This is a genomic window from Caballeronia catudaia (assembly GCF_001544755.2).
GTDB classification, from domain to species: domain Bacteria; phylum Pseudomonadota; class Gammaproteobacteria; order Burkholderiales; family Burkholderiaceae; genus Caballeronia; species Caballeronia catudaia.
The window spans coordinates 114963-172633 of the sequence record NZ_FCOF02000013.1 but is presented as its reverse complement, the minus strand read 5'-3'; the positions used below and the strand labels follow the sequence as shown (position 1 = coordinate 172633).

49 protein-coding genes (2 of these 49 cut by a window edge) are annotated in these 57671 nt (G+C 64.2%); 26 read left to right on the top strand and 23 right to left on the bottom strand.

Translation table 11 applies throughout. From position 1 onward, the window contains the following. The 10 genes in view from AWB75_RS16685 to AWB75_RS16640 are tightly spaced (at most 20 nt apart) and all read left to right on the top strand, a layout consistent with a single transcriptional unit that may run on beyond the window. Positions 1-344 carry the 3' portion of a cupin domain-containing protein gene (locus tag AWB75_RS16685; RefSeq protein WP_061125197.1) on the top strand. It extends 184 nt beyond the left edge of the window, so only the last 344 of its 528 coding nucleotides appear in the window; the start codon falls outside the window, past its left edge; it ends in the stop codon at positions 342-344. Between the two features lie 9 nt (positions 345-353). Next, complete coding sequence (locus AWB75_RS16680) at positions 354-1181, top strand: alpha/beta fold hydrolase (RefSeq protein ID WP_061125196.1); 828 nt, start codon at positions 354-356, stop codon at positions 1179-1181. Further along, the gene (locus tag AWB75_RS16675; protein ID WP_061125195.1) at positions 1178-2038 is read left to right on the top strand and encodes an IclR family transcriptional regulator; all 861 of its coding nucleotides are present in this window, start codon (positions 1178-1180) and stop codon (positions 2036-2038) included. Before AWB75_RS16680 ends, AWB75_RS16675 begins: the two co-directional genes overlap by 4 nt. Beyond that, a complete protein-coding gene (locus AWB75_RS16670; RefSeq protein WP_061125194.1) occupies positions 2035-2844 on the top strand; it encodes an SDR family oxidoreductase in 810 nt (269 codons plus the stop codon). Before AWB75_RS16675 ends, AWB75_RS16670 begins: the two co-directional genes overlap by 4 nt. Then, positions 2837-4504, top strand: coding sequence for a thiamine pyrophosphate-binding protein (locus AWB75_RS16665; RefSeq protein WP_061125193.1), 1668 nt, complete (start codon positions 2837-2839; stop codon positions 4502-4504). Before AWB75_RS16670 ends, AWB75_RS16665 begins: the two co-directional genes overlap by 8 nt. After that, positions 4497-5312: an aspartate dehydrogenase gene (locus AWB75_RS16660; protein ID WP_061125192.1), complete on the top strand. Its 816-nt coding sequence runs from the start codon at positions 4497-4499 to the stop codon at positions 5310-5312. The genes AWB75_RS16665 and AWB75_RS16660 overlap by 8 nt, the downstream gene beginning before the upstream one ends. 15 nt (positions 5313-5327) lie before the next feature. Continuing rightward, positions 5328-6818, top strand: a complete 1491-nt coding sequence (locus AWB75_RS16655; RefSeq protein WP_061125191.1) for an aldehyde dehydrogenase — start codon at positions 5328-5330, stop codon at positions 6816-6818. 18 nt (positions 6819-6836) lie between these two features. Continuing rightward, positions 6837-7802, top strand: coding sequence for a VOC family protein (locus AWB75_RS16650; RefSeq protein ID WP_061125190.1), 966 nt, complete (start codon positions 6837-6839; stop codon positions 7800-7802). After that, positions 7795-9012, top strand: a complete 1218-nt coding sequence (locus tag AWB75_RS16645) for an NAD(P)/FAD-dependent oxidoreductase (RefSeq protein WP_061125189.1) — start codon at positions 7795-7797, stop codon at positions 9010-9012. Before AWB75_RS16650 ends, AWB75_RS16645 begins: the two co-directional genes overlap by 8 nt. Positions 9013-9032: 20 nt before the next feature. Next, positions 9033-10460, top strand: coding sequence for an MFS transporter (locus tag AWB75_RS16640; protein ID WP_061125188.1), 1428 nt, complete (start codon positions 9033-9035; stop codon positions 10458-10460). A gap of 45 nt (positions 10461-10505) precedes the next feature. Here the strand turns inward: AWB75_RS16640 and tssJ are convergent, their stop codons facing one another. The 6 genes from tssJ to tssB form a co-directional block, all read right to left on the bottom strand. Beyond that, positions 10506-11036, bottom strand: coding sequence for a type VI secretion system lipoprotein TssJ (gene tssJ / locus AWB75_RS16635; protein ID WP_061125187.1), 531 nt, complete (start codon positions 11034-11036; stop codon positions 10506-10508). 15 nt (positions 11037-11051) lie between these two features. Then, positions 11052-12182, bottom strand: coding sequence for a type VI secretion system baseplate subunit TssG (gene tssG / locus AWB75_RS16630; RefSeq protein WP_061125186.1), 1131 nt, complete (start codon positions 12180-12182; stop codon positions 11052-11054). Then, the gene (gene tssF, locus AWB75_RS16625; protein ID WP_061125185.1) at positions 12179-14017 is read right to left on the bottom strand and encodes a type VI secretion system baseplate subunit TssF; all 1839 of its coding nucleotides are present in this window, start codon (positions 14015-14017) and stop codon (positions 12179-12181) included. The genes tssG and tssF overlap by 4 nt, the downstream gene beginning before the upstream one ends. Further along, complete coding sequence (locus tag AWB75_RS39440) at positions 14014-14571, bottom strand: type VI secretion system domain-containing protein (protein WP_159462787.1); 558 nt, start codon at positions 14569-14571, stop codon at positions 14014-14016. The genes tssF and AWB75_RS39440 overlap by 4 nt, the downstream gene beginning before the upstream one ends. Before the next feature lie 269 nt (positions 14572-14840). Beyond that, positions 14841-16394 carry a type VI secretion system contractile sheath large subunit gene (gene tssC / locus AWB75_RS16615; RefSeq protein WP_061125183.1) on the bottom strand — a complete coding sequence of 518 codons (1554 nt, stop codon included), beginning with the start codon at positions 16392-16394 and terminating at the stop codon, positions 14841-14843. Between the two features lie 46 nt (positions 16395-16440). Next, positions 16441-16953 (bottom strand): type VI secretion system contractile sheath small subunit, encoded by a 513-nt coding sequence (tssB, locus tag AWB75_RS16610; RefSeq protein WP_061125182.1) that lies wholly within the window; start codon positions 16951-16953, stop codon positions 16441-16443. Positions 16954-17447: 494 nt separating this feature from the next. On the opposite strand from tssB, the gene tssK reads away from it, so the two are divergent. From tssK to tssE, 6 genes are all read left to right on the top strand, one after another. After that, a complete protein-coding gene (gene tssK / locus AWB75_RS16605; RefSeq protein WP_061125181.1) occupies positions 17448-18800 on the top strand; it encodes a type VI secretion system baseplate subunit TssK in 1353 nt (450 codons plus the stop codon). After that, positions 18797-19525 carry a DotU family type IV/VI secretion system protein gene (locus AWB75_RS16600; RefSeq protein ID WP_061125180.1) on the top strand — a complete coding sequence of 243 codons (729 nt, stop codon included), beginning with the start codon at positions 18797-18799 and terminating at the stop codon, positions 19523-19525. The genes tssK and AWB75_RS16600 overlap by 4 nt, the downstream gene beginning before the upstream one ends. Before the next feature lie 5 nt (positions 19526-19530). Continuing rightward, complete coding sequence (locus tag AWB75_RS16595) at positions 19531-21213, top strand: OmpA family protein (RefSeq protein WP_061125179.1); 1683 nt, start codon at positions 19531-19533, stop codon at positions 21211-21213. A 94-nt stretch (positions 21214-21307) separates the two neighbouring features. After that, positions 21308-21793, top strand: a complete 486-nt coding sequence (locus tag AWB75_RS16590) for an Hcp family type VI secretion system effector (protein ID WP_061125178.1) — start codon at positions 21308-21310, stop codon at positions 21791-21793. Between the two features lie 115 nt (positions 21794-21908). Next, complete coding sequence (tssH, locus tag AWB75_RS16585) at positions 21909-24572, top strand: type VI secretion system ATPase TssH (protein ID WP_061125177.1); 2664 nt, start codon at positions 21909-21911, stop codon at positions 24570-24572. Positions 24573-24583: 11 nt separating this feature from the next. Continuing rightward, complete coding sequence (tssE, locus tag AWB75_RS16580) at positions 24584-25009, top strand: type VI secretion system baseplate subunit TssE (protein ID WP_061125176.1); 426 nt, start codon at positions 24584-24586, stop codon at positions 25007-25009. 12 nt (positions 25010-25021) lie between these two features. Here the strand turns inward: tssE and AWB75_RS16575 are convergent, their stop codons facing one another. Genes AWB75_RS16575 through sauS form a run of 3 tightly spaced genes read right to left on the bottom strand, consistent with a single transcriptional unit; the run spans position 25022 to position 29458 of the window. Then, positions 25022-26362 carry an MFS transporter gene (locus tag AWB75_RS16575; protein ID WP_061125175.1) on the bottom strand — a complete coding sequence of 447 codons (1341 nt, stop codon included), beginning with the start codon at positions 26360-26362 and terminating at the stop codon, positions 25022-25024. A gap of 58 nt (positions 26363-26420) precedes the next feature. Then, positions 26421-28010 carry an AMP-binding protein gene (locus AWB75_RS16570; RefSeq protein WP_061125174.1) on the bottom strand — a complete coding sequence of 530 codons (1590 nt, stop codon included), beginning with the start codon at positions 28008-28010 and terminating at the stop codon, positions 26421-26423. Further along, complete coding sequence (sauS, locus tag AWB75_RS16565) at positions 28007-29458, bottom strand: acylating sulfoacetaldehyde dehydrogenase (RefSeq protein ID WP_061125173.1); 1452 nt, start codon at positions 29456-29458, stop codon at positions 28007-28009. Before sauS ends, AWB75_RS16570 begins: the two co-directional genes overlap by 4 nt. 209 nt (positions 29459-29667) lie before the next feature. On the opposite strand from sauS, the gene AWB75_RS16560 reads away from it, so the two are divergent. Continuing rightward, the gene (locus AWB75_RS16560) at positions 29668-30429 is read left to right on the top strand and encodes an IclR family transcriptional regulator (RefSeq protein WP_061125172.1); all 762 of its coding nucleotides are present in this window, start codon (positions 29668-29670) and stop codon (positions 30427-30429) included. 49 nt (positions 30430-30478) lie between these two features. Here AWB75_RS16560 and AWB75_RS16555 read toward each other — a convergent pair whose 3' ends face one another. The 5 genes from AWB75_RS16555 to AWB75_RS16535 all read right to left on the bottom strand — a co-directional run bounded on the left by AWB75_RS16555 (position 30479) and on the right by AWB75_RS16535 (position 36754). After that, positions 30479-31918 carry an amino acid permease gene (locus AWB75_RS16555; RefSeq protein WP_061125213.1) on the bottom strand — a complete coding sequence of 480 codons (1440 nt, stop codon included), beginning with the start codon at positions 31916-31918 and terminating at the stop codon, positions 30479-30481. An 89-nt stretch (positions 31919-32007) separates the two neighbouring features. Next, the gene (locus AWB75_RS16550; protein WP_061125171.1) at positions 32008-32397 is read right to left on the bottom strand and encodes a nuclear transport factor 2 family protein; all 390 of its coding nucleotides are present in this window, start codon (positions 32395-32397) and stop codon (positions 32008-32010) included. Between the two features lie 32 nt (positions 32398-32429). Further along, positions 32430-33863, bottom strand: a complete 1434-nt coding sequence (locus AWB75_RS16545; RefSeq protein WP_061125170.1) for an NAD(P)/FAD-dependent oxidoreductase — start codon at positions 33861-33863, stop codon at positions 32430-32432. Positions 33864-34040: 177 nt separating this feature from the next. Further along, the gene (locus AWB75_RS16540; RefSeq protein WP_061125169.1) at positions 34041-35771 is read right to left on the bottom strand and encodes a cobaltochelatase CobT-related protein; all 1731 of its coding nucleotides are present in this window, start codon (positions 35769-35771) and stop codon (positions 34041-34043) included. Then, positions 35768-36754 carry an AAA family ATPase gene (locus AWB75_RS16535; protein WP_200822991.1) on the bottom strand — a complete coding sequence of 329 codons (987 nt, stop codon included), beginning with the start codon at positions 36752-36754 and terminating at the stop codon, positions 35768-35770. Before AWB75_RS16535 ends, AWB75_RS16540 begins: the two co-directional genes overlap by 4 nt. 158 nt (positions 36755-36912) lie before the next feature. On the opposite strand from AWB75_RS16535, the gene AWB75_RS16530 reads away from it, so the two are divergent. The 8 genes from AWB75_RS16530 to pdxR all read left to right on the top strand — a co-directional run bounded on the left by AWB75_RS16530 (position 36913) and on the right by pdxR (position 47396). After that, positions 36913-37665 carry an IclR family transcriptional regulator gene (locus AWB75_RS16530; protein ID WP_061125168.1) on the top strand — a complete coding sequence of 251 codons (753 nt, stop codon included), beginning with the start codon at positions 36913-36915 and terminating at the stop codon, positions 37663-37665. 116 nt (positions 37666-37781) lie between these two features. Then, positions 37782-38630 (top strand): IclR family transcriptional regulator, encoded by an 849-nt coding sequence (locus tag AWB75_RS16525; RefSeq protein ID WP_061125167.1) that lies wholly within the window; start codon positions 37782-37784, stop codon positions 38628-38630. A gap of 215 nt (positions 38631-38845) precedes the next feature. Further along, complete coding sequence (gene xsc, locus AWB75_RS16520; protein ID WP_061125166.1) at positions 38846-40690, top strand: sulfoacetaldehyde acetyltransferase; 1845 nt, start codon at positions 38846-38848, stop codon at positions 40688-40690. Between the two features lie 63 nt (positions 40691-40753). Next, positions 40754-41767, top strand: coding sequence for a phosphate acetyltransferase (gene pta / locus AWB75_RS16515; RefSeq protein WP_061125165.1), 1014 nt, complete (start codon positions 40754-40756; stop codon positions 41765-41767). Between the two features lie 9 nt (positions 41768-41776). Continuing rightward, positions 41777-42607 carry an IclR family transcriptional regulator gene (locus AWB75_RS16510; protein WP_235012129.1) on the top strand — a complete coding sequence of 277 codons (831 nt, stop codon included), beginning with the start codon at positions 41777-41779 and terminating at the stop codon, positions 42605-42607. Between the two features lie 195 nt (positions 42608-42802). Then, entirely contained in the window at positions 42803-44461 is a 1659-nt protein-coding gene (locus AWB75_RS16505) for a GMC family oxidoreductase (RefSeq protein WP_061125164.1), read from the top strand. A gap of 41 nt (positions 44462-44502) precedes the next feature. Continuing rightward, complete coding sequence (locus tag AWB75_RS16500; protein ID WP_061125163.1) at positions 44503-45816, top strand: MFS transporter; 1314 nt, start codon at positions 44503-44505, stop codon at positions 45814-45816. Between the two features lie 62 nt (positions 45817-45878). Next, positions 45879-47396, top strand: a complete 1518-nt coding sequence (gene pdxR, locus AWB75_RS16495) for a MocR-like pyridoxine biosynthesis transcription factor PdxR (protein ID WP_061125162.1) — start codon at positions 45879-45881, stop codon at positions 47394-47396. A 10-nt stretch (positions 47397-47406) separates the two neighbouring features. Here the strand turns inward: pdxR and AWB75_RS16490 are convergent, their stop codons facing one another. Together AWB75_RS16490 and AWB75_RS16485 are read right to left on the bottom strand one after the other, a co-directional pair. Further along, positions 47407-47940, bottom strand: a complete 534-nt coding sequence (locus AWB75_RS16490) for a cytochrome b (protein WP_061125161.1) — start codon at positions 47938-47940, stop codon at positions 47407-47409. Then, the gene (locus tag AWB75_RS16485) at positions 47937-48998 is read right to left on the bottom strand and encodes a catalase family peroxidase (RefSeq protein ID WP_061125160.1); all 1062 of its coding nucleotides are present in this window, start codon (positions 48996-48998) and stop codon (positions 47937-47939) included. The genes AWB75_RS16490 and AWB75_RS16485 overlap by 4 nt, the downstream gene beginning before the upstream one ends. Before the next feature lie 221 nt (positions 48999-49219). Here AWB75_RS16485 and AWB75_RS16480 point away from each other — a divergent pair, with 221 nt between their 5' ends. Then, entirely contained in the window at positions 49220-50653 is a 1434-nt protein-coding gene (locus AWB75_RS16480) for a purine-cytosine permease family protein (RefSeq protein WP_061125159.1), read from the top strand. Between the two features lie 73 nt (positions 50654-50726). Here AWB75_RS16480 and hutG read toward each other — a convergent pair whose 3' ends face one another. The 7 genes from hutG to AWB75_RS16445 all read right to left on the bottom strand — a co-directional run. Next, complete coding sequence (hutG, locus tag AWB75_RS16475; RefSeq protein ID WP_061125158.1) at positions 50727-51524, bottom strand: N-formylglutamate deformylase; 798 nt, start codon at positions 51522-51524, stop codon at positions 50727-50729. Positions 51525-51533: 9 nt separating this feature from the next. Next, the gene (locus AWB75_RS16470; protein ID WP_061125157.1) at positions 51534-52934 is read right to left on the bottom strand and encodes a formimidoylglutamate deiminase; all 1401 of its coding nucleotides are present in this window, start codon (positions 52932-52934) and stop codon (positions 51534-51536) included. Then, positions 52931-54154, bottom strand: a complete 1224-nt coding sequence (gene hutI, locus AWB75_RS16465) for an imidazolonepropionase (protein ID WP_061125156.1) — start codon at positions 54152-54154, stop codon at positions 52931-52933. The genes AWB75_RS16470 and hutI overlap by 4 nt, the downstream gene beginning before the upstream one ends. Then, positions 54151-54735 (bottom strand): HutD/Ves family protein, encoded by a 585-nt coding sequence (locus AWB75_RS16460; protein WP_061125155.1) that lies wholly within the window; start codon positions 54733-54735, stop codon positions 54151-54153. The genes hutI and AWB75_RS16460 overlap by 4 nt, the downstream gene beginning before the upstream one ends. Further along, positions 54732-56420: a urocanate hydratase gene (gene hutU / locus AWB75_RS16455; protein ID WP_061125154.1), complete on the bottom strand. Its 1689-nt coding sequence runs from the start codon at positions 56418-56420 to the stop codon at positions 54732-54734. The genes AWB75_RS16460 and hutU overlap by 4 nt, the downstream gene beginning before the upstream one ends. Before the next feature lie 244 nt (positions 56421-56664). Then, complete coding sequence (hutC, locus tag AWB75_RS16450) at positions 56665-57405, bottom strand: histidine utilization repressor (RefSeq protein WP_061125153.1); 741 nt, start codon at positions 57403-57405, stop codon at positions 56665-56667. Positions 57406-57454: 49 nt separating this feature from the next. After that, positions 57455-57671 carry the 3' end of an HAL/PAL/TAL family ammonia-lyase gene (locus AWB75_RS16445; RefSeq protein ID WP_061125152.1) on the bottom strand. 1412 nt of this gene lie beyond the right edge of the window, so the window shows 217 of its 1629 coding nt (coding positions 1413-1629); the start codon falls outside the window, past its right edge — the gene reads right to left on this strand; it ends in the stop codon at positions 57455-57457.

The window sequence follows — 57671 nt, the reverse complement described above, 5'->3', positions numbered from 1 at the left end:
GCACGGGCGTCGCGAAGGACGTGAACACGGTCCCAGCCGGCAGCTTCACGTTTTCGACGATGGTCATTCCCGCCGGCAACATCGGGCCGAGCCACATTCATATCGACGTCGAAGAAATCTTCTTCGTGTTGCGCGGAAAGATGAAGGTGATCTGCGAGAAGGACGGCCAGACATGGGAAGCCGTGCTCGGCGAGCGCGATCTCATTTCGGTGCCGCCGGGCGTGTATCGCACGGAGATCAATATCGGCGATGAAGACGCGCTCATGTGCGTGATGCTCGGCGCATCGAAGCCGATCACGCCGACGTATCCGCCGGATTCGCCTCTGGCCAAGCTCAAGCGCTGAGACGACGACATGAACATCGAGACCGCGCACGGCGTTATCGACTATCGCGAGGCGGGTGCATCGCACTCGCGCACCCTGCCCGTCGTGCTGCTGCATGGCATCGGGTCGGGCGCGGCTTCGTGGGTGCGGCAGCTCGATGCGCTCGGCGCGAAGCGTCGCGTGTTCGCGTGGGATGCGCCGGGGTATGGCGCTTCCACTCGCGTCGCCGATGAATCGCCGGTTGCAATCGACTATGCGAGCGCGTTGTCCGCATGGCTCGATGCGATCAATGTCGAGCGCTGCGTGATCGCCGGGCATTCGCTCGGCGCGATCATCGCCGGTTCGTTTGCTGCTAGCGCGCCGGAACGTGTCGCGGGCCTGTTGCTGATTTCGCCCGCGGCGGGTTATGGCGCTGCATCGAAGGACGTGCGCGAATCGAAACGCGATGCGCGTCTGTCGATGCTGAAAGAACTCGGCCCGCAAGGACTCGCACGCGAACGCAGCGCGAACATGCTGTCGCAATACGCCGATGAAGAAGCGCGCGAATGGGTCCGCTGGAACATGGCGCGCATCGTGCCCGAAGGTTACGCGCAAGCGACGCATCTGCTCGCGAACGCCGATCTTGCAGCCGATATCGCGCGCTTTCACGGACGCATCGCGATTGCGGTCGGCGCGGAAGACACGATCACGCCGCCCGCTGCATGTGCGCTCATCGCGCAGGCCGCGAACGTCAGTCTGCAAGTGATGCCGCGCGCGGGACACGCGGGCTATATCGAATCGCCCGAAGCCTATACGGCGCTGATCGATTCGTTTTGCCAAAGCATCGAATGTCGAATGAAAGACGGAGTAACGCAATGACATCCCTCGCCGCAGAAGACAACGACAAGGGCGAACCGACCTACATCGTGCCGGGCCTCGAACGCGGTCTGAAGATTCTCACCGAGTTCTCGCCGCGCGAGCCGGTGCTCGGTGCGCCCGAACTGTCGCGCCGGCTCGGCATTCCGCGCACGACGGTCTTCCGTCTGCTTCAGACGCTCGAAGCGCTCGGCTTTCTGGAACGCGCGGACAAGGACCGCAACTATCGCCTGGGCGTGGCCGTGCTGCGTCTCGGCTTCGAATACCTGAGCTCGCTCGAACTGACCGATCTCGGCCTGCCGATCATCGAAGCATTGCGCGATGCGACCGGCCTCACGAGCCACATCCTGATTCGCGATGGCCGCGATGTCGTGTTCGTCGCGAAGGCGCAGAGTCACGCGCCGATCTTCAGCTCGGTGAAGGTGAACGTCGGCACGCGTCTGCCGGCACATGCAACGACGCACGGTCATGTATTGATGGGCGATCTCTCGCTCGACGAACTGCGCGCGCTCTATCCCGAAGCGCATCTCGAACGCTTCACGAAGTCGACGCCCGCCACCGTCGAGGAACTGTACGAGCGCGTGAATGAAGACGCCGAACGCGGATATGCGACGAGTCAGTCGTCGTTCGAGCGTGGCATTTCGGTCGTCACGGCGCCGGTTCGCAACGACACGGGGCGCATCGTCGCCGTCATCACGACGACGATTCCGCGTCCCGAGATCGATGCCGCATTGCTCGACAGCGGCCTCATCGACAAGGTGCGCGAAGCCGCCGATGCGCTCTCGATGCGTCTCAACTATCGTCCGGCCGCGCGTTCATCGACGTCGAGCCGTTACATGAAGTCTCTGGGGTTGCAATGATTCAGATCGATCTTTCAGGGCAAGTCGCGGTCGTGACAGGCGGCTCGTCGGGCATCGGCTTCGCGACGGCGCGTTTGTTCTTGCAAGCGGGCGCATCGGTGGCGATTTGCGGTCGCGATGGCGAACGGCTCGGAGCCGCGCAAGCATCGCTCGCAAAAGAGTTTCCGCAAGCGCAATTGCTCGCCTCACGTTGCGACGTGCTCGATGCGGAACACGTCAACGCATTTGCAGCGCAAGTGATGGAGCGGTTCGGCCGCGTCGACATGCTCGTGAACAACGCAGGCCAGGGCCGCGTGTCCACCTTCGCCGACACCACCGACGACGCCTGGCGCGACGAGCTCGAATTGAAGTACTTCAGCATCATCCGTCCGGTGCGCGCCTTTCTGCCGATGCTGAAGGACGCGCCCTCGCCCGCGATCGTCTGCGTGAATTCGCTGCTCGCCTTGCAGCCCGAGCCACACATGGTCGCGACGTCTTCCGCGCGCGCCGGCGTGCTGAGCCTCGTCAAGTCGCTCGCGACGGAACTCGCGCCGCAGAACGTTCGCGTGAATTCGATTCTGATCGGCATCGTCGAATCGGGGCAATGGAAGCGGCGCTACGAGAACTATCTTCAACAAGCACAAGAACCGCGCCAGAGCTGGCAGCAATGGACCGCCGAGCTCGCGCGCAAGAAAAACATTCCGCTGGGACGCTTCGGTCTGCCCGAAGAAGCCGCTCAAGCGCTCTTTTACCTTGCAACGAAGCTGTCGTCGTACACGACCGGCAGCCATATCGATGTTTCTGGAGGCTTTGCTCGTCATGTCTGAAAAAACCACGGTCGGCGAACTGATCGCCGCATTCCTCGAACAATGCGGCGTGCGCACCGCGTTCGGCGTGATCTCGATCCACAACATGCCGATCCTCGATGCGATCGGCCGCCGCGGCAACATCCGCTATGTCGGCGCGCGCGGCGAAGCGGGCGCGCTCAACATGGCCGACGGCCTCGCTCGCGTGTCGGGCGAACTCGGCGTCGCGTTCACATCGACGGGCACGGCCGCGGGCAACGCCGCTGGCGCGATGGTCGAAGCATTGACCGCGGGCACCGCGCTCCTGCATGTCACCGGGCAGATCGAAACCGAATATCTCGATCAGGATCTCGCGTATATCCACGAAGCGCCCGATCAATTGTCGATGCTGCAATCGATCTCGAAGGCGGCGTTCCGCGTTCGCACCGTCGACACCGCCTTGCCGACGATCCGCGAAGCCGTGCGCGTCGCGCTGACGGCGCCCGCCGGTCCGGTGAGCGTCGAGATTCCGATCGACATTCAGGCAGCCGAAATCGAATGGCCGGCAGACCTCGCCGCGCCGCATGTCGGCGCGCTCACGCACGATCCGCTGCGCCTCAAGCAGCTCGCCGACGCTTTGACCAACGCGAAGCGCCCGTTGCTGTGGCTCGGCGGCGGCACCCGTCACGCGCGTTCCGCAGTCGAACGGCTCGTGAAACTCGGCTTCGGCGTCGTCACGAGTGTGCAGGGCCGCGGCGTGCTGCCTGAAGATCATCCCGCGACGCTCGGCGCGTTCAACGTGCATCCGTCGGTCGAAGCGTTCTACAAGACGTGCGATGCGCTCGTGGTCGTCGGCTCGCGTCTGCGCGGCAACGAAACGCTGAAGTACAAGCTCGCGCTGCCGCAGCCGCTCTATCGCGTCGACGCCGATGCGCTCGCCGATAACCGCGGCTATCGCAACGAGCTCTTCGTGCATGGCGATGCCTCGCGCGTGCTCGACGAACTCGCGACGCTGCTCGAAGGCCGCATCCGCATCGATGCAAAGTTCGCGGGCGATCTCGCCGCCGCGCGCGAAACGGCCGTCGCCGAAGTATCGAAGGGACTCGGGCCGTACAAGCGCCTCGTCGATTCGCTGCAACGCGCGGTGGGCCGCGACTACAACTGGGTGCGCGACGTCACGATCTCGAACAGCACGTGGGGCAATCGCCTGCTGAAGATCTTCAATCCGCGCGCGGGCGTGCATGCGCTCGGCGGCGGCATCGGCCAGGGCATGCAGATGGCGATCGGCGCGGCGCTGTCCGGCGCGGCGAGAAAGACCGTCGCGCTCGTCGGCGATGGCGGCCTGATGGTCAACGTCGGCGAACTCGCCACGGCCGTGCAGGAAAAAGCCAACGTGATGATCGTGCTGATGAACGATCAGTGCTACGGCGTGATCCGCAATATTCAGGACGCGCAGTACGGCGGTCGGCGCATGTTCGTCGATCTGCATCAGCCGGATTTCGCGCAGTTCTGTGCGAGCCTCGGCCTCGCGCATCGCCGTATCACGTCGCTCGATCAGGCCGATGACATCGTGCGCGAAGGGCTCGCCATCGACGGTCCGGTTCTGGTGGAAGTGGACATGCTGTCGGTCGGCTCGTTCGCTACTGCATTCGCGGGACCGCCGGTCAAAAAAGAAGAGCCCGAGGAGCCGGAATATGCGTAATGGCCAACATGCGATCGACGTCGCGATGATCGGCTTCGGCGCGATCGGATCGGCGGTGTATCGCGCGCTCGACAACGATCCGCATGTGCGCATCTCGCATGTGATCGTGCCCGAGCGCGACCGCGATCAGGTCCGCGCTGTGTTGGGCGATCGCGTCGATGTCGTGTCGCGCGTCGATGCGCTCGCGAGTCGTCCGGAATACGCGCTCGAATGCGCGGGCCACGCGGCGCTCGTCGATCACGTCGTGCCGTTGCTGAAGTCGGGCACGGATTGCGCGGTCGCATCCATCGGCGCGCTGTCGGAAGCGGGCTTGCTCGATGCGCTCTCCCATGCCGCCGACGAAGGCGCGGCCACGCTCACGCTCTTGTCGGGCGCGATCGGCGGCGTCGATGCGATTGCGTCGGCCAAGGAAGGCGGCCTCGACGAAGTGCAGTACACGGGCCGCAAGCCGCCGCTCGGCTGGCTCGGCACGCCCGCCGAAATGCTGTGCGATCTGAAGTCGCTGACCGAAGAGAAGGTCATCTTCGAAGGCAGTGCGCGCGATGCGGCGCGGCTCTATCCGAAGAACGCGAACGTCGCGGCGACCATCGCGCTCGCGGGCCTCGGCCTCGACGGCACGCGCGTGCGCCTGATCGCCGATCCGGCTGTCGAGCGCAATGTGCATCGCATCGTCGCGCGCGGCGCATTCGGCGAGATGTCGCTCGAAATGTGCGGCAAGCCGTTGCCGTCGAATCCCAAGACATCGGCGCTGACCGCGTACAGCGCGATCCGTGCGTTGCGCAATCTTGCGGCGCGCTGCGTCATCTAAGGAGCTTTTGGAACGATGAATCATCCCGACACTTCGCTCGTCACGTCCGGCGATATTTTCCTCGGCGGCGAATGGCGCGCAGGACGCGGCAACGCATACGCGAGCATCTATCCCGCCGATCAAACCGTGAACGCGGAAATCAGCACCGCCAATGCCGACGATGCGCGCGAAGCCGTCGAGATCGCGGATCGTGCTTATAGAAAGGCGGATTGGGCTGGCCTCAAACCGCATCAGCGCGCGGCGATCCTGCATCGCATTGCATCGTTGATCGAAGCGCGTCATGAAGCGCTCGCGCAATTGCAACGTCGCGACAACGGCAAGCCGATCAGCGAAACGCGCGCTCTGGTGACGAGCGCGGCGAACACGTTCCGCTACTTCGCGTCGTGCCTCGAAACGCTCGAAGAAGCGCTCACGCCATCGCGCGGCGACTATCTGACGATGAGCGTGCACGAGCCGCTCGGCGTCGTCGCGGCGATCACGCCGTGGAATTCGCCGATCGCCTCCGACGCGCAAAAGCTCGCGCCCGCGCTCGCCGCAGGCAACGCGGTCGTGCTGAAGCCCGCCGAAGTCACGCCGCTCGCATCGCTGGCCTTGGCGCGCATCTGCGAGGAAGCGGGCGTACCGAAAGGCGTCGTCAGCGTGTTGCCGGGCAAGGGCTCCGTGATCGGCGATGCACTCGTGCGTCATCCGCTCGTCAAGAAAGTCTCGTTCACGGGCGGCACGGAAGTCGGGCGCGGCATCGCGCGTCTCGCGGCCGACAAGTTCATGCCGGTATCGCTCGAACTCGGCGGCAAGTCGCCGACCATCGTCTATGCGGACGCCGATCTCGATCACGCGGTGAACGGCGTGCTGTATGGCATCTTCAGTTCGTCGGGCGAATCGTGCATCGCGGGCTCGCGGTTGTTCGTCGAGCGCAAGGTGTACGACGAATTCATGGCACGGCTCGTGGATGGCGCGCGCAAGCTGCGTGTCGCCGACCCGACGCGCGAGAACACGCAGATGGGTCCGCTCATCACGGGACAGCATCGCGAAAGCATCGAGCGCTATGTCGCGATGGGTATCGAAGAAGGCGGCACGCTGTTGTGCGGCGGCGAGCGTCCGACCGGCGATGGCCGCGAGAAAGGCTTCTTCTATCTGCCGACGATCATCGCCGGTTTGAGCAACGACGCCCGCATGTGCCAGGAAGAAATCTTCGGCCCGGTGCTCGCCGCCATGCCCTTCGACGATGAAACCGCGCTTCTGAACGAAGCGAACGACAGCGTGTTCGGCCTCGCCGCGGGCATCTGGACGCGCGACTACAAGCGCGCATGGAACATGGCGCGCGCATTGAACACGGGCACGGTGTGGATCAACACCTACAAGCAATTTTCGATTACGACGCCTTTCGGCGGCTGGAAGGACAGCGGCATGGGACGCGAGAAAGGCCGCCTCGGCCTGCGCGAATACATGCAGCAAAAGAGCCTGTACTGGGGCTTGAACGACGCCCCGCTGCCGTGGGCGAACTGAAGAATTGAAGGAGACGCCATGACGATTCTTGGCATCGAACGAATCACTTACGGCGTGACGGACCTCGACACCTGCCGGCGCTTTTTCGCCGACTGGGGTCTGAAGGAAATCTCGCACGACGAAACGCGCGCGCGTTTCGAAACCCTGAACGGCTGCGAAGTGCTGCTCGCGCTCGCAAGCGATCCATCGCTGCCGCCCGCATTCGAAGGCGGTCCGACGCTGCGCGAAGTGACCTGGGCCGTCGCGACACGCGCCGAGCTCGATGAACTGCGCGGACGCTTCGCGGGTCAGCCGGGCCACTTCGAGGCCGATGACGCCGTCGGCTGCATCGATCCGAACGGCATGGCGATTCGCGTCGAAGTGACGAAGAAGCGCGATATCGACGTAAAAGGCTCTTTGTCGAACGTGTGGGGCGATGCGCAGCGCATCGATACGCCCAGCCCCGTGTATGAGCGCGCCGAGCCGGTCGAAGTGGGACACGTCGTGTTCTTCACGAACTGCGTCGCGGAGCAGGAGAAGTTCTATCACGAGCTGCTCGGCTTCGAGACGTCCGATCGCTATCCGGGACGCGGCGCGTTCATGCGCTGCGCGCCGCACGGCGGTCATCACGACCTGTTTCTTCTGCAATTGCCCGATGGCAAGCGCGGTCTGAATCACGTCGCGTTCACGGTGCGCGATATCCACGAAGTCTTCGGCGGCGGCCTGCACATCAGCCGATGCGGCTGGACCACGCAGCTCGGGCCGGGGCGTCATCCGGTGTCGTCGGCGTACTTCTGGTACTTCAGGAATCCGGCGGGCGGTCTCATCGAGTATTACGCCGATGAAGACGTGCTCACGCCCGAATGGCAGCCGCGCGATTTCGAGCCGGGTCCGACCGTGTTCGCGGAGTGGGCGATCGATGGCGGTCTCGACGGCAACACGCGCCGCCAGAAAGACGCGAAGGCGCCCGAAGGCAAGTTCATGACGGAGCGGAAAAATGGCTGATGCTCAAACGATCGTGGTCATTGGCGGCGGGCAGGCGGCAGGATGGATCGTCAAGACGCTGCGTAAGGAAGGTTTCGACGGCCGTCTCGTGATGATCGCCGACGAGATTCATCTTCCCTACGAACGTCCGCCGTTGTCGAAGGCCGTGCTCGCGGGCGAAGCGGATATCGATACCGTGCGTATCGTCGATCACGATGCCTTCGCCGAACTGAACGTCGAGGCATGGCAGCCGGAATGCGCGGCGTCGATCGATCGCGAAGCGCGCATCGTGCGCACCGCGAGCGGACGCGAAGTGCACTACGACCGCCTCGTGATCGCAACGGGCGGCGCGGCGCGGCGTCTGCCGGACGCGCTCGTGAAGACGTCGCATCTCGCGTATCTGCGCACGCTCGACGATGCGGTTCATATCGGCAAGCGTCTGCGCGAAAGCCACAGCAAGCGCTTGCTCGTGATCGGCGGCGGATGGATCGGCCTCGAAGTCGCGGCGACCGCGAGAAAGCTCGGCGTCGACGTCACCGTGATCGAAGGCGCGCCGCGGCTGTGCGGCCGTTCGGTGCCGCAAAGCGTGTCGGACTTTCTGCTGAAGCTGCATCGCGATAACGGTGTCGATGTGCGTCTGAACGCATCGCTCGTATCGCTCGAAGACGCTGGCAACGGCGTGCGCGCGCAACTCGCCGATGGCACGCCGCTCGATGCGGATTTCGCCGTCGCGGGCATCGGCCTGACGCCGCATACGGCGATTGCCGAAAGCGCGGGTATCGACGTGAACGACGGCATCGTCGTCGATGAATTCGGCGCGACGAACGACGCGCATGTGTTCGCTTGCGGCGATGTCGCCAATCATCCGAACGCGTGGTTGAAACGCCGCGTGCGGCTCGAATCGTGGGCCAACGCGCAGAACCAGGCCATCGCGACGGCACGCGCGGTGCTCGGCGTGCGCGAGCCGTATGCGGAGATTCCGTGGTTCTGGTCGGATCAGTACGACGTGAATCTGCAGATTCTCGGCGACATTCCGGCGGGTTCGCAACCCATCGTGCGCGGCGATCTCGCGGCGCGGCGCGCGTCGTTGTTCTTCTTCGATGGCGATGCGCTGCGCGGCGTCATCGCAATCAATTCGACGCGCGATCTGAAGGTCGCGAAGAAGTGGATGAGCAAAGGGCACGCGGTCGATATCGCGGCGCTCGCCGATACAGCGAAAGCACTCGCATAAACATACAGACGGGAGCAGGCATGAGGAGCATGAGCAATACGGTCGTCGACCATGGCGGCACCGCCACACCGATCGCCGACGCGGCGGCTGCCGCTCACGCGGTCACGAAGGGATCCATCATCGCGCGCATCGAAAGACTGCCCGCCAACGCAATGCAGGTGCGTGCGCGCATTCTGATCGGCGCGGCGACGTTCTTCGATGGCTTCGATGTCATCGTCATCGCAGCGACCTTGCCGCTCTTGATCCAGAAATGGGGATTAACGCCGGGACAGGTCGGCTTTCTGATCGCGTCGGGATCGATCGGGCAACTGATCGGCGCGTTCCTTTTTCCGTCGCTCGCGGAACGCTATGGACGCGTGCGTTCGATCGCGTGGAGCTCGGGGATCATCGGCCTCACGAGCATCGCGTGCGGTTTCGCGCCTTCGTTCGCGGTGTTCGTCGCGTTGCGTATCGTGCAGGGGCTTGGTCTCGGCGGCGAGTTGCCCGTCGCGGCGACTTACATCAACGAGATCACGCGGGCGCATGGACGCGGGCGGTTCGTGCTGCTGTATGAGATCGTGTTTCCGATCGGCCTGCTCGCATCGAATGCGCTCGGAGCGTGGATCGTGCCGCGCTTCGGCTGGGAAGCGATGTACTTCATCGGCGGCGTGCCGCTCGTGCTGTTCTTCCTGTTGAAGACGCTCGTGCCGGAATCGCCGCGCTGGCTCGGCGAACGCGGACGCATGCGCGAAGCGGGCGATGCCCTTTCCGCGTTCGAAGCGACCGTGAAAGAGCCGCTGCCGCCGCTCGGCAATATCGCCGACTTCGAAGCGATGGCGAGCCGCCATCCGCAGCGCCGCCGCCTCGATCTGATCGGGCCGGCGTATCTGAAGCGCACGATCGCCGTCGCGCTCTTGTGGATGACGTGCGGCGTGCTGCAATACGGCCTCTCGACGTGGCTGCCCACGATCTACAAGACCGTGTATCACGCGCCGTTGCAACTCGCGCTGAATCTCGCGGTGGCGGCGTCGGTGCTCGGCGTGATCGGCTCGCTGACGTGCGCGCTGATCGTCGACAAGGTCGGGCGCAAGCCGGTCATCAACTGGTCGTTCGTGCTGTGCGCGATATCGCTCGTTTGCGCAGGCGTGTTCGTCACGCAGTCGGTGTACGTGGTCGCGACGTTCTGCGCGCTGGCGCTCGGCTTCATGGCGTGCGGTTTCATCACCGCTTATGTCTATACGCCCGAGTTGTATCCGACGAGCATCCGCGCGTTCGGCTGCGGCCTCGGCGGCGCATGGCTCAAGATCGCGGCGATCTTCGCGCCGGCGCTCGTCGGCAAGACGCTGATGGGCGGGAACATGAACATCGCGTTCTATGCGCTCGCCGTGGTGCCTGTCGTGGCGGCGCTGGCCGTGCATTTCATGGGCATCGAGACGAAGGGGAAGGTTCTCGAGGCGCTGGAGGCGTGATTGTTTTTCCAGGGGCCGGCGGTGCACGCCGCCGCCCCGTCTGCATCATTTCGACTTTTTGGCTTTGCTGTCGTCGTCCGGCGTCAAGGTGCGGTCGGCGAGCGTGAGTTTCAACGGCGCGTCGGCGGAAAGCTTCTTCGCGGCGATGACCTGCTTCCACGCGCCATCCTTGCCCGGATCGCGATAGAACGCCGCGATCGCCACGAATTCCGTTTCCTTCTGCATCGGCTGGCTCAGGCTCGCCGATGCGCCCGGATTCACCACAGTCGCCATGTTGCTTTGCAGATCCCGCGCGAGCACCGTGGCATCGCTCCTGATGAGGTCGTCATAGGACGCGCCGTCGAATAGTTTGCGGTCCTTCAACTGATAGACGCGCACCGCGACCGATGTCGAACGGCCCGCGCCGTCCTGGTTCAGCGCCGCGCGCGCGGTCAGGTCGATGTCGAGCACCTTGACGCGCCTGTGAAACACGGCATCGTATGCCGCCACCGAGGTGTCCGACACCGCCTGCCACGCGCCGCATCCGGTGAGCAGCAACGCGAAAGCGGCGCTCGCTGCGATAGTGCGTTTGAACATGTTGTCTCTCGATGATCACGCCGGCGGCGCAACCGATGAGTTGAGATAGGGATTCGGCTCGGGCGTCGGAAACGCTTCGCACACGCCGAGAGAAATGTCGATGTCGCGCTCTTGCGCCGATGGCAGCACGACGGTCCATCCGAGACGCGGCGCACGGGCTTCACGCGCCGCCGCGACGGCCGGAGCCGGCGCGAAGCGCGACGACATCCGCACGCGCAGATGCACGTCCGCCTTCGTGCCGATATAGAGCTTCACGAGCGCCATCAGATCGCGATGCAGCCACGCGCCGGGCAAGAGGTCGTGCGCCTGCTGCGCGTCGTGCGGCCGCAGCGTCACGCGCACCGCCCGGCTGCGGTAACGCAAGCGCTTGCCGAGCACATAGCCGCCGCCGAGTCCATTGCGCTTGCCCTCTGCGACCGCATGAGGATCCGCCGCTTTCGACGTGAGCGGACGTCCCTGATCCGTGCGCTTCGCGACCGGCCAGAATTCGTCGACGCTCACGTCCACGCCCGGCGCACCCAGCGCGACGACACCGGCGAGCCCTTCGGGTGTGCGCGTGCGCTGAACCATGAGACCGAGCAACGCGAGCGTGCGCGCATCCGGCAGGCCCGCGCGCGCCGGCTTGTTGCCCCAGCCGAACCCCGCCAGGCACAACAGGCTGCGCGAATGCGCATCGGCGGCGCCGTGGCGAAACGTCTCCGGATAGCGATACTTCTTCCACACGCGATACAAGAGCGTCACGAAGCGGTGATTGAACTGATCGAGAAACGCTTCGACGGCTTCGTGCCCTTCCTCGCGCATCACGATGTCGTCGAGGTAGTGCGTGGGCATCACCGCATCGACACCGTACAGGCCCATGAAGGTCGTGCGTACGGTCGGCGGCGGCGGCGTGCAGTAGTCATCGTCGTGATCGTCGAACTCCGCCGCGGCGATTTCACCAGCCGGAAAACCCATGCGCGGGCGCGGCCGGAAACGCACCGGTTCATACTCGTGCGTGTCGCGCGTGCCGAAGCCCGCGCGGTCCGGTTCGCGCGCCTCGAAAAGACGGCACAACTGCATGAAGTTCATGCGCGGCGCACGCGTGAGCAACTTCGCCACGAAGGGTTCGAGCCGCTGCTCGATAGCGCGAAGAGAATTTGCGTTCATAGCGGGGAGCGTTGCGTCTTGGAGCGCGGCCATTCGATGCGCGCCTGCGCGGGCAGCGTGACGATGACGAGCTTCGTGAACAGGTTGATTTCCGCATAGAGCTCGAAGAAGCGATGCAGCAGCTCGCCGAACAGCATGACGTCGCCATCGCCCGAGAACGCGTGCGCGTCGAGCGTGATTTCGATCAGCACGCCCCGATCCACCGCGCCGCCCGCCACTTCCTCCAGCAGTTCCTGCGACACATGCAGGATGCCCGCGAGACGCCGGCGGTTCAGTTCGTCGTTGGTCCAGTCGTAGAGCGCGAGCGCGCCGCGCAGCACTTCCGCGTTCATCAGCGAGAGGAAGTTCGGCGCGAGATGCGAGAGCACGCGCCATTGAAAACGGTCGCCCGTCGGCGGATAGAGCGGCAAAGTCGGTGCGATGAGATTGCGCACGCCCGCTACATTCGGCGTGCTTTCGGCGAGTTCGTCCAGACGCGCCTCACGCAGCCCTTTGCGCGGCAGCATGCCGTTCGTGCCGGTCACGCGCAGCGACACGCTTTCTTCCGGCAGACCGGTCATGGATTCCCACGCGTGGCCGCCGAGAATGAGCCACGTCTCGTGCAGCCCGTCCATGCCGGGACGCACCCGCGTATGGAAATAGCGCTCGGGCGATTCATGCCGCAGCATGCCGCCGCGATGCCGGAAGGTCGCGAACGGCACGTACTCGTAGCGCTCGGCCGTGACGTGATCGAATGATTCGACGGCATCGACGGAATAGGTTTCGACATGCTCGCCCTGATGCCCGGCGGGCACGACGCGATACTCGGTCTCGTGATGATCGATCAGGACCGGTTCCGCATCGAGCGCGAAGAGGTTGATGACCGGCGCACAAAAGAGCCGCACGTTGTCCTTGCTGAAACGCTGGTCCGATGGATACGCGTGCTTCAGCACGAGCTCCAGTTCGAAGTGCGTCGACCCGACCGGCAGCTTCGCGATGTCGAAGCCGCAAATATCGACGAACAGGAATTTCTCGCGGAACGTGAAGTATTCGAGCAGCAACTGATAGCCCGAGAACGCGGCATCCGCCTTCGGCCACAAACGCTCTTCCGCCGAAAAACCCGCGGGCTCGATCGTCACGCCATCGAGCGGGCGCGCTTCGCCGTCGCGCACTTCGGGCACGCGCCATTCGATCGAATCGACATGACGCGTGAGCGCGAGGTGCATCGCGAACGCGGTCGGCGGCTCCGCGTTCAGATGCAGGCGAATGCGCGACAGGTCCGTCTCCTCGCGACGCGTCGAATGATCGAGATCGAACGCGATGCGAATGACCGAGCGGCCGTCGTGCCGCACGGTCGGCCCCGCGCGCGTGATATGCAGCGGCTGCAAGGTGACCGCCTGCGTCGTGCGATACAGGCACTGGACCGTGTTCGGCGCCGCGGCGTCTGCGCCTTCCTTCGGCGCGGCGATCGGCGCCGAGCGCACCGCGACGCCCGCGGGAACGAGCACGGTGCTCTGCATTTTCTCCGCGAGCGGCGTCAGCTCGACCACCGAAAGCGACGGAATCATGCGCAGATAATGCGGCCACAACAGACTGACGAGACCTTCGGTCAGCTCCGGCAATTCGTCGTCGAGCTTTTGCTGGAGACGTCCCGTGAGGAACGCGAAGCCTTCGTACAATCGTTCGACGTAGGGATCGCGGTCGCCGACACGATCGAGATTGAGCATCCGCGCCCGGTCCGGATGCGCCCGTGCGAACTCGCGGCCGGCTTCGCGCAGATAGCGCATTTCGGCTTCGTAGTAGCGCAGGACGGGATCGTCGTTGCTGTTTGTTTCGTTATCCAGATCGGTGTTCATGTTCTTCGTTTCCCTTCGACGATGACGCTCACGCCAGCGCGAACGCCGGCTTGTCCGCGTCCTTGCGGCTGCTCATCGCTTTGAGCGCGCGCAGCAGTTGTTGCTTCGCCTCGAACATCAAGGCGGGTTCCCAGCGTATGAGCGGCAGGGCTTTGCCCGCGGCATCGAGCTCGACGAGCAGCGCGAGCGCGGCGTCGGCGCGGCCCGCATGCTCGGCGACGCGCCTGCGCTTCGAGATCACGCACGACGGCATGGCGCGCGATCCATTCGAGCGTGGTGTCGTCGGCGAGCCGCGTGCCGTCGTTGAAAACGAGCCGTTCGATGCCGGGCAGACGTTCGAGAAAGAGCGCGAAGTCGGCGCGCAGCGTGAGTTGATCGACCGTTCCGGATAGCGACGATGCGCTCTGCCAGCGGAAGCTGTTCAGGAACTGCAGACGTGTTGAAATGACCGCGGCTCGGGTGGTCGCCGCGCAGCGTGTAAGGAGTGCGACGCGCTCCCGTACAACTATGCCCGCCTCTTCTGTAGCAACGCCAATCGCAGTTTTGCCAGCCAAATCGGCCGCCTCCAGGCAACCGTGCGATCAACGGCGCCGAAGAAGTCAGCGCCGTCAGCAAGTTTGCTGTACTCGCCGCAACACCTAAAACGAATTCAAGGAAGCGGCGCAGGCTGCGGCTTGATCACCAGGCTATACGCCTGGCTCGGCAACACCATCGACATACGAAAAGACTCCAGGAAAAGCACGCGCGTCGTCACTCAGACGACACAACGCCGGGACAGCGCAAGCCGCCCCGGCATACCCACTCAAAAACCTACGGCAAAAGATCAGCTCTTCGCTTTCGGCATCTGCGAAACCAGCGACAAACCGATATCCATCCCTTCCACCTGGAAGTGCGGCACGATAAACAGCTTGATGCGGAAGAAGCCCGGGTTATCCTCGATGTCCTCGACCATCACCTTCGCCTCGCGCAACGGATGCGATGCCTGCAGCTCATCGCCCGGGTCCTTCATCTCGGTGACGAGGCCCTTGATCCAGTTGTTCAGCTCGAGCTCCAGCAGACGACGGTCCTTGGTCGTGCCGATGTTCTCGCGCTGAATTAGCTTCAGGTAGTGCGCAATGCGCGACAGCAGGAAGATGTACGGCAAACGCGCATTGATGCGGCTATTCGCAGTCGCTTCCTTGGTCTCGTAGAGCGCCGGCTTCTGCGATGAATTCGCCGAGAAGAAGCACGCGAAATCGTGATTCTTGTAGAACGAGAGCGGAATGAAACCCAGGTTCGCGAATTCGAATTCGCGCGTCTCGGGAATCAGCACTTCGGTCGGAATCTTCGGCTGCACGCCGGTGCCGAGGTCGTACAGATGCACCGGCAGATCTTCGACCTTGCCGCCCGCCTGCGGCCCGCGAATCTGCACGCACCAGCCGTTGTTCACGAAGCTGCGCGTCATGTTCGCCGCGAACGCGAACGATGCGTTCACCCACAGATAGCGGTCATGGTCCGGGCCCTTGACCTGCTCTTCGTAGTTGAAGGCGCGCACGGGTGTCGTGTCCTTGCCATACGGCAGGCGGCCAAGCACGCGCGGCATCACGAGACCGACGTAGCGCGCGTCGTCCGTGTCACGGAAGCTCTTCCACTTGATGTATTCGGCACGGTCGAAATAGTTGCCGATATCCTGAATCGCCGCGACTTCCTCCATCGACTTCTTGCCGAAGAAGGCCGCGCCCACCGAGCCGATGAACGGCATATGCGCCGCCGCCGCGACCTTCGAGATATTGCGCAACAAGGCCACGTCCTGCGGCGAGTTGGCGAACTCGAAGTCGCTGATCATCGCGCTGATCGGCTGACCGCCCGGCGTGTCGTATTCCTCGATATACGTCAGGCGATACAGCCCGCTCTGGATCAACTCCGGCGCGTCCTCGAAGTCGCGCACCAGCGCATCCTTCGACACGTCCAGCACTTCGATACGCGCGTTCTTGCGGAAATCCGTGCGCGACACGAGCATCTTCACGCCGCGCCAGCGGCCTTCCAGCGCCTGAAACTCAGGGTTGTGCATGACCGCATCGAGTTGCCGGCTGATCTGCCGGTCGAGCTGTCCGATGAAGAAATCGAGCAGCGATTTGTCGAGGCGATCCACGGGCTTGCTCGTCTGCGCGACGAGATCGAGAAACGCACCCATGCCGCGCGCGAGGCGCTCGTCGGCCGACGCTTCGGAAAGCATGTCGTTGTCACGGAACGCCTCGAGCGGGCGTGCCTGCGACACCGGGCTCAGGTTGATCTTGTTGCAGAGGGTGGCATAGACGCTGTCGTCGTGCGACGCGTGCGAGGCGTCGAGCACGACGGTTTCGCCTGCGGCACTCGCGCGGGCTTCTTTCTTGTTCATTTAGGGTCCTGTCTGAGATGCGGGTCTGATTCAGGCCTGAACGGGCTCAGGCGTTTCCTTCGGGCTGTGTCGCCGCCGTGGCGATCTGCGAAAGCTCGGAGCGCAGCTTGTCGGAGAGTTCCTTGTTCTTCAGGATTTTTTCGAACTCGCGGCGGAACGCGCCGTTGTCGAGCAGATTCGACTTGAGATCGCGCAACAGATTGCGCACGGCGAGAAGCGCCTGCAACTCCGGAATCTGACGCGCCACCTGCTCAGGCTCAAAGTCCCTCATCGAACGGAACGAGAGGTTCACCGGCAACTCCGAGCCATCACTCGCGAGCGTGTTCTCTGCGGCGAACTTCAGGTCTGGCGCGTAGTCGGCGAGGACCGCGTCGAAGTTGTTCTTGTCGATGTTGACTTTCTTGCGCTCGGACAACGGCGCCTGCTCGCGCCCCGCGCTGAAATCGCCGGCGACGAGCAGCTTGAGCGGCAATTCGACCTTCTTTTGCGCGCCGCCGGTATGCAGATCGAGCGTGATCGAAACACGGCTCTTTGGAATCTCTCTTTGGAAACTATCCATCAATAATCCTTAGTAAATAGATCAAACGCATCTCGATATTGAGATGACGAACGGGATTTTCTGAACTCGCCCAAGCAACGGACGCCGGCGCGCCTACTCAATGCTCCGCTTGTCATTGGGGCCGTATTAGAACAGGTTTTGCTCCAACCTTAAAGCATCCATCAGCTTGCCTAAATAAACAGCAGACGGAATCGCGTATTTGGAGAATTCTTCTATTAAACAATGACTTCTCGCAAGCCGGAGTGACGTGGTACTGGCCGAGTGGCCGCAATCGGCAAAAACCGCTTGCACATTAATTGACGATTCACAACTTTTCGAGTCCGGCGCCAAGCCGCGCCAATCCCGTGCTTTTACGCAGGCAAGTATTTGTTATCAATCAATTTTTCCATTTTTCAATGCTTCGGATGCTTAACTATACGGCAGGTATACGAATCCGGTCTGTGACTATAGAATCTCGCCCCAATATCAACGAATAAGCATAACCAAACATATTCATGCGGATCGACAAACCGCTCTGGCACGAAGGCCTGATTCTCACCCAGCAGCATTTCCAGCAACAGGAGCGGTGGACGGAGTTCGCGCTGCGCCAGTTCACCGCAGCCGCGCTCGCGCAACCGTGGGGAACGCTCGACGTCGAAGTCGACGAAGACGCGCTCGCCGCCGGCCGTTTCAAGCTCTCGCGGCTGAAGCTGCGCTTTCCCGACGGGACGCCCATCGACACATCGGTCGCGCAGGCGCTGCCACCCGCGCGCGATCTGGCTCAAGGCGTGAGCGCGGAGCGGCAGAGCGTCACGGTGCTCGCCGCCCTCGCCTTGCCCGACGCCAACGGCAACAACTGCCGCATGGACGAGTCGAGCCTCACGCGGCCGCGCCGCTCGTATCGGGAGTTCGTCAAGGTCGTCGATCTGAATGGCACCGACGCAGTCGAAATCGCCGCGGAGCGTCATGCCATCCGCCTGCTCTTCGACTTCGAGCCGCATGCCGACGACACCGTCTGCGCCATCGCGCGCCTCACGCGTTCGACGAGCGGGCAGTTCCAGCTCGAGCGCCGCTATGTGCCGCCTTGCCTCTCGCTCGGCGCGCACGCGCTGCATATGGAGCGCGTCAGCCGGATGGCGGACATTCTCCTTGCCAAGAGTCTCGCGCTCGGCGCACGGCGCAGCGAACGCATCGAGCAGGTGGCCGAATACGGCGTCGCAGACGTGCAATTGTTCTGGCTCCTGCATTGCATTCATGCGGCGTGGCCGAAACTGCGCTTCATCGCGTCGAATCCGGGCCTGCCGCCCGAGCGTCTGTACGCGGTTCTCGCCGAGCTCGCGAGCGCACTGATGACGTTCTCCACCGGCTCCCAGCTCACGGATATTCCGTCCTACGATCACGTGCGCGCGGACGAAATCTTCGCCGAAATCGAATCGATGATCCGGAACCTGCTCGACGCGATCATCCCGTCGCGCGTCGTGCCGATCGATCTCGCGCATGACAACGCCACGACCTGGACCGGCAAGATTCTCGATACGCGCATCGCGGAAGGCGCCGCCGACTGGTATCTCTCCGTCAACTCGACGCTGCCCGCCTTCGAGCTCGTAGAGCGGATCCCGCGCCTGTGCAAGATCGGCGCCCCGGACGAAGTGGATCACATCGTCAATTCGGCGCTCGCGGGCATCGCGCTGAAGGCCGTCCAGCGCGTCCCGGCCGCCATTCCCGTGCGTCTCGACAATCAGTACTTCGCGCTCGACGCGGCAAGCCCTGCGCACGCGCGCATGCTCGCCGCACGAGCCTGCCAGATCTATCTGCCGACATCCGTACCCGATGTCTCGCTTGAACTCTACGCGGTGCTGCGCTCATGAACATGCTGACTTCGTCTCGCGCGGGCGCGCCTCTCGTCGAGCAGGCGCCGGGCATGGCCCAGGCTTCCGCGACCGGTATCCGCGATCTGCTTCGCGACACCGCGCTCTTCGTGGCGACGCTGTCGACGGGCGGCGCCGCAGAGGACTTCAAAGCCTTGCGCGACCGTTGCAAGTCGATGGTCGACGAGTTCGGCGCGGCGCTCGAGCACCGGGGCTATCCGGAAGACGTGTGCGATGACGCCGCGAAAGCGCAATGCGCGCTGCTCGATGAGACCGCGCTCCAGCATCTCTCCGAGAACGACAAGCCGAACTGGTCCGCGCAGCCTTTGCAGGTGGAGAAATTCAAGCAGCACGATGCCGGCGAGCACGTGTTCGAGCGGCTCGAGTTCCGGATGCGCGAGCGGTCACCGCAGATCGACCTGCTCGAATGCTATTCGGCGATCCTCGGCCTCGGATTCCGCGGCCGGTACGCGATTCACGGCGCGGGCGATCGGGAGTCGCTCATCGCCGAACTGGGCACGCTGATCGCGCGCCTGCGTCCGGAAGGCGAGCGCCCGTTCATCGTCGACCGGCCGGGCCGGCGCTTCCAGGACTGGTTCCGGCGCATGTCGCCGTGGGCGATCGCGGGGATCGGCTGCGTGATCGCGCTCGTCACATGGCTCATCTGGCATGTCGCGCTCGATGCGCAGCTCGCCGCGCTGATCCCGGGTACGGTCAAGCCGTGAACGCCATGCAAAGGTTGGGTTATCCGGCGCGCACGATCGTCGTTTTCGCGGCGCTGCTCGCGCTCGCCGTGCACTGGTTCGTGCAGCCGTTCGGCAAGGAATGGATCTGGCTTTCGACGGTCGGCATTCTGATCGTCGCGACGGCGCTCGTCGGCTGGCGCACGCGTCGGCTCTCGCATGCCCGCACGCAGAGCGCGCCGATTCTGCGGGCGCTGGGCGCGGCGACCGTCGATATTCCGCTGAGCCTGCGCACGCGCATGCCGCTCGTGCTCGTCACGGGCGATGCGCTCGCCTCGCTCTTCGACCACGGCGCGGCCGAGCCGCGTCTCGTGTTCATCGGCGATGGCGCAATCTGGCTGCGCGTCGATCGCCCGCAAAGTCTGCCGGAAGTGGCGCTCGCGATGCGCCAATGGCGTGACGGGCAGCCTCCCGACGGCGTCGTGCTGAGCGTGGCGCCCGCGCTCCACGCCGATGAAGACGCGCTCGCGCAACGCCTGCGCGTGGCGCGTCAGGCGCTCGCCGATGCATCGCGCATCGTCGGCGCGCGCCTGCCGGGTTACGTCGCCGTGTATCAGCGGATGACGAGGCTCACGCCGCGCGATGCGGACCTCGGGCGGCAGTGGAAGAGCGTATCCGCGAGCGCGCCGCTCATCGACGCGCACCGCATCGAAGCCGTCATCCGGCGCGCGGAAAACGATTCTCGCCGTGACCCGGACGCGCGCTACGCCGCCGTCCACGCCGCCGCGCTCGCGTCGATCGTCGGATGGACGCAGCGCGTGGTCTTCGGCACGCTCACCGATCCGCGCCAGCCCGCCACGCCCTGGGCGCTCTACGGCGCGGGCTGGATCGATTGCGGCCCGGCGAGCGACGCCGGCAAACCCTGGGAGCAGGACGTGCAGCGCCACACGCGCATCGCGCCCGCGAGCGTCGATGCGACACCCGCGCCGTGGCCGCTGCCGCAACCGCTGATCGAAGCGATGCCGCGCCGGACCGCGATGTCGCCGCGCGTGGCGGCGTTCGCGCATGCCGTCGGCATGATGGCGCTGGCAGCCGGCGCCGCGTTTCTGGGCTCGGGCCGCCACAATGCCGAGTTGCTCGATCGCATCCACGCGAACCTGGACCGCTACGCCTTGATCGCCGCGGATCACGACGACGCCCGGCGCGACGCCTTGCGCTCGCTCGTCGCCGATCGCGATGAACTCGACCGCTACGCGCGCACCGGCGTGCCGCTGCGGCTGTCGTTCGGGCTGTATCACGGCTCGCAACTGCTGCCCGCGCTCAACGCGGCGATCGCCAGCTATCAGCCGCCGCCGCCCCCGCCCGCCGTCGTGACGCTCGACAGCATGTCGCTCTTCGACAGCGGCAAAGCGAAACTGAAGCCCGGCTCGACGCGCGCGCTCGTCGAAGCCGTCGAAATGATCAAGGCGCATCCCGGCAAGCGCATCCTGATCGCAGGCCACACCGACGATTCCGGCGATGCAAGGAGCAATCTCACGCTGTCGAATGCGCGCGCGGCGGCGTTGCGCGACTGGCTGATCGAAGCGACGGGCATTCCGGCGACGCAATTCGCGGTGCAAGGCTACGGCGACACGCGCCCCATCGCGGGCAACGACACGTCCGAGGGCCGCGCCAGAAACCGTCGCGTTGAAATTACGCTGGTGCCGGACACGGCCGACCACACGAACTGACATCACGATTTGAATCCCCGGGGCCTCGCTCCGGGATCTTGTGGCTCGGAGATTTCTCCGAGCATTGCTTGGCAGTACCAAAGAGGAGTAGTAAATGGCAATTCCCGCATATCTGTGGCTCAAGGATGACGGCGGCGCCGACATCAAGGGTTCCGTCACCGTGCAAGGCCGCGAAGGCAGCGTCGAGATCGTCGAATTCGATCACGGCGTGCATATCCCGACCGACGGCAACACCGGCAAGCTGACCGGCACGCGTGTCCACGCGCCGATCACGCTGACCAAGGAAACCGATGCGTCGACCCCGTATCTGTACAAGGCGGTGACGAGCGGCCAGACGCTGAAGTCGGTCGAGATCAAGTGGTACAAGATCGACGACGCGGGCAAGGAGAAGGAATACTTCAACACCAAGCTCGACAACGTCAAGGTCGTCGCCGTGCGTCCGAAGATGCTCGACATCAAGAATCCGGCGTTCGAGAAGCACAACCACCTGGAAGAAATCGAGCTGCGCTACGAACAGATCACCTGGTCGTACAAGGACGGCAACATCATCCACAAGGACACGTGGAACGAGCGCGCGTAAGCGCCTCATGACGACGTGAGTCGTCGCAGCCAGTCCGCGTTGCGGGCTGGCTTTCTTTTTCGGTTTCCCTTTTCCTCGCACGCCCTCTTTCCATCTCCTCGTCACCGGACTTCCTATGACCCTGCGCGATTCCACTCATCTGCTTCGCCGGCTCAACCCGCACTGCGCCCGCACGCTCGAAGCGGCCGCGAGCCTGTGTCAGACGCGCCTTGCCGATGAAATCACCGTCGAGCACTGGCTGCTGAAGCTGATCGAGGCGGAAGAAGGAGATATTCCGGCGATCCTGCGTCACTATGAAATCGATATCGATGCGATCTGGAACGCGCTGCTCGCCGCCATCGATCGCCTTCCGCGCAATCTGCGCGGCATGCCATCGCTGTCCATCCAGCTCGCGAGCGTGTTGCAGGACGCCTGGAATCTCGCGTCGCGCGAGGATATCGACGGCACGATCCGCTCGGCGCATCTGCTGCGCGCGATCATCGCCGCGCCGCATGTCATGCGCACGCAGGACGCGTGGCCGCTCTTCTCCCTTTCCGGCGCGCAGATCGAGCGCCTGTTGCCGCGTCTCGGACGCGCATCGTGCGAGAACGCGCCCGCGCACGAAGAGCAGGAAGAAGACGTTGCAGCAGCCGAAGCGAGCGCGCCGGTATCCGTGCCTTCAATGCCGCCGCGCTCGACCGAAGGCGAAGCGCTCGCACGCTTCGCGATCGATCTGACGGACAAGGCGCGCCGCGGCGAGATCGATCCGGTGTTCGGCCGCGATCGCGAAATCCAGCAGATGATCGACGTGCTCGTGCGCCGCCGCAAGAACAACCCGATACTCGTCGGCGAGCCGGGCGTCGGCAAGACGGCGCTGGTCGAAGGCTTCGCGCTGCGCGTCGCGGAAGGCAGCGTGCCGTCGCCGCTGCGCGACGTGCGCATCCTCACGCTCGATCTCGGCCTGCTGCAAGCCGGCGCGGGCGTGAAGGGCGAATTCGAGCAGCGCCTGAAGAACGTGATCGACGAAGTGAAGGCGTCGGCGACGTCGATCGTGCTCTTCATCGACGAGGCGCATACGCTGATCGGCGCGGGCAATTCGGCGGGTGGCTCCGACGCGGCCAATCTGCTGAAGCCGGCGCTCGCGCGTGGCGAGCTGCGCACCATCGCCGCGACCACGTGGACGGAATACAAGGAATACTTCGAGCGCGATGCGGCGCTCGAACGGCGCTTTCAGATGGTCAAGGTCGAGGAGCCGGACGACGATGCCGCGTGTCTCATGCTGCGCGGTCTCGCGACGCGCTACGCAAAGCATCACGACGTGCATATCCGCGACGAAGCGATCGTCGCGGCGGTCAGGCTCTCGCGCCGCTATATCCCGGCGCGTCAGTTGCCGGACAAGGCCGTCGATCTGATCGACACCGCCGCCGCGCGCGTGCGCATGGGGCTCGACACGCCGCCCGCCGAATTGCAGCGCGCCCGTGCGGCCTTGGCGGCGCTGGACCTCGAACGCTCGGCCATCGACGCGGACGAGCGCGCGGGCATCGACGATGCCGCCACGCGCCGCGACGCGCTGGTCGCCGCGACCGCGCAAGCGAATCACGAACTCGCTGGCATTCAGGCGCGCTATGAGCGTGAGACCGTGCTAGTTCACGCGCTGCTGGAACAACGCGGCGACGGCGACGCGAAACCGGATGCCCACGCGTTCGCGGCCGCAAGGAAAGCGCTCGCCGACGCCCAAGGCAAGGCGCCGCTGATCTTCGCCGATGTCGACGCACAAGCCATCGCGCGCGTCGTTGCGGAATGGACCGGTGTGCCGGTCGGCAATCTCGTCGAAGACGAACTGTTGAATCTGCTCACGCTAGAGGATCAGTTGCAAAAGCGCGTGGTCGCGCAGGACGACGCGCTCGGCATGCTCGCGCAAAGCCTGCGCACCGCGAAGGCGGGACTCAAGAGCGAGCATGCGCCGCTCGGCGTGTTTCTGCTGACGGGCACCTCGGGCGTCGGCAAGACGGAGACGGCGCTCGCGCTTGCCGATGTGCTCTTCGGCGGCGAGGCCGCGCTCACGACCGTCAACATGTCGGAGTATCAGGAAGCGCACACGGTCTCGCAGTTGAAGGGCTCGCCGCCGGGTTATGTCGGCTACGGACGCGGCGGCATCCTGACCGAAGCGGTGCGTCAGCGTCCTTATAGCGTGGTGCTGCTCGATGAAGTCGAGAAGGCGCACCGCGATGTGCTCGACATGTTCTATCAGGTGTTCGACCGCGGATCGATGCGCGATGGCGAGGGCCGCGAGATCGACTTCCGCAACTGCGTGATCCTGATGACGTCGAACCTCGGCAGCGAACAGATTCACGACGCGACGACGGACACACCCGGCATCGCGCACGCCGCGCTGCTCGACGCCATTCACGAGCCGCTCGTGAAGCATTTTCAGCCGGCGCTGCTCGCGCGCTTCCAGACGCTCGTCTACCGGCCGCTCGACGTGAACGCGCTCGGCAGCATCGTGCGGCTGAAGATCGCGAAGATCGCAGCTCGCCTGAAGCGTCAGCACGACGTCACGCTCGTTTGCGACGACTCGCTGATCGCATCGCTGGCCGAGCTGAGCCTGTCGCGTGATTCGGGCGCGCGCAGCATCGACGCGTTCCTCGATCAACGCATCCTGCCGACGGTTTCGCGCGAACTGCTCGAACGCATGGCGAGCGGCGCGGCGCCCGCGGAAATCCGTCTCGCGCAGCCGGAAGAAGGCAATCTGACGATCGAGTTCACGGATCGCAGCGAAGCCGCACAAGGGAACGTCTGACGCGAGCGAACATGCCAGGCCCATCCCTGTATGAAATGCTGCTCGGTCAGATCGACGGCGAGCCGCTCGCGGATTTCGACGACCGCACGCTCGAAGTCCTGAGCGTGCAGCAGAACGTGCGGCGCATCCTGAACACGCGGGCCGGTGCGCTCAAGCATCTGCCCGACTACGGCTTGCCCGATCTGACCAACATCTACAAGGCGCTGCCCGCGTCGTCGCAGGCGCTGAAGGAGCAGATGGAAACGACGCTCCTCAAGTACGAACCGCGCATCCGGGCGATCGACGTCGACATGGTCGACACGCCCGAGCCGGGTCTGCAAGTGAGCTTCGAGATGACCTGCCATCTGAAGCGCGCGGGCCTCGTGCGCTTCGGAACGTACTTCACGCCGCCCGGCGTGTTCAGGCTCGAGCGGCGCGTGCGCGAGGGGAAGATCTGAGCGCGTGGCGTCCTACTTGTGCCACTGCCCCGCGCCGCCCGCAAAAGCCGGCACACCGATCTCGTCGCGGTTTTGCGCCTCGCGCGCCTCATCGGCTTCGACCGTCTTGCTCGTGTCAATGAAAAGCGCCGCGAACGCGCCGACCGCGAGCAGCACGGCCGAGATCGTGAACGGCACGTCGTAGCTGCCCGTTGTCTGGATCAGGTAGCCGAACACGACCGGCGATGTCATCCCCGCGATGCCGAAGCCCGTATTCATCATGCCGCCCGCCGTGCCCGCATACTTTCCCGCGATATCGAGCGGCAAGGTCCACAACACCGGATTCGTGATTTCGAGGAAGAAGAACGATCCCGTCAGGAACCACACGGCCGCGATCGGGCTCGGCGCATTGACCATCGGCAGAAGGAAGGCGAGCGAGCCGCCCATGCCGACGACCAGGATGCTGCACCGCGCGAGACGCAGCTTGCCCGTCATTCTGAAGATGCGGTCCGATATCACGCCGCCGAGCGTATCGCCAATCACGCCCGCGAGCAGCGGCAACGCGGTGAACAGCGCGAGATGCTTGAGATCGAAACCGCGCGCTTCCTTCAGATACGAAGGCAGCCACGTCAGATACACCCACAGCAGCCAGCCATAGCAAAAGTCGACGAACGTCACGAGCCACATGCGATGAATCAGCTTGCGCCACGGCGTCGGGTTCTTTCTCGCGCGCGCGCAATCTCCCGCGCGATAGCCGATTTCAGCGGTCTCCTCGGGCGTGATGCGGCGATTCTCGTCGGGTGAATTGCTGAACACGAAGAAGTAGAGCACCGTCCACGCGAGACTCGCGATACCCAGCAGGATGAACGCTTCGCGCCAGCCCGCCGCGGCCACGACCGCCAGCACGAGCGGCGGCGTCACCGCGCCGCCGAGCCGCGCGAAACTATGCGTGATGCCCTGCGCGAAGCCGCGCTCGTGCACCGGCATCCAGAAGGTGAAGGCGCGCGTCGCGGTGGGAAACGCCCCGCCTTCGCCGATGCCGAGCGCGAGCCGCAACAGCACCAGCATGCCGATGCTGCCCGCGAAGCCCGTCGCGAGCGTCGCCGCGCCCCAGATCAGCGAGAGCACGGTCAGCACGAGCTTGGGCCCGAAACGGTCCGCCAGCCATCCGCCGACGATCTGCATCACCGCATACGGATACGCGAACGCCGAGAATACGAGTCCGAGCTGCACGGACGTCAAGCCCATCTCCTGACGGATCAACGGTCCCGCCACGGCGATATTCACCCGGTCGATGTACGAGATGAAGTACATCAGACACATCACGCCGAGAATGATATGACGCGTCTTCACGCGCTGACGATGCCTGTTCATGCTGTCTCCTGTCCTGTGTCCATCTGATGTGGAACGGTCGAGCTTTCGATCACGCGGTCTATACGAGCTTAAGGCGCTGCACCTTGCCCGATGGTCCCCGCGGCAACGCGTCGGTGAAGCGGAATTCGCGCGGTGTCTTGTAGCGGCCGAGTTCGCGCAGACAATGCGCGCGCAGCTCGGCGATATCGAGCGATGTCGCGCCGCCGCTCGGCACGATGAACGCAACGATGTCCTGGCCGTAAGCCGGATCGGGCACACCGACCGCCGCCGCTTCGAGCACGCCGGGATGACGCAGCAGCGCTTCGTCGATCTCGCGCGGCGCGATGTTCTCGCCGCCCTTGATGATCAGTTCCTTCGCGCGTCCGTTGATGTAGAAGAAGCCTGCCTCGTCGCGATAGCCGAGATCGCCGGTGCGCAGCCATCCATCGGCGGTGAAGGCATTGCGGGTCTCCTCGGGACGCTTGTAGTAGCCGCTCATCAGTTGCCCGCCGCGCAGCACGAGCTCGCCGGTTTCGTTGGCCGCGCACTCGCGCCCGGCGAGATCGACGATCTTCGCTTCGCCACCCGACGGCAAGCCGATGCTGCCGAGTCTTCGCATCGCGCGATCGTACGGATTACTGAATGCTGGCGCGGCCGTTTCCGTCATGCCCATTGTTTCGATGACGCCGATGCCGAAGCGTTCCTCGAACGCGCGATGATGATCGGCCGGCAGCGCAGCAGAAGCGCTGCGGCAAAACTTCAGCGCGGAAAGATCGCAGCCTTGCGCGCCCTCGCCATTCAGCAGATACGCAACGATCGTCGGCACGACGTTGATCCACGTGCAGCCGTGTTGCGACGCCTCGCTCCAGAATGTGCGCGCGGAAAAGCGCGGCGTCATCACCGCGGAGCCGCCGTGCTGAAGCGGCGTCAGAAGCGCGACGACAAGTCCGTTGATGTGATACAGCGGCAACGATACGAGCACGCGATCATCGTCCGACAAGCGATGTTCCGCGCTGATGTTGCGCATGTTCGCAAGCAGGCTCCGATGACTCAGCAGCACGCCTTTGGGCGCGCCCGTCGTGCCGGACGTGTACATGAGCAATGCGGTGTCGCCCGCGAGGATATGCGTGCCCGGCGCGTCATCGCGTGCGACCGGAGACATGCGCGCCGGAAGCGCCGGGATATCGGGCAATGCGTTCGCATCGGGCGACGTGCGGATCACCGCGATATCGCGCTCCATGCCCTCGCGACGCAACACGTCGATCGCTTCGGTGATCGTGTCGTGCGTATCGTCGGCGACGAAGATCGCGCGCGTATCCGAATGCTCGACGATGTAGCGCACCTGCGAAGGCTGGCACAGCAGATTCAACGGATTCGCGACGAGACCGCCATACATCGCCGCAAGCAGAAGCCGCGCCGTCTGGATGCCGTTGCCCATGAAGACGGACACGACATCGCCGGGACGCAAGCCCGCTTTCTTGAAGCGCGCGTCGAGCGCGATGCAGTCGTCGCGCAGTGCGCCGAACGTCAGCACCTCGTCCTGCGTGGCGGAAAGCAGAAACGGCTTGCCGGGCGCGTGTTCGGCTCGCGCATCGATCAATGCGCGCAGCGTTGGCGCATCGAACGGCGGCGCATCAGACGATACGATTCGATCGGGCAGCGCGCTCATCGTCCGACCCTCCGGAAGTAATCGCCGAGAAGCGCATCGACGTCCGGCACGCGCTCTGCGATTCGATACGCGATGCGCGTCACGTTCAGATATTGCCGGTAGCCGAGATTCGACGAGAAGTTGTTCCCGCCCCAGGTGCCGCAACCCATCGACAGCGAGAACGGCAGGCCGTTGTCGAAGTTGCCGCCGGTCGCGAGGCAATGCGCCTGATCGACGATCACGCGCGCCACCGGCAACTGCGTGCCGAGCGTGACGGCGAGCGCGTCGTCGGCGCCATGCACGCCGACCGAATGCCCCGCGCCCATGTAGCCGTAGATGCCACGCACGATTTCGATGGCGTGCCCAACGTCGCGCGCGCGATAGACCGTCAGCACGGGCGAGAGCTTTTCGCCCGAGAACGGATAGTCGGCCCCGTAGCCGGTCTCCTCGACCATCAGGAACTTCGGCTCGCGCGCGGCGATTTCGTCGAGGCCGGCTTCGCGCGCGATCGTCGCCGCATCGCGCGCCGTGCAGCGCGCCGAGAGCTTGCCGTCGCGCCACAGCGCCGCCCGCAACCGCGCCTTCTGTGCGGCGTCGAGCATCACGCCGCCTTGATTCGATAGCGCTTCGAGCATGCGCGCGCATATCGCTTCCTCGATCACGACGCTGTTCTCCGACGAGCAGCTCGTCGCGTTATCGAATGTCTTGGACATCGCGATCTTGCGCGCCGCATCATCGGGATTGGCGCGCGCGGTGACGATCGACGCGACGTTTCCCGCGCCCACGCCGAACGCCGGCGTGCCGCTCGTATAAGCCATGCGCACGTTGTTTTGCGAACCGGTGGCGACGACGAGATCCGCGAGCTTCATCAGTGCGGCCGTCGACGCTTTGCCGATGGGTTGCGGCAGCATCTGCACGAGATCGGGATCGAGACCCGCCTTCGCGAACTCCGCATGAATGAAGTCGATAAGGAGCGCGCACGACGAATGACCCTTCGGCGAAGGCGCGACGATGACCGCGTTGCCGCACTTCAATGCGTTGATGATCTTGTTCGCGGGCGTCGCGGCCGGATTCGTCGATGGCGTGATCGCGGCCACGACGCCCACCGCGCGCGCGATCTCGACGATGCCATGTTCCTCGTCGCGCGCGATCACACCCGTTGTGGCGACGCCGTGAAGATCGCGCAACAGGCCCAGCGTCTTGCGCTGGTTCTTGCGGAACTTGTCGTCGGCGTTGCCGAGGCCCGTGTCGCGCACGGAGAGATCCGCCAGCCGCCGGTTGCGCTGCGGCTCCATGATCGCCCACGCGGCGGCCGCGGCGGCGATATCGAGCGTCTCCTGGCCCGCTTGCTCGAAGCGGCGTTGCGCGGCACGAGCCCGCTCGACGATGCGTTCCACATCGGCTTCGCTTGTATTTGGCGCGTTGTCGCGAGAACGCGCGAGCGTGGCGCCGCTTGCCATGTCATTCATGCGATGAACCTCGGCTGTTGAAAGATTGAAGGTGCTATCCAATCTAGCCAGCCGCGTCCGTCGCGCGGTCCCGTTTTCTGGACTAACGCATTCAGCGAAACCGTCAGCATCGAAAAATCCGCTTTTCGGGACTTTCCAGAGTCCCGAAAAGCGCTGTTTTCGACGCACAATGAATACAAACGCAAAGTAAGCAGACGGAGACAAGCAACGTGACGTCGAATCAATCGAATGCCGCCGCCGTGCGCGCGTTCCGCGTGCTCGAAACGCTTGCCGAAGCGAACCGCCCGCTCTCGATGACCGAGCTCGTCGACGCGCTCGGCCTGCCGAAGCAGACGGTGCATCGCATTCTCGTGCAACTGATGGACGCATGGCTCGTGACGCGCGGCGCGAGCGACCGGCTCTACGAATGCTCCGCGCGCGTGCGCACGCTCGCGATCAACGTGCTCATGCATGCGGGTCCCGCCGCGGCGCGTCATGCGCTGCTCGAACAGCTCGTCGCGCGCGTTGGCGAAACCTGCAATCTGACGATGCTCGCGGGCAACGACGTCGTCTATGTGGACCGCGTCGAAACCGGCTGGCCGCTGCGCATGCATCTGCAACCCGGCTCGCATGTGCCGCTGCATTGTTCGGCGAGCGGCAAGCTGCTGCTGAGCTTTCTGCCGAAGGAACGCCGCGAACGCATCATCGAGCGGTTGCCGCTGCGTTCGTACTCCGAGCGCACGATCACCGATCGCGATGCGTTGCGCCGCGAGCTCGCGTTGACGCGCCGCCGCATGCTCGCCATCAACAACCAAGAGCATTTGCAGGGACTCGTCGCGATAGCGGTGCCGGTGATGCTCGACCGCAATCGCGCGTGCGCGGCGATTGCGATTCAGGCGCCGGTGGGACGCGTCGCGCTCGATCAGCTGCTCGTCTTCGAGCCCGATCTGCGCCGCGCCGCCGAAGAAACCGCAAAGACCTTCAAAGAATGATTCAAAGGCCGGTTTGCATTGCAGCAAGCCGGCCTTTGAGTTTCATCGCTTACCGTTCGACGGTCTGAAGATGCTGCGTCGAATGTTCTTCCGCTTCGATCTCGACGTCCTTGCGACCGCGCCTGAACACGTAATAAGCGACGATCAGGATGCCGAGACTCGCGACGCCCAGCCACAGTGGCTTGCGTTGATCGGGAATGAAGGCCATCGCGACGAGAATCGCCATCATCCCGAAGATCGCGAGCCACGTGAGATAGGGGAATCCCCACATGCGCACGCGCAGGTCGTTCGCTTCGAAGCTCGTCATGCGGGCCCGCAGGCGCAGTTGCGAGAAGGCGATCAACAGGTACACGAAAAGCGCCACCGTGCCGTATGAATTGACGAGGAAGGCGAACACCGTGTCCGGCGATACATACGACATCACCACCGACACATAGCCGAACACCGTGCCGAGCAGAATCGCGCGCACCGGCACGCCGCGCTTGTTCACCTTCGCGAGGCCGAGCGGTGCATCGCCGTGACGCGTCAAGGCGAACAGCATGCGCGATGCGGCATAAAGGCCCGAGTTCAGCGCGGACAGCACGGCGGTGAGCACGATCGCGTTCATCACGTTCGCGGCGGCCGGCATGCCCATGACATCGAGCGCGCTGACATACGGCGTCGCCATCTGATGCGAGTTCCACGGCACCAGCGCGACGACCAGCGCGACCGATCCGACATAGAACACCAGCACGCGCGTGATGACCGAATTGGTCGCTTTCGCGACGGCCTTCGCGGGTTCCTTCGCTTCCGCCGCCGCGATCGTGACGATCTCCGCGCCGAAGTAGAAGCCTGTTGCCGCCACCGCGCCCGCCATCACCGGTCCGATGCCTTTGGGCATGAAGCCGCCATGTCCGAGGAAGGTCGTGGCGACATCGGTCGTGTGCATCGACGCGGGCCAGAAACCGCAGACGTAAAGGCCGCCGAGAAACAGGAACACGATGATCGCGCCGACCTTGATCGACGAGAACCAGAACTCGAACTCGCCGTAGCTCGCGACCGAGATCAGGTTCGTGAGCGTGAGCACGACGAGCAGCACGAGACTGATGATCCATGCGGGCACGTCGGGTATCCAGAACTGCACGAGCTTCGCGCCCGCGACCGCTTCGAGCGCGATCACGATGACCCAGAAGTACCAGTACATCCAGCCCGTCAGAAAGCCCGCGAGCTTGCCGGGCCCGCGCTGCGTCCTGAATGCGAGACGCGCGTATTCATAGAACGAGCCGACGGCGGGCATCGCGCAGGCCATCTCGCCCAGCATGCGCATGACGAGCACGACGAGGCCGCCCGTGATGAGAAACGAAAGTATGGCGGCAGGCCCGGCCTGCTGTATCACCACACCGCTACCGACGAAAAGTCCGGCGCCTATGACGCCGCCCAGCGCGATCATCGTCATGTGGCGCTGCTTGAGGCCGCATTTGAGATCGCCTTGTTCCCTGCTCGAGTGCATGTCGTCTCCTTCCTGATGTGCTTGTGTCGAGTTGGCGCTCGCCCGCTGATCCATCGCCAGCGGGTCGACGCTTTTCATTCCATCATCGATCAGATCGCCGGTCGGTCTTTGCGATAGGCGTTCTTCACCGCGATCCTGCCGTCGCTGAACGTGAAGACGTCGACCATGCGCGCTTCGATGCGCGAGCCGTCGGCCTTCGTGCCGCGAAACGTCGATTCCGATACGCCGCGCTCGCCGCTCACGAAATGCTCGCCGTCATTCCACGATGCATCGGGGAACGTCTCCCATGCGAGCGTGAAGCCTTTGCGCACTTCATCGCGGCCTTCGAAGGTGCGGCCCAGCGCATCGGGGCCGGCCACGCCGTGAAAGACGCATTCGTCCGCCATGCAGTTCATCAGCGCATCGATATCGTGGCGGTTCCACGCATCGTTGAATGTTTGCAGCAGGCGAAGGTAGTCCTGATTCGTTTGAGTGCTCATAGGTCGATGTTTGCAGTGCGTTGTGAAAGGGATCAGCGCTTCTCGTCCTGCGCCAGATACTTGTGATACAGAAACCGTTGACCCACGCGACGGAACGGCGCGAAGCCCTTCCAGCGGACCACGCCCATCACGTTCGGATATTCGAGCGCGGAGTCGTAGATCGGCAGCCCGTCGCGCGCGTGCTGCCATTTGCCCGCGATGCGCTCGGCCATGCGCCGTCCCGCATGCGCGGAGAACGACACGCCGTTGCCGCCGTAACCCACCGCGTAGAAGATGCTTTGCTGCGGATCGGGCTGCGCGACGCGCGGCATCATGTCGTGACTGACATCGACCCAGCCCCACCACGAGTAGTCGATGCGGATGCCTTTCAAGGAAGGAAACTTGCGATGCAATCCTTCGATGAGCACCTCCATATGCCGGGGATTCGCGGCATCCGCGCCCGTGATCGCGCTGCGGCTGCCGATCTGCACGCGGTTATCCGGCAACAGGCGATAGTAGAAGCGCAGCGTGCGCGTATCGGTGATGACCTGGCGCGTACGGAAACCGGTCGATGCGATCTCCTCTTGCGTGAGTGGCCGCGTGACGAGCGAGTTCGAAAGAATCGGCATGATCTTCGCGGAGAGCGCGCGATGCATGTCGTTGCGCGTATAGCCGCCCGTCGCGAACGCAACGGCCTTCGCGCGGATCACGCCGCGCGGCGTCTTCACGTGATGCACGCCGCGAATCGTTTCGACGCCCTGCACGGGCGTGCCCGTATGCACCTTCACGCCGAGCGAGCGCGCCATGCGCATATAGCCGAACGCGAGCTTGAGCGGATGCACGCCGATGCCATCGGGTTCGAGCAGCGCACCGCAGCTTTCGCGATCGTCGACATACGATTGCGCGACTTCCTTCGCGCTCAGCATGCGCGTGTCGTAGCCGAAGACATCGCGCATGACCTTGCATTCATTCGCGAGGAAATCCATCTTGCGCTCGCGATGCGCGATGTAGAGATGACCGCCCGGCTGCGGATCGCAATTGAATTCGCCGATCAGCCGCTTGAAGGTATCGAAGCCTTCGCGGATTTCGGCGTCGAGTTCGAGCGCCGTCTTCTTGCCCCAGCGCTCGATCCACTGCGAGCGATAGAGGCGTCCGCTCGCGTTCTGCCCTTGCCCGCCGTTGCGGCTCGTGCAGCCCCAGGCGGTGCGATTCGCATCGACGATGGTTGCGCGGATGCCATGCTCGCGGGCGAGAAAGAGCGCGGTGGAAAGGCCGGTGAATCCCGAGCCGACGATCAGCACGTCGACATCGGCATCGCCGGGCAAGGGTCCGTCGTCTTCGGGCGGATCGCCTGCGGTCGCGACCCAGTAGGTGGGCGCGTAGTCCATCGGCTGCGGGCCGATGCGCGAGACGAGCGGGTCGTAGAGCGGATCATAGGGGGCGCACGCGCCCTGCAGGGCCGGCGCAACGTAATCGAGAGTAGCCACCGATGTCTCCTTGGAATTTGATTCCATACTGCATCCAAAGGAGACGGCGGCTTAGTACCAGTCGGGAACTTTCGATGGCTCCAAGGGGGTGGCTGGACGGTGCGAAAGGGCGTGCCCGGGCGGCCGGCGAACGCAAGTTAGCTCGGCACTTAATTCCAATGTCGATCGAATCGCGCGCTAAACGCGGCCCCTGCGCCGCGCGCCGAGCCATGCGGCGAGCTTCGCGAACAGCGTCATGTCGGGCGGCACGGACAGATCCACCGCGAAGTGATGCCGATAGTACGGGCTCAGATCGAGCCCGACGCCGAGCCCGAGCACCTCCACCCTGCGCGCCGCCTCATGCTTTGCGACGACTTCGCGCAAATGCTGATCGAGATAGTTCGGATCGTTGGCCTGCGCGGTGGCGCTGTCCATCGGGCTGCCATCGGAAATCACGACGAGAATGCGTCTCGCATCATCACGCGCAATCAAACGAGAGCAGGCCCAATCGACCGCTTCACCGTCGATGCCCTCGCGAAACAGATCGGCCTTGAACAGCGCCGCGATATCGCCACGCGCCGCGCGCCAGCTCGCATCGCCTTCCTTGAAAATCATGTGGCACGCTTCGTTGAGCCTGCCCGGATGGCGCGGCCTGCCCTTCGCGAGCCAGTCGAGCTTCGGGCGCCCGCCGTTCCATGCGCCCGTGGTGAAGCCGAGCACTTCCGTCGCGACGCCCGCCATGCCGAGCGCGCGCACGAGCACGTCGATCATCACCGCGACAGGCTCGATGCTCGCCTTCATCGACCCGGAGCAATCGAGCAGGAAGCTCACCGCGCAATCCACATGCGGCCGTTCGCGTTCGCGCCTGAAGACGCGCCGCTCGTCCGGCGACGCCACAACTTGCGCGAGCCGCCGGCCGTCGATGCGCCCGTCCTCCTCGCCGAACGACCAGCCATCGCGCCGCGGCACCGTGATCGCGGCCTGCAACATGCGCGCGAGACGCGGCACGTTGATATGCCGCGCGGCGATCACCTCGTCGAGACGTTCGCGATACTCGCGCAGCAACGCGGCGCGAATCAGCGAAGCCGGGCGAATGGTCCTGTCGTAACGCGCGATAAAGACGCGATAGTCCTCGCCCGACGCGTCGCGCGCGCTGCTGTCTCCGCTTGCGGCAAGCGCGAGCCGCTCGATATCGCCTTCTTCGTCGTCGATATCGAACCACGTGCCGAGCATGGTGCGCGGAATGTCTTCGTCGTCATCGTTCGGTGCATGGCTTTCGACGAACGCATTGCGCACGTCGCGGATCATTGTTCCGACCTGTCGCGCGAGATCCAGCGCGTGCGCGGCATAGGCGCGCTGATCGTCGCAATGTCGCCGCATGCCGGCGAGCGCATGGCCGAGCGATGGCGCGAGCGCCGCGCGCGTCGCTTCGATGAGCCCTTCCGTTTCTTCGAGCACCGCGCGGCCCGAAAGACGCGACGCGGCCATTTGCGCGACCGTATAGATCAACAGACCGATGTCGCTGTCGAGCACGCCGGTCTCGTAGCAGGCGAGCGACCACGCATCGAAGCGATGCCGCACATTGCGCCTCACGCCTGCCATGCCGGCGGGCACGCGCGTTTCGCAACGCAACTGTTCGAGCATGTCGAAAATCATGCGCTCGACGGCGTCATCAGGCGCGAGCGCGCGATGCAGCGCGGCGTCCGAATACACGATGCGCAGCGCGGACGCATCGGCCGCGCCGCGTGTCGACGCGAAGTCCTCTTCGTCCCTGCGATCGCCGCGCAAGTGCGGCGCGTGCATCGGCACCGGCCGCAAGTGCCGATACAGCCTGCCGCCACGATAGTGCAACGCTTCGTCGCCGGTCAGCGCCCGCACGGTCGCCGCACACAGCGCATCGCGCCGCGCGAGTTCACGCGAGCCGCTCATTTTGCCGTCTCGTCGTGCCATTGCGACGGCGTATCCAGTTCCTCGCCGAACGCGCGCTGGAAATATTCCGCGACGATCGGCCGTTCCGCTTCATCGCATTTGTTCAGGAAAGTGAGACGCAGCGCGAGCTTCGGATCGCGGAAGACCTCGCAGTTCTCGGCCCAGCTGATGACGGTGCGCGGCGACATCAGCGTCGACAGATCGCCCGCCTGAAAACCGCGCCGCGTGAATCCCGCCATGCCGACCATCGAATCGACGAGCGCGCGGCCCGCGTCGTGATCGAGTTGCGGCACGCGCGCCAGCACGATGCGCGCCTCTTCCTCGCGCGACAGATAGTTGAGCGTCGCGACGACGTTCCAGCGGTCGATCTGCGCGTGATTCAACATCTGCGTGCCGTGATACATGCCGTTCAGGTTTCCGAGACCGATGGTGTTGGTCGTCGCGAACAGGCGAAAAAAACGATGCGGCCGGATCACGCGGTTCTGGTCGAGCAGCGTGAAGCTGCCGTCGCGTTCCAGAATCCGCTGGATCACGAACATCACGTCGGGACGGCCGGCGTCGTATTCGTCGAAGACGAGCGCCACGGGCCGCTGCAACGCCCACGGCACGATGCCCTCCTGAAACTCGGTCACCTGCACGTCGTCCCGCACGACGATCGCATCTTTGCCGACGAGATCGAGCCGGCTCACGTGACCGTCGAGGTTCACGCGCATGCACGGCCAGTTCAGGCGCGCCGCCACCTGCTCGATGTGCGTCGATTTTCCGGTGCCGTGCAATCCCTGAACCATCACGCGCCGGTTGTTCGCGAAGCCCGCGAGAATCGCGAGCGTGACCTCGGGATTGAACCGATACGCCTCATCGATTTCCGGAACGTGCGGATCGCGCGTGCTGAACGCCGGCACCTGCAAATCCGAATCGATTCCAAAAAGCGTGCGCACGGGCACTTGGCGGTCCGGCTCGTCCAACAATGTGTCGCGCATCATTTCCCTGATCTCCCTGCTCGTGTTCCGTCGAGGCTCCAGCATAACAACTATCGTTTTTCGGAACAAATCATTTCGTTTATTTTTGGCTATTCGGCCTATATAGCGCCGATCGGCACCTCATTTAGAATCTCTCGAACAATTCACATGGAATCATTTCGATGGACAAGCCCGACACGCCCACGCTACGAGCTTTCGCGCTGCTCGAATATCTGGTTCAGGCGGGCCATCCCGTGTCGCTGACGGACATGGCGGAGGACATGGACATGCCGAAGCCGTCGCTGCATCGGATGCTGGCGTCGCTCGAAGCGGGCGGTCTCGTGATTCGCGAGCCCGGCGACAAGAATGCGTACGTGGTGGGCCCGCGGCTCGCCCAGCTCGGCCTCAATGTCATGACGCACGCGGGCGCGCGGCGGTTGCGTCATGCGATCCTCACACGGCTCGTCTCGGATCTCGGCGAAACCTGCAATCTGACGATGCTGCATGAGAACGAAGTGCTGTATCTGGACCGCGTGGAGGCGCCGTGGCCGCTGCGCCTCGATCTGAAACCCGGTTCGCACGTGCCCGTGTGGTGCAGCGCGAGCGGCAAGCTGCTGCTCGCGTTGCAGCCGCGCGAGGAACGCAACGCGCTCGTGCGCGCGATGAAGCTCGAGCGCTACACCGCCAACACGATCACCGATACCGAGATGCTGGAAGCGGAGTTCGATCGCATCGCGAAGAAGGGCGTCGCGATCGACAACGAGGAATTCGTGCAGGGCATCGTGTGCGCGGCGGCGCCGATCGTCGATGCGAACGGCACATGCATCGCGGCGATCGCGGTTCACGCGCCGGTGTCGCGCACGCCGCTCTCGCGCGCGCTGGAAATGGTGCCGCGCCTGAAGGAAGCCGCCACCGAACTCGGCAAGACATTCTGAACGTTACGCTCGTTCCGATTAAAACTGCAACCGGACGTTCCGAAAATTGTGGCATCCGGGCGCGCTTTGCGCGTAGAGTAGCCGTAATCTGAAACCAATCGTTCCGATTTCGGTTCATGCGCGACACCAATCTCCTCGAGCCGGCCGAGCATGCCGGCGATGAAGCGCGGACGCTTCGTCCGCTCGCCGTGCTCGAACAACTGGCCGCAGCCGGCCACGCCTATACGCTGTCGCAACTCGCGGCGCGCGTGCGCATCCCGAAGGCGACGCTGCTGCGCCTGATCGACTCGCTGGAAGCGCAGGGCTACGTCACGCACATGCCTGACTCGCGCGGCGCCGACCGCGGCATCGCGCTCGGTCCGCGCGCCGCCCAGCTCGCACTCGCGACGCTCGCGAACAATTCATTCACGCGCGCGTGCCGCTCGATTCTGCGTTCGCTCGTCGATGTGACCGGCGAAAGCTGCAACCTCACCGCGCTCGATGGCGACACCGTCCTCTACATCGAGCGCGTCGAGACGGACGAACCACTGCGTCTACACATGCAGGCGGGCATGCGCGTGCCGCTGCACTGCACCGCGAGCGGCAAGCTGTTTCTCTCGCAGATGCCGCTCGCCGAGCGCCGGCAGATACTCGGCCGCCTCGCGCTCACGAAAAAGACGAATCGCACGCTGACCGATCCGGCGTTGCTCGAAGCCGAACTCGACCGGCTCGCCGCGCGCGGCATCGGCATCGACAACGAAGAGTTCGTGCTCGGCATGGTGGCGGTCGCGGTGCCCATCATCGACGCCACGAGCGGGCGCGTGCTCGCGTGCCTCGCCGCGCACGCGCCGACGGCCCGCGCGAACCTGAACGAACTGCTCCAGGCCGTACCGCAACTGCGCGAAACCGCCGTGAAGCTCGCGACGCTCATCGACGCGTCCGATGGTTTGACGCTCATGGCGCGTCAACGTACCGCCTCCCGTTAACTCCCTTTTTTCCGGAACCCCGCCGGAAGCCCGCCGCACGGGGCCCGCCGGCTGTCCGCCGAGGAAAAGCGCCGCAGCATTCCATTTTTTAACGAGACAATTCATTCCGTTTATTTGAAAAACTGGTTGACGACGAAATCGACTCGCCCTACGATGTGTTCACGATACATATTCCGGAACTAAACGTTCCGTTTTATTTTACCCGGAGACACCTCATGAGCGAGCACGACCAAGCACGTCCTTCCCAGACCACCCTCGCCGCCACCGATGCCGCGCCCAGCGGTCCGCAGGCGATGACCCCGTCCGAAGCCTTCGTCGAAACGCTCGCCGCCAATGGCGTGACCGAGATGTTCGGCATCATGGGTTCGGCGTTCATGGACGCGATGGATATCTTCGCGCCCGCCGGCATCCGCCTGATTCCCGTCGTGCACGAACAGGGCGCGGGCCACATGGCCGATGGCTATTCGCGCGTGTCGGGCCGCCATGGCGTCGTGATCGGTCAGAATGGTCCGGGCATCAGCAATGCCGTGACGGCGATCGCGGCGGCGTACTGGGCGCATAGCCCGGTCGTGATCGTGACGCCCGAAGCGGGCACGATGGGCATCGGTCTCGGCGGCTTCCAGGAAGCGAAGCAACTGCCGATGTTCCAGGAATTCACGAAGTATCAGGGCCACGTCACGCATCCGGCGCGCATGGCCGAATTCACCGCGCGCTGCTTCGATCGCGCGATGTCGGAAATGGGCCCGACGCAGCTCAACATTCCGCGCGACTACTTCTACGGCCAGGTCAAGGTCGAGATTCCGAAGCCGCAGCGTCTCGATCGCGGCCCCGGCGGCGATCAAAGTCTCAACGAAGCGGCCGATCTGCTCGCGCAGGCGAAATTCCCCGTCATCATCTCGGGCGGCGGCGTGGTCATGTCCGACGCGATCGAGGAATGCAAGGCGCTCGCGGAACGTCTCGGCGCGCCGGTCGTGAACAGCTATCTGCACAACGACTCGTTCCCGGCGAATCATCCGCTGTGGTGCGGTCCGCTCGGCTATCAGGGTTCGAAGGCCGCGATGAAGCTGCTGAACCAGGCCGATGTGGTGATCGCGCTCGGCTCGCGTCTCGGACCGTTCGGCACGCTGCCGCAGCACGGCCTCGACTACTGGCCGAAGGAAGCGAAGGTCATCCAGATCGATGCGGATCACAAGATGCTCGGCCTCGTGAAGAAGATTTCCGTCGGCATTTGCGGCGATGCGAAGGCGACCGCCATCGCGCTCACGCAACGTCTCGCCGATCGCAAGCTCGACTGCGACGCGACGAAAGATGCCCGTGCGAAGACCATCGCCGATGAAAAGGCCGCGTGGGAAAAGGAGCTCGACGACTGGACGCACGAGCGCGACCCGTACAGCCTCGACATGATCGAAGAGCAGAAGAACGAAAAGCCCTTCAGCGGCGGTCAATATCTGCATCCGCGTCAGGTGTTGCGCGAACTCGAGAAGGCCATGCCGGAAGACGTGATGGTCTCGACCGATATCGGCAACATCAACTCGGTCGCGAACAGCTATCTGCGCTTCAACAAGCCGCGCAGCTTCTTCGCGGCGATGAGCTGGGGCAATTGCGGCTATGCGTTCCCGACGATCATCGGCGCGAAGGTCGCGGCACCGCATCGTCCTGCCGTGTCGTATGCGGGCGATGGCGCGTGGGGCATGAGCCTGATGGAAACCATGACATGCGTGCGCCATAACATTCCGGTGACGGCGGTCGTGTTCCATAACCGTCAGTGGGGCGCGGAGAAGAAGAATCAGGTGGACTTCTATAACCGCCGCTTCGTCGCGGGCGAGCTCGACAACCAGAGCTTCGCCGAGATTGCGAGAGCGATGGGCGCGGAAGGCATCGTCGTCGACAAGCTGGAGGACGTGGGCCCGGCGCTCAAGAAGGCCATCGATCTGCAGATGAATCATGGCAAGACGACGATCATCGAGATCATGTGCACGCGCGAGCTCGGCGACCCGTTCCGCCGTGATGCGCTTGCGAAGCCGGTCCGCATGCTCGACAAGTACAAGGACTACGTCTAAGTCCTTTGCCACGCCGCCCCGCGGCCTGGGGCGGCGTTTTCTTCTTATCTGAATGAGCCCGCCATGAAAGCCATGCATCGCATCATCGATCAGGCTCGCGACCTGCCGATGCGTATCGTCCTCTCCGAAGCCGAAGACACGCGCGTGCTTCAGGCAGCGGAACGCGCGCATAAGGATGGCATCGCGCGCGTCGTGCTCGTGGGCGCAAAAGCGCGCGCGTATCAAGTCGCGGATGGCGCGGGCATCGATCTGGAAGGCATCGAGATGATCGATCCTTCGCAATCGCCGCTTCGCGCACGCTTCGCAGAAGAGCTCTTCGCGCTGCGCGAGAAAAAGGGCATGACGGCTGAAGCGGCGCGCGAAGCCGTGCTCGATCCGCTGTGCTTCGCGAACCTGATGGTGCGCACGGGCGAGGCGGACGGTTCCGTGTCCGGCGCGGTCAACACGACCGCGGACGTCGTGCGCAACGCGATACAGATCATCGGCGTGCGTCCGTCGTTCAAGCTCGTTTCCAGCTTCTTTTTGATGATGCTGTGCGAGCCTTTTCATACGATGAAAGGCGGCCTGATCTTTTCCGATTGCGCGCTCGTCGTCGAGCCGAATGCGGAGCAACTTGCCGAGATTGCAATGGCGGCCGCCGACAGCGCACGCAACCTGCTGATGGAAGATCCGCGCGTCGCGATGCTGTCGTTCTCGACGAGCGGCAGCGCGCATCATGCGGCCGTCGATAAAGTGATCGACGCGACGCGGCGCGTGAAGGAAGCGCGTCCCGGCCTCGCGATCGACGGCGACGTGCAGCTCGATGCCGCGATCGTCGCGGAAATCGCGATGCGCAAGGTGCAGCACTCGCAGATCGAAGGGCACGCGAACACGCTGATTTTTCCGAGCCTCGAAGCGGGCAACATCGGCTACAAGCTCGCGGAGCGCATCGGCGGGGCGAAGGCCATCGGGCCGCTTTTGCAGGGGCTCGCGAAGCCCGCCAACGATCTGTCGCGCGGCTGCAGCGCCGACGATATCTATTACGTGATCGCCGTGACCTGCGTGCAGGCGCAGGCCGCGCGGCATCCGGCCGTGTGAGCGCGAATCATGGATACGCGACTCGAAACCGAAGCGTTCGTCGAACCCGAATCGACGGATAGAGATGCGCTAGTTGAAAGCGGCTCGAACGCGCGCGCGGAAACCCCCACGCTGCGAACATTCAGCGTGCTCGAACATCTCGTCGCCGCGAAGGGCGCGCTGTCGCTCGCGGAACTCGCAAACATCATCGGGCAGCCGAAAGCGTCGCTGCACCGGATGCTGCAATCGCTCGAAGCGGGCGGCTTCGTCGCGCGCGAGCCGGGCCAGAAGAACGCTTACGTGATCGGTCCGCGCCTCGAACGGCTCGGCGTCGACGTGATGATGCACAGCGGCGCGCGCCGTCAGCGGCACGCGATTCTGGAGCATCTCGTCGACGATCTCGGCGAAACCTGCAACCTGAGCATGCTGCACGACACGCAGGTGCTCTATCTCGACCGCTGCGAATCGCCGTGGGCGCTGCGGCTGGAACTCAAGCCGGGATCGCACGTGCCCGCGCATTGCAGCGCGAGCGGCAAGCTGCTTCTCGCGACGATGCCGCGCGACGAACGCTCTGCCTTGATACGCGCGATGCGGCTCGAACGCTTCACGGCGAATACGTTCGACGATCCGAATCTGCTCGAAGCGGAACTGGATCGCATCGTTCACAAGGGCATTGCCGTGGATAACGAGGAATTCGTGCTGGGCATTGCGTGCGTCGCGGTGCCGGTCATCGACTCGCGCGGCAAGTGGATCGCGGCCATCGCGGTGCATGGGCCGGTGTCGCGCATGGTGCTGTCGCGCGCGCTCACCTTTGTGCCGCGGCTGCAGGAAGCCGCTGCGGCGCTCGCGGCGACCTTCTGACGCGCCGCAGCATATTTAATTCGGATACCCGATCATCTAGCGGTTCTGAATCGATTCACGCAGTTTCCGTTTCACTTTCGCGGGCTTCCGCGTTTTTCTCTTGGCTTCCTGGCCGGCTTCTTCCACATTGAACGTACTGAACGTACGACGGGCGAAGCGATTCGTTCCAAAAGAAGATTCCAGGAGACAGGTGTCATGCAGCATGAAGTCGACTACGTCATCGTCGGTGCTGGCTCGGCGGGTTGCGTCCTCGCGAACCGGCTGAGCGCCGATCCGCGCAACACGGTGCTGCTGCTCGAAGCGGGCGGACGCGACACGAGCCCGTGGATTCATATTCCCGTCGGCTACTTCAAGACGATGCACGATCCCGAGCTCGACTGGTGCTATCGCACGGAGCCGGACGATGCGATGGCCGGACGCAGCATCGACTGGCCACGCGGAAAGGTGCTCGGCGGATGCAGCTCGCTCAACGGGCTGCTCTATGTTCGCGGCCAGCACGAAGACTACGATCGCTGGGCGGAACTCGGCAACGCGGGATGGAGCTTCAAGGACGTGTTGCCGTACTTCAGGAAGTCGGAAGATCAGGAGCATGGCGCAAGCGAATATCACGGCGCCGGCGGTCCTTTGAAAGTGTCCGATCTGCGCTTGCGCCGGCCGATCGCCGATCACTTCATCGCGGCCGCGCAAGAGACCGGCATTCCGTTCAACGACGACTACAACGGCGCAACGCAGGAAGGCGTCGGCTACTTTCAGCAGACCGCGTACAAGGGCTTGCGCTGGAGCACCGCCAAAGGCTTTCTCAAGCCCGTGCGCGATCGCCGCAATCTGATCGTGCGGACGCGTGCGCAAACACGCAGCGTGCTGTTCAACGGCAAGGAAGCCATCGGCATCGAATACGTGCACGAAGGCGTCGTGAAGACCGTGCGCGCGCGTGTCGAAGTGATTCTCGCGGCCGGTGCGATCGGGTCGCCGCAAATCCTGCAGAACTCGGGCGTCGGTCCTGCGAACGTGCTGAACGACGCGGGCGTGCGGATCAGGCATGAACTGCCCGGCGTCGGCCAGAATCTTCAGGATCATCTGCAAGTGCGGCTCGTCTTCAAGACGCGCGAACGCACGCTCAACGACGAAGTCAATCATCCGCTCAAGAAGGCGCTCGTCGGCCTGCAATACGCAATCTCGCGCACGGGGCCGCTCACGCTCGCGGCCAGTCAGGTCGCGATATTCACGCGCTCGTCGCCCGATGTCACGCGTCCCGACATCCAGTTTCACATGCAGCCGCTTTCCGCCGACAAGCCCGGCCAGGGCGCGCATCCTTTCTCGGCATTCACATCGTCGGTGTGTCAGTTGCGGCCTCATAGCCGCGGCAGCGTCGAGATTCGTTCGAACGATCCGCTGCAATATCCCGCGATTCACGCGAACTATCTTTCCGACGAGCGCGATCATCCTGTCGTGATCGGCGGCATCAAGGTGGCGCGACGCATCGCCGCGGCGCCGTCGCTTGCGAAACACATCGTCTCCGAGTTCATTCCCGGTTCGAACTATCAGACCGATGCCGAACTGCTCGACGTCGCGCGCAAATTCAGCCAGTCGATCTATCACCCCGCCGGCACGTGCAAGATGGGCGGCGATGCGCTCGCCGTCGTCGACGAACGGCTGAAGGTGCGCGGCATCGGACGCCTGCGCGTGGTCGATGCTTCGATCATGCCGGAGCTCGTATCGGGCAACACGAATGCGCCCGTCATCATGATCGCGGAGAAAGCCGCCGACATGATTCTCGAAGACCAGCGCTATCAGCGCGTCACGCGCGTGGAAGAAGCAGGCGAAGCCGTTATCGAAAAACACAACGCCCATTAGAGGCTCAATACGACCCAAGAAACATCACGGAGACAAACCCAATGAACGCACTGCCCCGAACCGATGGCAAGCAGATGAGACGCGTCGTCGTTGCAAGTCTGATCGGCGCGACGATCGAGTGGTACGACTTCTTTCTATACGGCGTGGTCGCCGGCATCGTCTTCAACAAACTGTATTTCCCGAGCGGCGATCCGCTCATCTCGACGATGCTCGCCTATGGCACGTTCGCCGTCGGCTTTCTCAGCCGGCCGTTGGGCGGCGTGATCTTCGGCCACTTCGGCGATCGTCTCGGCAGAAAGAGCATGCTCGTGATGACGCTCACCATCATGGGCGTCGCAACGGTGTTGATCGGCATGGTGCCGACGCATGCGCAGATCGGCATCTGGGCGCCGTCGCTCCTGCTGTTCCTGCGCGTGCTGCAAGGCATCGGTCTCGGCGGCGAATGGGGCGGCGCGGTGCTGATGGCGTTCGAATATGCGCCCGAGAACAAGCGCGGCTTTTACGCGAGCATTCCGCAGATCGGCCTTGCGCTCGGGCTGTGTCTTTCGTCGGGCGTGGTCGCGGGCTTGTCGCTCACGCTGACCGATGCGCAGTTCCTCGCGTGGGGCTGGCGTCTCGCGTTCTTCCTGTCCTTCGCGCTGGTCGTCATCGGCATGTATATCCGGCTGAACGTGATGGAGACGCCGGAATTCGCGCGCATCCGGAAGTCGGGCAGCGAAGCGCGCATGCCGATCATCGATGTGCTCACGAAGTATCCCGGCAATGTCGTCGCGGGCATGGGCGCGCGGTTCATCGACGGCGTGTTCTTCAACGTGTTCGGCGTGTTCTCGATTTCGTATCTCACGGGCACGCTGCATCTGCAACGCACCGATGCGCTGATCGGCGTGATGCTCGCCGCCTTCGTGATGATCTTCACGATTCCCTTTTTCGGGCGGCTGTCGGATCGCATCGGACGCGCGCGCATCTACTTCTGGGGCTCGCTCGCGACGGGACTCTCGGCGTTCCTCGGCTTCTGGCTCATGAAGAACAGCGGCGGCAACACGATGCTCGCGTGGCTCGCCGTGGTGATTCCGCTGGGCGTCGTGTATGCGTCGATCTATGGGCCGGAAGCTGCCCTCTTCTCCGAGCTCTTCGATGCGAAAGTGCGTTACTCGGGCATCTCCTTCGTGTATCAGTTCTCGGGCATTTTCGCGAGCGGCATCAGCCCGATCATCGCCACATGGCTGTTGCAGCGCAATGGCGGCGATCCGTGGATGATCGCGGGATATTGCCTTGCGGCGGGCGTCATCAGCGCGCTGTCGGCGGCGTGGGTCGGATTGCGGCAGCGTCGAGAGCTGGCGTTTTCCGTGAGTTGATAACCTACGTGGGTTGATAACCTAATATGCAAAGATCACGATAACTTTTGCAGGAGACATGCATGCCCACCCGCCCAACCGCCACGCTCTGGGCGCGGCTTTTCGAGCGCTCGCGGGTCTCGGGGATGAGCTTGCAGAACCAGATCCGGCAGATGATCGTCAATGCGATCCTGAGCGGTCATATCGCGCCCGACTCCGCGCTGCCATCGAGCCGCGAGCTCGCGGACCAGCTCAACGTGTCGCGCAATACGGTCGTGCTCGCGTATCAGCAGCTCGTCGAGGAAGGCTATCTCGTGTCGCGCGAGCGCAGCGGCCATTTCGTGAATCCCGCGACGGACGAATTGCAGCGCGGCTTCACCGCGACGGGCGTAGCCGATGCGCCCGCCGTGCCGACGCAGCAAGGCCATCCCGACTGGAGCGCGCGCATCCGGCATGCGCCTTCGCATCAGCGCAATATCGTCAAGCCGTCGAACTGGCAGAGCTACGAATATCCCTTCATTTACGGGCAATTCGATACCGGGCTCTTCCCCACTAACGACTGGCGCGAGAGCTGCATGCACGGTCTTTCGGTGATGGAAATCCGCAACTGGGCGCCCGATCTGATCGAGCGCGACGACGAAACGCTCGTCGAGCAGATTCGCACGCGCGTGCTGCCGCGCCGTGGCGTGTTCGCGATGCCCGACGAGATCGTCGTCACGAACGGCTGTCAGCAGGCGCTTTATCTGATCGGCGATCTGCTGTGCGGACAGCACACGAAAGTCGGCATGGAGAACCCCGGTTATCCCGATGCGCGCAACATCTTTCAGCATCACAGCGCGGAGATCGTGCCGATTCACGTCGATGATGAAGGCGCGGTCATCGACGATGAAAGCCTGCTCGCGCCGTGCGATTACGTGTATGTCACGCCGAGCCATCAATGCCCGACGACGGTGACGATGCCGATCGAGCGGCGGCGCAGGCTGCTCGATCTGTCCGTGAAGCATGACTTCATCGTCGTCGAGGACGATTACGAGAGCGAGAACTCGTTTTCGGGCACGCCGCATCCGGCATTGAAGAGTCTCGATACGGCGGAGCGCGTCGTGTATATCGGCTCGTTGTCGAAGACGCTCGCGCCCGGATTGCGGCTTGGTTATATCGTCGCGCCGCGCACGCTGATCCGCGAATTGCGCGCGCTGCGCCGTCTGATGATTCGCCATCCGGCCGCATACATTCAGCGTGCGTTCGCGACGTTTCTCGCGCTCGGCCATCACGACACGCTGTTGCGCAAGCTCGGGCGCGTCTACAAGGAGCGCGCCGAAGTGCTGACGGATGCGCTCGCTACGCATTTGCCGGAGTTGCGCGCATCGAAGGTGACGGGCGGCGCGTCGTGCTGGGTCGAAGGTCCGCCGTGGCTCGATGCGACGCGCCTCGCCAAAGACGCGCAGGCGCTCGGCGTGCTGATCGAACCGGGCAACGTCTTCTTTGCCGATCCCGCCGATGGTCAGCGATGCTTTCGCATGGGCTTCTCGGCGATACGCGCGGAGCTGATCGAGCCGGGCGTGCGGGCGCTTGCTCAGGTCGTGCAGCAGCGCCGGCCGTGACCACGCCGAGTCACTTCCACGGCGCCATCGCGTGAAAGACACCATCGCGGCGCACGAGCGCATGAAACAGCGCCGCCGCCAGATGCACGACGATCAACGCGAAGAAACACAGCGCGAGGAAGCGATGCGCGTTCCACAGCAGCGTGTGCAGCGAATTGCTATGCGGCAATAGCGAAGGCACGCGCACGCCGAACACGACGACCGGATAATCCGCCGCCGACAACATGCCATAGCCGAGCAGCGGCAACGCGATCATCAGCGCATAGAACGCGTAGTGCGAGAGGATCGCGGCGAGCTTCATCGGCTCGGGCATGTCGGCGGGCAGCGGTGGCGCGCCGCGCGTGATGCGCACCGCGAGACGAATCAGCGCGAGCACGAGAATCGCGACGCCGAGCGGCTTGTGTATCGATACGAGCGTCAGATAGTCGGGGCGCACCGTCGATACCATGCCGACGCCGATGAACAGCATCGCGAGAATGCAGATCGCCATGATCCAGTGCAGGGCGCGTTGCAGCGGCGAGAACCGCTCGTGGATCGCGTTCATTGCGTGGCTCCTTGCGCGGGCGTGTGCGGATAGTCCTTGTCTTCGGCGGTGCGCCGATTGAACGATACCGAGTAGGCGGCCGAGCGCGCGGCGGGGAACGGATCGTCGGATACGCGCATGCCCGATGGCAGCACGGTCGGATCGAAGTTGAGATCGCGGCACGGTCCGTCGGGCTCGGGCTCGATCGCCTTCACGACGAGCGTGCCCACCTCCACGGTATGCCGGTCTTCCGGCCACGCCTTGCTCGGGTCGGCGGTGGGATCGCCGGGATTCGCGACCGTCACGACCATCGCCCAGCGTTGCGGCGCGCTCTTCACGCGTTCGGTGATGTCGGCATCGAGAAAATTATCGCCCTTCTTCTCCAGCTCATCCGGCGATACGGTCTCGGGCTTCGCTGCCGGGACGAACGACCAGCGCACCGTCTGGTCCTGTCCTTCCGCGTTGGTGAAGACGAAGCTGTTGAGGCTGTTGTAGCGCTGCTCCGCGTAGGAGGGCGTCCACGGCGCGCTGCCCGCCCATGCACCGAACGCGCCGATCTCCGGATGCGCGGCCGCGAATTTCTGCATCGACTCGGGGTCGTTCTTGTTCGCGAGCGCGCGTTGCAGGTCGAAGAAGGCTTGCGGCGTGGCGACGGGGAAGAACGGCGCATCGATCATCGCGGAGCGCCACTCGCTGTTGTCGGGCATGACGATGCGCAGGCTGAGGCCGCGCACACGCGCCATCGCGTCCGATGCCTTCGGGTCGGGCGTGGCGAGATTGAAGCGTCCGGTGACGGCATACGTGCCCGGCGCGAACATCTTGGCTTTGGAGAGCGCCGCGCCGGAGCCGTTGGATTCGAAATCGCCGCTGAAGCAGATGCCTTTTGCGTGATTGCGCCTGAAGCCCGGCACCGCGCCGCCGGGCGGCGCGAGGCTGCCGACGATCTTCGCCGGCGTAAGACGGTTCGGCGATAGCCAGCCCGCCGTGTAGGCGAACGCCGCGACCAGCGCGACGACGATGGCCGCGATGAGGATCAGCGCGGGAAATGGCGAACGTGAAGATGCGTTTTTGTCAGTCATCGTAGTCTCTCGATCAACGATTCTGGTGCACGGTAATCTAGCAGCGTGAGGGGCATCGTGCCAGCAATGGGCCAAACGTGCAGATACCCCGTCATTGCGATGCATTGGGCCTCGTGGCACGGCCCGTCCACACGGGTTACTCCCTATTCAACCACGGTTGTCTATACAACATGATGCGATGACACCCATCCATCGAAACCTGACAATCGGAGCCACTTTTCATGGCGAACCCCGAACTCGTCGCGAAGCGGGCCAACGACGGCCGCGAAGTCTTCGAAACCCGCACGATCGACTACATTCCCGAGGCCGAACGCCACGGCAGCCTGTATAGTCAATTCACGCTTTGGCTGTCCGCGAACCTTCAGGTGACGGCGATCATCACCGGGGCGCTCGCGGTCGTGCTCGGTGGCGATGTCTTCTGGTCGCTGATCGCGCTGTTGCTCGGGCAACTCATCGGCGGGACCGTCATGGCGCTGCACGGCGCGCAAGGCCCGCAACTCGGCCTGCCGCAGATGATTTCGAGCCGCGTGCAGTTCGGCGTCTACGGCGCGGCCATTCCGATCGTGCTCGTGTGCGTGATGTATGTCGGCTTTTCCGCGAGCGGCACGCTGCTCGCAGGACAGGCGGCGGCGCAGTTGCTGAACGTCCCGGAAACGCTGGGAATCTGCGCGTTCGCCGTGCTGATCGTGCTCTTGACGCTGCTCGGCTATCGCGCCATTCACTTCGTCGGGCGCATTGCCAGCGTCATCGGCGTGGCGGCGTTCGTCTTCATGTTTGCGCGGCTTTTCGCGCAGCATGACATCGGCGCGTTGCTGAACAACCGCCACTTCTCGATCGCGAGCTTCCTGCTGTCGATGTCGCTCTCGGCGTCGTGGCAGATCGCATTCGGACCGTACGTCGCGGACTATTCGCGCTATCTGCCGCGCTCGACATCGTCCATGCGCACGTTTCTGGCGGTCGGCCTGGGCTCGGTGATCGGCGCGCAGGCCGCGATGGTCTTCGGCGTCTTCGCCGCCGCGCTCGCCGGCAATGCGTTCGCTCATCACGAGGTCGCGTATATCGTCGGACTGGGCGCGAGCGGCGGCATTGCCGCGCTGCTCTACTTCAGCATCGCGTTCGGCAAGCTGACCGTGACGACGCTCAACGCCTACGGCAGCTTCATGTCGATGGCGACGATCGTCAGCGCATTCCGGGCGAAACGGGCCATTTCGACTCGGCATCGGCTGGTGTACGTCATCGGCATGGTGGGCATTTCCACGCTCGTCGCGCTCGCGGGACGTCATGCGTTCCTGAAGGAGTTCACCGCGTTCATCCTGTTTCTGCTCGCGTTCTTCACGCCGTGGAGCGCGATCAATCTGGTGGACTACTACTGCTTCACGCGATCGCGCTACGACGTGCCCGCCCTTTCGGACCCGGACGGACGCTACGGCCGCTGGAACGGCAAGGCCATTCTGATGTACACGCTCGGCGTGCTCGTGCAGATGCCGTTCATCTCGACGCACTTCTACACCGGTCCTTTCGTCGATGCGCTCGGCGGCACGGATATCTCGTGGATCATCGGGCTCGTCGTGCCGGGGCTCGTCTACTACGCGGTGATGCGTCGCGCGCCGCGGACTTATCCCGCACGGCTGGTTCTGCCGAACGCGCAAGAGTGACCGCGGGCTGATCGCAAAGAAAAACGGCTCCGCATCTTTCGATGCGGAGCCGTTTCTTCACCGAGATCCGAATTCAGCCGATCGCCTTCACCGCATCGAGCGCGCCGCTCAGCATATCGCGCAGCACCGCTTCCACCTTGACCGCGCGCTCATCGACGAAATCGAACGGCGCCGATTCATTCATATACGCGGACTGGCACATTTCGAGCTGGACCGCGTGCACGCCGTCCTTCGGCGCGCCGAAATGCCGCGTGATATAGCCACCCTTGAAGCGCCCGTTCGCCACCCACGTCAAACCGCTCGCCTGCGCGGCGCTTTCCACGCGCGCCTGAATCGACGCATCGGCGGTGCGGCCGTCCTGCGTGCCGATGTTCAGATCCGGCAGCTTGTCCTCGAAAAGACGCGGCAGTACGCTCGCGATCGAATGCGCTTCCCACAGCAGCACATTCGCGTGCGCGCCGCGCAGACGCTTCAACTCCGCGTCGAGTGTCTGGTGATACGGCTGCCAGAAGCGCTCGACGCGTTGCCGGCGTTCGGCCGCATCGGGCGCGCATCCATCGCGATAAAGCGGCTCGCCGCGAAACGTTTCGGCCGGGCACAGCGACGTCGTCGTCTGGCCTGGATACAGGCTTTCGTCGTTCGGCGGACGGTTCAGATCGATGACATAGCGCGAGACGCGCGCGCCGATCACCGTCGCGCCCCACTGCTTCGCGAACGCATAGAGGCGATCGAGATGCCAGTCCGTATCGGCCACGGTCAGCGCGACGTCCGTGTACCGGTCGCGCATCGCATCCGGAATGTGTGTTCCGAGATGCGGGATCGAGATGACGAGCGGCGCATCGCCGCGTTCCAGCGTGAGGATATCGTTCATGTGTGGGATTCAGGAATCGGCCAGCAAGCGCGCGAGTGCCGCGCGATAGTCCGCGTAAAGGCGCGCTTCGTCACGATGACGTCCGTCTTCGACCACGCGCTCGCCACCGGTATAGACATCGCGAATCGGCGATCCGCCATGCTCGCAGAACACGACGGACGACAACCACGTATCGGGCGTCTGTTCCGCGAGATTCGGATGATTGGCATCGAGCACGATCCAGTCGGCGCGTGCGCCGGGTTCGAGCGTGCCGACCGCACGCCCGGTCGCGCGTGCGCCGCCTTGCAGCGCCGCGGAGAAGAGCCGGTCGGCCACGATCGGGCGATGCGGCGCGGCCAGCACGTTGCGCTCGCGTCGCGCGAGGCGCTGGCCATATTCGAGCAGCCGCAGTTCCGAGCGCCAGTCCACGCCGATATGACTGTCCGAGCCGACACCGAACGCACCGTTCGCTTCGAGATAATCGCGCGCGGGAAAAATGCCGTCGCCGAGATTCGCTTCGGTCGTCAGGCACAGGCCGGCCACCGCGCCGCTTTTGGCGAGCGCGGCGGTTTCGTTCGCATCGACGTGCGTCGCGTGCACGAGGCACCAGCGCGCGTTCACGTCGAAGTTATCGAGCAGCCATTGCACGGGCCGCGCGCCTTCGGTTTGCACGCAGGCATCGACTTCGGCCGTCTGCTCGGCGATGTGGATATGCACCGGCGCATCCGCCGACGAAGCATCCAGTCCTTCGAGCAACGCACGCAGCGACGTCTGCGACACCGCGCGCAGCGAATGCGGCGCGACGCCATAACGCATATCGCCGCGTTCGGGATGCGCGCGGCGCAACGCGTCGACGATCCGCAGCAAGCCTTCCGGCGTATTGATGAAACGCCGCTGGTCGTCACGCGGCGCCTGTGCGCCGAAGCCGCTGTACTGATACAGCACTGGCAGCATCGTCATGCCGATGCCCGTCTCGCTCGCCGCCTGCACCACGCGTGCCGCCAGTTCCGCCGGATTGCCGTAACGCTGGCCATCGGGCGCGTGATGCACGTAATGGAACTCGCAGACGGACGTGTAACCCGCCTTCAGCATTTCGACGTAAAGCCAGCGCGCAATCGCGCCGAGATCGTCGGGCGTAATGCGCGCCGCGAAGCGATACATCAGATCGCGCCAGCTCCAGAAGCTGTCGGTTGCGCCGTTTGCAAAAGCGGCGCGATATTCGGTGAGACCCGCCATCGCGCGTTGGAACGCGTGCGAATGCAGGTTCGGCATACCGGGGATGACCGGCCCCGAGGCGCGCGCGACACCGTGCGGCGCGTGCTCGATATCAGGCGTGACGCGTTGCAGCGTGCCGTCGTCAGACCATTCGAGCAGCACGTTGCGACGCCAGCCATCGGGCAAATAAGCGTGTTCGGCAAAAAGTGTATTCATGCGTTCAGTCGACGTTCGAAGACGGTTTCGCCGCCGCGCACGACGCGCGCGCAGAGCGGACGGCCGAACCAGTACGCGAGTTCCGCGAGCGATTGCACGGGCCACACCGCGAAGTCCGCGGGACGTCCGGCCGCGAGCGTGCCGTGACGTTGCTCGTCGCCGAAGGCGCGCGCCGCGTGACGCGTCACGCCTTGCAGCACTTCGGGAACCGTCATGCGGAACAGCGTCGTGGCCATGTTCATCATGAGCAGCAGCGACGTGACCGGCGACGTGCCGGGATTGCTGTCGGTCGAAATGGCGATGGGCACTTCGTAGCGGCGCAACAGTTCGAGCGGCGGAAGCCGCGTCTCGCGGATGAAGTAGTACGCGCCCGGCAACAACACCGCGACGGTTCCGGCCTGCTTCATCGCCGCGACGCCCGCTTCATCGAGAAATTCCAGATGATCCGCCGACAGCCCGCGATAGCGCGCCGCCAGCGCCGCGCCGCCGCTGTTCGACAGTTGTTCAGCGTGCATCTTCACGGCGATGCCGCGCTGCGCCGCCGCCTCGAACACGCGCTCGCTCTGCGCGAGCGTGAAGCCGATGCGCTCGCAGAACACATCGACCGCATCGACGAGGCCTTCGTCGGCGAGCGCGGGCAACATGCGATTGCACACTTCGTCGATATAGTCGTCGGCGCGGCCGGTGAACTCGGGCGGCAACGCGTGCGCGCCGAGAAACGTCGTGCGCACGGTGACGGGATAGCGCTCGCCGAGCGCACGCGCGACGCGCAGCATTTTGCGCTCGGTCGGCAGATCGAGGCCGTAGCCCGATTTGATTTCGATGGCCGTCACGCCGTCCGCGAGCAGCGCTTCGAGGCGCGCGGCGGATTGCGCGAACAGCGACGCTTCGTCGGCCGCACGCGTCGCGCGCACGGTCGAGACGATGCCGCCGCCCTGCCGCGCGATCTCTTCATAGCTCACGCCCGCGAGACGCTGCGCGAACTCGTCGGCGCGCTGGCCGCCATAGACCAGATGCGTGTGGCAGTCGATCAGACCGGGCGTGACCCATGTGCCATGCAAGTCTTCGCGCGGCCATTGCGTGATTTCGTGCGGCACGTGCGCGCGCGCGCCGAGCCAAGCGATCTTGCCGTTCTCGACGGCGATCGCGGCGTCATCTATCGTGCTGCCGGGATCGCCTTCGGGACAAAGATTCAGGTTGTGCCAAAGCGTGCGCTTCATTGCGTTTCCCTCAATGCGATGGCGAGCAACGCGCCGTCCCCTTCCGTCGCGATATGCGCTTTGACGTGGTCGATGCGCAGCGTGTCGCCCTGCTCCAGCGCGACAGGCTCATCGCCGTTCACGCGCACGCGCATCGAGCCTTGCGCGCAGTAAAAGAGCGCCGTGTCCGCTTCGACACGACGCGCTTCGCCCGCGCGCCACACGTCGAGCGCGCCGCGCGCCGCGTCACGGCGCACCATGAGATTGAAGTCGCGCGTCGCGCCGTCGACGAGACGGGCATCGATCGCGGATTCGCCCGCGAAACGCGCGATATCCAGCGGCTGCATCAGCGCATGCGTTTGCGCGCTTTCGTCGAGGATCATGCCCGCGCCGTCGAGCAGCACCAGCGTGCGATCGACGCCGGGAAAGCGCGAGAACGGCCCCGCCTGCGCGACATCGGCCACGCTCACGCGCCACGCGAACGCATCCATCGATGCGCCTTCGGGAAACGCGGCGACTTCGCGCGTGACGCCGCCGCCGTTCTTCCACGGCGACGCCACGAGGTCCGCGCCGCGAATGAGCGTAACGGACGCTGCCATCATCGGCCGAGCATGGGCAGCTTGAGACCGGCTTCGCGCGCGGTCGACTGCGCCAATTCGTAGCCCGCATCGGCATGACGCATGACGCCCGTCGCCGGATCGTTGAAGAGCACGCGGCCAAGACGCTCGTGCGCGGCATCCGTGCCGTCCGCGACGATCACCACGCCCGAATGCTGGCTGAAGCCCATGCCCACGCCGCCGCCGTGATGCAGCGATACCCACGACGCGCCGCCTGCCGTGTTCAGCAGCGCGTTGAGCAGCGGCCAGTCGCTGACGGCGTCGGAGCCGTCCTTCATAGATTCGGTTTCGCGGTTCGGGCTGGCGACGGAGCCGGTGTCCAGATGATCGCGTCCGATGACGACCGGCGCTTTCAGTTCGCCATTCTTCACCATTTCGTTGAACGCCTGCCCCAGACGATAGCGGTCCTTCACGCCGACCCAGCAGATGCGCGCCGGCAAGCCCTGGAACGCGATGCGCTCGCGCGCCATGTCGAGCCAGTTGTGCAGATGCGGATCGTCGGGAATCAGTTCCTTGACCTTGGCATCGGTCTTGTAGATGTCTTCCGGATCGCCCGACAGCGCGACCCAGCGGAACGGCCCCTTGCCTTCGCAGAAGAGCGGACGAATGTACGCCGGCACGAAACCGGGGAAATCGAAGGCGTTCTTCACGCCCATTTCGAGCGCCATCTGACGGATGTTGTTGCCGTAATCGAGCGTGGCCGCGCCGCGTTCCTGCAGCGTGAGCATCGCCTGCACCTGCTTCGCCATCGACTGCTTCGCGGCCGTCACGATGCTTTGCGGGTCCGTCTTCTGCCGTTCGCGCCAGTCTTCGACCGTCCAGCCTTGCGGCAAGTAACCGTGAATCGGGTCGTGCGCGCTCGTCTGGTCGGTGACGCAGTCCGGCGTGATGTTGCGCTCGACCAGTTGCGCGAAGACATCGGCAGCGTTGCCGAGCAAGCCGATCGATACCGGCGTGCCGCTCTTCTTCGCGTCTTCGATCATGGCGAGCGCTTCGTCCAGCGTCTTCGCCTTCTTGTCGACGTAACGCGTCTTCAGACGGAAGTCGATGCGCGACTCATCGCATTCGACGGCGATCATCGAGAAGCCGGCCATCGTCGCGGCCAGCGGCTGCGCGCCGCCCATGCCGCCGAGACCGCCCGTGAGAATCCAGCGGCCCTTCGGATCGCCGTTGAAATGCTGGTTCGCGACCGAGAAGAACGTCTCGTAGGTGCCCTGCACGATGCCCTGGCTGCCGATATAGATCCAGCTTCCCGCCGTCATCTGGCCGTACATCATGAGGCCCTTGCGGTCGAGCTCGTGGAAATGATCCCAGTTCGCCCAGTGCGGCACGAGATTGGAATTGGCGAGCAGCACGCGCGGCGCATCCGCGTGCGTGCGGAACACGCCGACCGGCTTGCCCGACTGGATCAGGAGCGTCTCGTTCTCTTCCAGATCCTTGAGCGACGCCAGAATCTGGTCGAAGCAATCCCAGTTGCGCGCCGCGCGGCCGATGCCGCCATAGACGACGAGCGCGTGCGGATGCTCCGCCACTTCGGGGTCCAGATTATTTTGAATCATCCGGTACGCGGCTTCCGCGATCCAGGTCTTGCAGGTTTTTTCGCTGCCGCGCGGCGCACGGATCGTGCGGGTCGGGTCGAGACGCGGATCGATGTGTTTGGGATGATTCATATGCTTCGCTCAAGGTGGATTTGTCGACGAAGACCCGCGATGCGCGATCGCGTTCATCGCGGGCAGTGAAAACAGTTTAGCCACGTCAAGTTGTATATACAAGAGGAAATGTCGAATTGTCTCAGCAGGGTATACGCTGACGGCATGTGCGAATTACGGCGCGCACGAACGAAAACGCGGGTAATCGGAAACGATTACCCGCGTATGTGATAACGGTAAGTTGTCTAGTCAGGTCAGACGAACCCTACATCTTCCCGACCAGATGGAATCGCGACGACGGATGCCACAACTGCACTGATGTCGCCACGCCGTCGCCAACCCACGTGCGGCGCGACACCAGCAGACACGGCTCGCCGATTTCCATCTCGAGCTGCTTGCGGATGGTCGCATTGGGCTTCTGCGCGTCGATGCGAAACTCCGCGCGCTGGATCGGCGCGAGCCGCACCATGTAGTGATTCGGCGTTTCGGTTGTGAAGTCCTGCTGCAGGTAGTCGGGAAAGAGATGCGGATTGGTGTACCGATCCTCGTACTGGATCGGCGTGCCTTCCTCGCAGTGCACGATGCACGAATGGAACACCGGCCCTGCGGTGAGATCGAGCGATGCGATCGCTTCCGCGTCTTCGGACGTTTCGAGCCTGAGCACCCGCGCGGAATGTCGATGCCCGCGCGCGGCGATTTCATCGGCGATATTGCGCACTTCGAGTATCGTCGATTCGTAATGGCGCGGCGCGACGAACGTGCCCGAACCCTGCACGCGCGTCAGCACGCGCTCGGCCGTGAGTTCGCGCAGCGCGCGCGACGCGGTCATGCGCGAGACGCCGAATTCCTTCACCAGTTCCGTTTCCGATGGAATCGTGTCGCCGGGCTTCCATGTGCCATCGGTAATGCGGTCGACGACATAGCGCTTGATCTGCTCATAGGCCGGCAGCATTCTGCGGTTCTCGACCGTGCCCGATCCTCGTGTGGCGTCCGCGTCCGTCTTCATTGTTCTGTCCATGTATGGGAGCCGCACGTGCACGCGATGACTCGCCGCCTTATCGCCCGTGCGCTTCCGGCAGCATGGCGAGCGCATCGTTGGCGGATTCCGCGCACCGCTGCGCCGTGACCGTCGCGGGCGCGGCGGCGGACGACTGCGGATCGTCCGCGCCGCCCGTGCTCGTCGACGGTCCCGGCAGCGGCGGTGGAACGCCATCCGCGATCATGCGAAATGCGAACGTCATGTCGTTTGCGAGCGGCCGGTCGTCGCGATAG

Excerpts from the sequence above, each read along its gene's own strand:
- tssE (WP_061125176.1), top strand. The coding sequence starts at position 24,584 with ATGCCAGGCCCATCCCTGTATGAAATGCTGCTCGGTCAGATCGACGGC.
- AWB75_RS16665 (WP_061125193.1), top strand. The coding sequence starts at position 2,837 with ATGTCTGAAAAAACCACGGTCGGCGAACTGATCGCCGCATTCCTCGAA.
- hutU (WP_061125154.1), bottom strand. The coding sequence starts at position 56,420 with ATGAATCATCCCAAACACATCGATCCGCGTCTCGACCCGACCCGCACG.
- AWB75_RS16525 (WP_061125167.1), top strand. The coding sequence starts at position 37,782 with ATGCGCGACACCAATCTCCTCGAGCCGGCCGAGCATGCCGGCGATGAA.
- tssG (WP_061125186.1), bottom strand. The coding sequence starts at position 12,182 with ATGAACGCAAATTCTCTTCGCGCTATCGAGCAGCGGCTCGAACCCTTC.
- hutG (WP_061125158.1), bottom strand. The coding sequence starts at position 51,524 with ATGAACGATATCCTCACGCTGGAACGCGGCGATGCGCCGCTCGTCATC.
- AWB75_RS16640 (WP_061125188.1), top strand. The coding sequence starts at position 9,033 with ATGAGGAGCATGAGCAATACGGTCGTCGACCATGGCGGCACCGCCACA.
- AWB75_RS16670 (WP_061125194.1), top strand. The coding sequence starts at position 2,035 with ATGATTCAGATCGATCTTTCAGGGCAAGTCGCGGTCGTGACAGGCGGC.
- AWB75_RS16505 (WP_061125164.1), top strand. The coding sequence starts at position 42,803 with ATGCAGCATGAAGTCGACTACGTCATCGTCGGTGCTGGCTCGGCGGGT.
- AWB75_RS16485 (WP_061125160.1), bottom strand. The coding sequence starts at position 48,998 with ATGACTGACAAAAACGCATCTTCACGTTCGCCATTTCCCGCGCTGATC.
- AWB75_RS16470 (WP_061125157.1), bottom strand. The coding sequence starts at position 52,934 with ATGAATACACTTTTTGCCGAACACGCTTATTTGCCCGATGGCTGGCGT.
- AWB75_RS16490 (WP_061125161.1), bottom strand. The coding sequence starts at position 47,940 with ATGAACGCGATCCACGAGCGGTTCTCGCCGCTGCAACGCGCCCTGCAC.
- pdxR (WP_061125162.1), top strand. The coding sequence starts at position 45,879 with ATGCCCACCCGCCCAACCGCCACGCTCTGGGCGCGGCTTTTCGAGCGC.
- hutC (WP_061125153.1), bottom strand. The coding sequence starts at position 57,405 with ATGAAGACGGACGCGGACGCCACACGAGGATCGGGCACGGTCGAGAAC.
- tssB (WP_061125182.1), bottom strand. The coding sequence starts at position 16,953 with ATGGATAGTTTCCAAAGAGAGATTCCAAAGAGCCGTGTTTCGATCACG.
- AWB75_RS16570 (WP_061125174.1), bottom strand. The coding sequence starts at position 28,010 with ATGAGCGCGCTGCCCGATCGAATCGTATCGTCTGATGCGCCGCCGTTC.
- AWB75_RS16550 (WP_061125171.1), bottom strand. The coding sequence starts at position 32,397 with ATGAGCACTCAAACGAATCAGGACTACCTTCGCCTGCTGCAAACATTC.
- AWB75_RS16655 (WP_061125191.1), top strand. The coding sequence starts at position 5,328 with ATGAATCATCCCGACACTTCGCTCGTCACGTCCGGCGATATTTTCCTC.
- tssK (WP_061125181.1), top strand. The coding sequence starts at position 17,448 with ATGCGGATCGACAAACCGCTCTGGCACGAAGGCCTGATTCTCACCCAG.
- tssC (WP_061125183.1), bottom strand. The coding sequence starts at position 16,394 with ATGAACAAGAAAGAAGCCCGCGCGAGTGCCGCAGGCGAAACCGTCGTG.
- AWB75_RS16540 (WP_061125169.1), bottom strand. The coding sequence starts at position 35,771 with ATGAGCGGCTCGCGTGAACTCGCGCGGCGCGATGCGCTGTGTGCGGCG.
- AWB75_RS16510 (WP_235012129.1), top strand. The coding sequence starts at position 41,777 with ATGGATACGCGACTCGAAACCGAAGCGTTCGTCGAACCCGAATCGACG.
- AWB75_RS16595 (WP_061125179.1), top strand. The coding sequence starts at position 19,531 with ATGCAAAGGTTGGGTTATCCGGCGCGCACGATCGTCGTTTTCGCGGCG.
- AWB75_RS16590 (WP_061125178.1), top strand. The coding sequence starts at position 21,308 with ATGGCAATTCCCGCATATCTGTGGCTCAAGGATGACGGCGGCGCCGAC.
- AWB75_RS16575 (WP_061125175.1), bottom strand. The coding sequence starts at position 26,362 with ATGAACAGGCATCGTCAGCGCGTGAAGACGCGTCATATCATTCTCGGC.
- AWB75_RS16660 (WP_061125192.1), top strand. The coding sequence starts at position 4,497 with ATGCGTAATGGCCAACATGCGATCGACGTCGCGATGATCGGCTTCGGC.
- AWB75_RS16530 (WP_061125168.1), top strand. The coding sequence starts at position 36,913 with ATGGACAAGCCCGACACGCCCACGCTACGAGCTTTCGCGCTGCTCGAA.
- AWB75_RS16600 (WP_061125180.1), top strand. The coding sequence starts at position 18,797 with ATGAACATGCTGACTTCGTCTCGCGCGGGCGCGCCTCTCGTCGAGCAG.
- hutI (WP_061125156.1), bottom strand. The coding sequence starts at position 54,154 with ATGAAGCGCACGCTTTGGCACAACCTGAATCTTTGTCCCGAAGGCGAT.
- tssJ (WP_061125187.1), bottom strand. The coding sequence starts at position 11,036 with ATGTTCAAACGCACTATCGCAGCGAGCGCCGCTTTCGCGTTGCTGCTC.
- AWB75_RS16460 (WP_061125155.1), bottom strand. The coding sequence starts at position 54,735 with ATGATGGCAGCGTCCGTTACGCTCATTCGCGGCGCGGACCTCGTGGCG.
- sauS (WP_061125173.1), bottom strand. The coding sequence starts at position 29,458 with ATGAATGACATGGCAAGCGGCGCCACGCTCGCGCGTTCTCGCGACAAC.
- AWB75_RS16675 (WP_061125195.1), top strand. The coding sequence starts at position 1,178 with ATGACATCCCTCGCCGCAGAAGACAACGACAAGGGCGAACCGACCTAC.
- pta (WP_061125165.1), top strand. The coding sequence starts at position 40,754 with ATGAAAGCCATGCATCGCATCATCGATCAGGCTCGCGACCTGCCGATG.
- AWB75_RS16535 (WP_200822991.1), bottom strand. The coding sequence starts at position 36,754 with ATGATGCGCGACACATTGTTGGACGAGCCGGACCGCCAAGTGCCCGTG.
- tssH (WP_061125177.1), top strand. The coding sequence starts at position 21,909 with ATGACCCTGCGCGATTCCACTCATCTGCTTCGCCGGCTCAACCCGCAC.
- AWB75_RS16500 (WP_061125163.1), top strand. The coding sequence starts at position 44,503 with ATGAACGCACTGCCCCGAACCGATGGCAAGCAGATGAGACGCGTCGTC.
- AWB75_RS16555 (WP_061125213.1), bottom strand. The coding sequence starts at position 31,918 with ATGCACTCGAGCAGGGAACAAGGCGATCTCAAATGCGGCCTCAAGCAG.
- AWB75_RS16680 (WP_061125196.1), top strand. The coding sequence starts at position 354 with ATGAACATCGAGACCGCGCACGGCGTTATCGACTATCGCGAGGCGGGT.
- AWB75_RS16645 (WP_061125189.1), top strand. The coding sequence starts at position 7,795 with ATGGCTGATGCTCAAACGATCGTGGTCATTGGCGGCGGGCAGGCGGCA.
- AWB75_RS16650 (WP_061125190.1), top strand. The coding sequence starts at position 6,837 with ATGACGATTCTTGGCATCGAACGAATCACTTACGGCGTGACGGACCTC.
- AWB75_RS16480 (WP_061125159.1), top strand. The coding sequence starts at position 49,220 with ATGGCGAACCCCGAACTCGTCGCGAAGCGGGCCAACGACGGCCGCGAA.
- tssF (WP_061125185.1), bottom strand. The coding sequence starts at position 14,017 with ATGAACACCGATCTGGATAACGAAACAAACAGCAACGACGATCCCGTC.
- xsc (WP_061125166.1), top strand. The coding sequence starts at position 38,846 with ATGAGCGAGCACGACCAAGCACGTCCTTCCCAGACCACCCTCGCCGCC.